Genomic DNA, 44,813 nt, shown 5'->3' on the forward strand with positions numbered 1-44,813 from the left:
TCTTCCTTTTTGGTTACTGATATTTAAACCGTTTTTTTGTGCAGTGGATATGGAACGTTTATCTGGGGCATGACCAACATGCCAAGAACCTGTTCCTGCAGAATCTACATAAAACAGTTCGTTAGGTAGTTTGGAGGCTAATATGCCTTCCGCCAGAGGGGATCGGCAGATATTGCCTAAACAAACCATTAAAATTTTAACAGGCATTGCTTTATAGCGTTAATTTTGAATTAATGTCTTCGACATACTTTTTGAATTGTTTGTCGGTAGCAACTAAATTGTCTACAGTTTTGCAGGCATGTAATACAGTAGCGTGATCCCGGTCTCCTATTTGGGAACCGATATTGGCTAATGAAGCTTTGGTGAATTTTTTGGCAAAAAACATCGCCAACTGCCTCGCTTGTACTACGTGTCTTTTTCTTGTTTTGGACTGTAAAGTTTCTAAATCCAATTGAAAATAATCGGAGACAATTTTTTGAATGTATTCGATTGAAATCTCTCTTTTTACATTTTTTACAAATTTCTCTACAACGCTTTTTGCTAATTCAATAGTTACTTCTTTTTTATTGAAAGAAGACTGTGCGATTAAAGAAATGATAGCACCTTCGAGTTCGCGGACATTTGATTTGATGTTTCTTGCAACATATTCTATAATTTCGTCCGGCATTTCTACACCATCGCGGTATAGTATGTTTTTTAAGATAGAAATTCTAGTTTCGTAATCAGGTTGGTGGAGTTCGGCAGATAATCCCCATTTGAAACGGGATAATAAGCGCTGCTCAATATCCTGCATGTCAACAGGAGCTTTGTCTGAAGTTAGAATAACCTGCTTGCCATTTTGGTGCAGATAGTTGAAAATATGGAAAAATACATCTTGTGTTCCAGATTTCCCGGAAAGGAACTGAACATCATCAATGATTAAAACGTCGATTAATTGGTAAAAATGAATGAAATCATTTCGGTTATTTTTCTTTACCGAATCGATATATTGCTGTGTAAAAATTTCGGCAGAAATATATAAAACAGTTTTCTCAGGAAATTTATCTTTAATTTCTACTCCAATAGCATGAGCTAAATGCGTTTTTCCTAATCCAACACCGCCAAAAATCAATAATGGATTGAATGAAGTTCCGCCCGGTTTATTGGCAACAGCCATACCTGCAGAACGCGCTAATCTATTAGAATCGCCTTCTAAGAAATTATCAAAGCTATAATTAGCATTTAATTGGGATTCGATTTTTAAATTTCGAATTCCTGGAATTACAAACGGATTTTTTAATTCTGGACTGAGGTTTTTAAAAGGGGCATCTACTTCCTGCGCTTTTACTGGTCCTCTATTAGCACTTGGCAGCTGTTCCGTAAACGGCTGTTTGTTGCCATAAGTGTTTTCCATTTTAATTTTATAAAGTAACTTTGCGTTTTTTCCAAGTTCTTTTGTTAAGGCTACTTTTAATAATTTTACGTAGTGTTCTTCCAGCCATTCGTAGAAAAATTTACTAGGTACTTGAATATATAATGCATTATCGGTAAGTTCAACTGATTTAATTGGCTCAAACCAAGTTTTATAGGCCTGATCTTGAATGTTGTCCTTTATAAAGGACAGACAGTTTTCCCATACTGATTGTGCAGTCTTGTTCATATTACTAGTTAAATTATGTTGTCCGGGTGTTTATTATCTTACAAAAAGAATGTAAAAAAAATTCTTTTTTCGGGATAACAAATATGTGAACAATTATCTGTAAAAAAAAATATTTTAAGTTATAATTTTTGGAAAAATTGTTGTAAGAAGCTTTTTTAAATTTAAATTTTTAATGCAAAATTAATGAAAGATCATCAAATTCAAGTTCGTGTGCGCTACTCAGAAACAGATCAAATGGGAGTCGTTTATCACGGAAATTACATTCCTTATTTTGAGATAGGAAGAGTGGAATGGCTTAGAAACAAAGGGATTTCATATAAGAGTATGGAAGAAAACGGTATTGGTCTTCCTATTGTGAATATGAATATCAATTATAAAAAATCGGCAAGATATGATGAGCTGCTTACGGTGCATACAGTTTTCAAAAGTCAGACGTCTGTGAAGATTGAATTTGACTGTGCTATTTACAATGAAGCGAAAGAGTTATTAACAACGGCTCAATTTTTATTGGTTTTTGTATCTTTAAAAACAGGCAAACCAACTGCTCCTCCGGATTACATTTTAGAACTACTAAAAAACTTTGAATAATCATCAGTCTGGATTCTTTTTAATGCGGAATTATAGTTTTTTTATGTCAATTTCAAACAATGAATTAAAAGTGTCGAATACCATTTCGGCATTTTTTTTTCTGGTTTTTATTACAAATCTGCCTATTGGTAAATTAGTTTCTTCATTTATTTCCATTTCCTGATTCACGATATCCAGTTTTTTTTCTTTGATTACACGCATCACTTTATTCATATTTTTATAATCAAAGGAAATCTGAAAATGAATATCGATTGTTTTTTCGATAATTTCACAAGATTCTAATGTTATTTGCGCTGAAGTTTTATAAGCCGAAATTAATCCGCCGACGCCTAATTTTATTCCGCCATAAATTCGAACCACAATTATAAGAACGTTTGTAAGTCCAAAAGATTGTATCTGACTGTAAATTGGTGTTCCGGCAGTATTGCTGGGTTCTCCGTCATCGTTCGCTCTGTATTGAATAGTTTCTGTTCCTATTTGGTAGGCGTAACAATAGTGAACTGCGTGCGGATGCTTCTTTTTTAAAACTTCAATAATAGGTTTTACTTCGTCTTCAGATTCTATGGGAAACGCGTATCCAAAGAATTTACTGCTTTTTTCCTTGAAAAGAGTTTCTTCTGAAGGAAATGCAATGGTATTATAGGTGTCTTTCATTTTCAATGTCAAAATTCAATATTAATGTCAAAGGTCAATTTCAATATCAAAAATCAAATATAGAATCTCAAATTTTAAAATTTAAATATTTTAGTTGTTTTTAGTTTTTTGTCATTGCCATTGTCATTGAATTTTGCCATTGAATTTTGCCATTGATATTCCTTTTTGCTAAAGTATTTTTTTATCAAACAAATGAACCACATCTTCTTCTCCTACCTGCAGATTCCATGTTTGGAGACCAAGTGCTGAAGCTGAATCTGTATTTTCTTTTTTGTCATCTATGAATAAGGTATGTTTGGCCTGCAGACCGTGCTGGTCAAGTACAAAACTGTACACATCTGGATTGGGTTTCCTCATGCCTATTTCAAAAGAAAAATATACCTTTTCAAAGCATTGGTAAAAATCGCTGTAAAATGAAGCTCCGGTTTTTTGTTCGAAAGTATCAATATGAATTGCATCAGTATTACTCAATAAAAACAAGCGGTATTTTTGCGAAAGCATTTGAAGAAATTCTAACCGATATAATGGGAAGTCGGCCAGTATGGCATTCCAGGCAGCACGAATATCTTCGATAGAAGCACCATTGGTGTGTTTTTGAATTCCGGATAAAAAATCGTCACCCGAAATTGCTCCTACTTCATATTGTAAGTTCAATTGGTTTAAATCTTCGTTCCATTGGGGTATGCCAAGATTTTTTAAACCATCAAGGGTTGCTTGTTTATCTAAATTAATAAACACGTCTCCAAAATCAAAAATTATAGCATTAATCATGGTTTCTTAATATTGTAAGTTCGTCCTTTTCAATTAATTGTTTTTCAGAATCTGTTTTTGGCAGTAAAGGAGCCTGAATTCCTCTGCCTAAACTTATTTCTCCTTTAAAAATTCGGGCTTCATCCCAAAGATTGGCATCGATAAAGGTTTGTAACGTTCGAAGTCCTCCTTCTATAATTACCGATTGAATGTTGTGGATGTATAATGAATCGGCAATTTGTCCAGTAATATTTTGTTTAAAATCTATACTGTCAAAGGTAGTGTTTTCTTCGGGAATAGTATTTTGGGAATCAGTAAAAACAATTGTTTTTGTCTGATTGTCAAAAACGGCACTTTCTTTTGGAATACGGTTGTTTTGGTCTAATACAAGCCGAACAGGATTGTTTCCGTACCAATCTCTGGCGTTCAGTTTTGGATTGTCGTCAAGAACAGTCTGCGTCCCTACTAAAATTGCCTGCTCTTCGGTACGCCATTTATGAACCAATTGTCTGGAATACGTATTGGTAATCCATACTGGTTTTTTTTCTGATTTTTCAAGAGGAGCAATAAAACCATCCTGGCTTTCTGCCCATTTTAATATAATGTATGGTCTTTTCTTTTGATGAAAAGTAAAAAACCGTTTGTTGAGTTCATTGCATTCCTCTTCCAGAATGCCGACTGTAACATGGATTCCCGCTTCGATTAGTTTTTTAATTCCTTTTCCGGCCACTTCGCTAAAAGGATCTACAGTACCAATGACCACATTTGGAATTTTATTTTTTATGATTAAATCACAGCAGGGAGGCGTTTTTCCAAAATGACTGCAGGGTTCCAGACTCACATAAATAGTCGCTCTTGAAAGCAGTGATTTATCCTGTACCGAATTTACAGCATTGACTTCGGCATGAGGTCCGCCTGCTTTCCTGTGCCAGCCTTCGCCTATGATTTTGCCATCATAAACAATGACGCTTCCAACCATTGGATTGGGATAAGTTGCACCGAGTCCATTTTTGGCCAGAGATATGCAGCGTCTTATATATTTTTCATGTATTTTCACTCTACAAAAGTACTAATTTTGGAATTAGGAATTTGTTTCGAAACGAGGATGTTTCCCGTTTACAATCTCTATTTTTGTAAACAGAATTAGTAAACAGAGTGCTTTTATGTATAAATGGATTATCAGGAAAATACAAAAAGAAGACAATGAAGCAGTTGCTCAATTGATAAGAGATGTTTTTGATGAATTGAATATTCCGAAAACAGGAACGGCTTATGAAGATCCGTATCTCGATTTGATGTTTGAAGAATACAATAAGCCAAGGTCTGTTTATTATGTAGTCGAAAGTAATAATAGAATTGTAGGTGCAGCGGGTGTGGCTCCATTAGCAAATGAAGCAGCAATTTATTGCGAGCTGCAGAAAATGTATTTTCTCCCAGAAGCCCGTGGACAGGGAATTGGAAGTAAAATGATGGAGCAATGTCTGCAGAGTGCACGTGAATTTGGTTTCGAAAAATGTTATCTGGAAACGATGCCTTTTATGCATGATGCTCAAAAACTGTATAAAAAATCGGGTTTCGAATATATTTGTTCTCCAATGGGAAGCACGGGGCATACCAGCTGTCCTGTCTGGATGCTTAAGGATTTATGAATTTAGATTTTTGATTAACGATATCTGATTTCAGATTTACCGCTGGAAACTGAAAAATAAAAAGTTCTATTTGGAAATAATAACATGAAAATAAAAGAATACAGAAATCAATTTATTCAAACGTTAGCACCGATTTATGATGAAGGCGAAGCGGAAAGTTTTTTCTATTTGATTTTGGAAGAAAAACAGCAGCTGAAAAGGATTGATTTGGCATTACAGTCTGATTTAGAGTTTTCGCAGGAAGAAATTGCCGTCTGGAATTCGATTTTGGAACAATTAAGATTGGAGATTCCGATTCAGTATTTGTTAGGGAAAACAAGTTTTTATGGATTGGATTTTGAAGTCAATGAAAATGTTTTGATTCCGAGGCCGGAGACGGAGGAATTAGTGGATTGGATTTTAGAAAGCCAAAAGTCAAAAGCCGAAAACCGAAAATTAAAAATTCTCGATATAGGAACTGGCAGCGGCTGTATTGCTGTTTCACTGGCAAAAAATCTCCCAGACGCTAAAGTTTTTGCAATTGATGTTTCCGAAAAAGCTTTGGCAACAGCCAAAAAAAATGCAGAAATCAATGCTGTCGAAATAACTTTTATATCCCAAAATATTCTTGAAACTCAGGATTTGGGTCAAAAGTTTGATATCATCGTATCGAATCCGCCGTATGTGCGGCATCTTGAAAAAGAGGAAATCAAGAAAAATGTTTTGGACAATGAACCCCATTTGGCACTTTTTGTAGAAGATAATGATGCCCTGATTTTCTACAGAAAAATAGCTGAGTTAGCGCAGAAAAATTTATCCAGTTCCGGACAATTGTATTTTGAAATCAATCAATATTTAGGAAAAGAAATGATTGAATTATTAGAAACAATGAATTTTAAAAATGTTGAACTCCGTAAGGATATTTATGGGAATGACAGAATGACCCGAAGTACGAAGTACGATATTTGATATACGATTTACAAACCTTCGTATATCAAATATCTTTAAATCGTATATTTATTCATATCTTAAAGCCTCAATAGGATCTAGATTTGCAGATTTTACAGAAGGATACAATCCAGAAACGACAGCAACAATAAAACTGGTTACAAAAGCGGCTATAATGGCTCCCCACGGAATTACAAATGCAAAGTTCATTGCAGTTGAAATTCCAAAACCAATTAAAATTCCAAAAATAATTCCGATCATACCGCCAATTTGGCCAATCAGCAGTGTTTCAATAAAAAATTGAAAGGCAATGGTCGACTTTTTTGCTCCCAAAGCTTTTCGGACTCCAATTTCCCGTGTGCGTTCCGTTACCGAAACGATCATAATATTCATCAAAGCGATAGACGATCCCAAGATTGTAATAATTCCTATGACCCAAGCAGCCGTATTTAAATATCCCGAGATGCTCATTATTTTATTGATTAAATCATCACTTCGAACTACGCCAAAATTATTATCTTTTACAGGACTTAATTTTCGAATTCTGCGCATCATACTAATAGCATAGTCAGTAGCTTGGTTTAATAATTCTTTTTTCCCGACCATTACACTCACAGAATAGTTAATGTTGGGCGATGTAAATAAAGATCGGGCAACTTGTATAGGGATCAAAACTCTTAAATCCTGACTGTTTCCAAAGGTGGATCCTTTCTCCTTCAGCAGGCCAATCACTTTAAATTTGGCGCCGCGTACAGAAATCGTTTTACCTATAGGATTTACATCTTTCAAAATCCCTTTTGCAAAATCAGATCCCAGCACACAAACGTAAGCATTGTTTGAAATGTCAAAACTGGTAAAATTTCTTCCTGAGCTGGTTTCCAGACCAGAATTAGTTAAGAAACGGTCATCAACCCCTAAAACGCTTATTTCAGGGTCAGTTTTTAAAGATTCATATTTTACTTCAGCAGTCGATGTGGCAGTAAATGATAATGACGTTTCGGTCATTGGGTAATTATATTTATTTTTGAATGCCACTGCTTCGGGATAGGAAATAATAGGGTTTATAACTTCACGTTCATCGCCGCCATGTCGTCGGGACGTATTTTCGTATTGGCTGATGTTAAATGTATTGGCTCCCATCGAAGCAAAGTTAGATGACAGGGTGTTGCCAAGTGCTGCTACAATAGTCAGGATTCCAACTAAAGCAGTTATACCAATGGCGATAATCAGTACCGTAAGAGTGGTTCGTAATATTTGAGTCCGGATAGAACCCAAAGCGATTCGAATATTTTCTTTGAATAGTTTTATCATAATATCGTTTGACACGAAAATACAATTTTTGTTACAATTACTATTTGAGAAATTCTGCGATTTTTTAGGAGCTATTTCCAGCTGTCCACATATATCTCTTGTGGCGAACACCGCCACAAGAGGATGCCGTTTCCATCTGGGCTAGGACATTCGTCATTAAAAATTACATCATTCGTTTAAACAATGTAAGCCATTCATTATAAAATTCACACTAAATATAAATTAAATGTAAATTTTTTCAAATCAATTATTTTAAAAGTAGGATATTTGCAGTTGGAAATTTAAACCTAACAATTTAAAAAAATATGATTTTGGATAATACATATATCTAAAATCTGCAATTAACAAAATGGCATCAAAACCAAGCATTCCAAAAGGAACCAGAGATTTTTCACCTGCTGAGGTGGCAAAAAGGCAATACATTATCCAAATCATAAAAAGCAATTTCGAGAAATTTGGATTTCAGCCTATAGAAACTCCTTCATTCGAAAACTCCGAAACCTTAATGGGTAAATATGGAGAAGAAGGAGACCGATTGATTTTTAAAATATTGAACTCCGGTGATTATTTGTCAAAAGCTAATGAAAGCCATTTGGAAGCCAAAGACAGCACGAAATTAACATCAAGCATTTCGGAAAAAGCCTTGCGTTACGATTTAACCGTTCCGTTTGCACGTTATGTAGTACAGCACCAAAACGAAATCGAATTTCCTTTCAAGAGATATCAAATTCAGCCTGTTTGGCGCGCCGATCGTCCGCAGAAAGGGCGTTTCAGAGAGTTCTTTCAATGTGATGCCGATGTGGTGGGTTCAAAATCGCTGTGGCAGGAAGTTGAGTTAGTGCAGTTGTACGACTCGGTTTTTACCGCATTAGGATTAGCAGGAGTAACCATAAAAATCAATAACCGAAAAATTCTTTCGGGAATTGCCGAAGTAATCGGAGCATCAGATAAATTGATTGATTTTACAGTAGCCTTGGACAAACTCGACAAAATAGGCGAGGACGGTGTAAAGAAAGAAATGATAGAAAAAGGGATTGCCGAAGAGGCGATTGCTAAAGTTCAGCCGTTATTCAATTTTACGGGAACAATTTCGGAGAAAATAGAAAAATTATCAGTACTGCTTTCTTCATCAGATGAAGGATTAAAAGGTGTTGAAGAACTGCGTTTCATTTGTGACAATGTGCAGAATTTAGGATTGTCAACTGCAGGTTTGGATTTGGATGTAACATTGGCCAGAGGATTAAATTATTATACAGGAGCTATTTTTGAAGTAGCTGCTCCAAAAACTGTTGCTATGGGTTCCATAGGCGGTGGCGGACGCTATGATGATTTGACTGGTATTTTTGGATTGAAAAATATGAGCGGTGTAGGGATTTCTTTTGGTCTTGACCGAATTTATCTGGTTATCGAAGAATTGGGATTATTCCCAGAAGCGGTGACTTCAACTTCTAAAGCTTTGTTTATTAACTACGGCGAAAAAGAGGCGTTTTATTCGATGAAAGCCATCAAAGAATTGCGTGCTTCAGGAATTAAAGTAGAATTATATCCTGATAATGTTAAAGTGGCTAAACAATTTCAGCATGCCGATAAACGATTTATACCTTATGCTGTAATCGTGGGTGATGCCGAAATGAATGAGAATAAATATGCTTTGAAAGATTTGGCTTCCGGAGAGCAGAAAAAAGTAAACCTGGAAGAGCTGAAAGAGCTTTTAAAATAAAAAAAAGAGGCTGTAAAAAAGCCTCTTTCTATATAAAAAAGTGAATTCATTTTTATGCTTTAATACGGACAGTAGTTTTTGTCCCGTCAAAAAGGACTTCTAATGTTTTTCCAACGGTACAGCTGACAGCACGGCTTTTAATATAGGATTTTATTACAGCTTCTTTATTGCCAGTTACAATAAGTTTTCCTGTCCCGCTTATAAAAGCATGTCCATTTGGACCAATATTGAGGGCAGTTTCAACACTTACAGTTCCGCCTTTAATTCTTAAATCTCCTATCGGGTCTCCTACTCCGGTTCCTATTTCCAGAGAGTTCCCTATTTCTAAAGAGGTTCCTGCATTCACAGTTACCAAACCATTCCCTCCAGTAGCATTTCCTATATAAAATGCATTTTTAACCAATACTTTTCCCGCATTTATATTTAATATCCCTGATGCGCCTTTGCCTAAATAAGCAGTATTTCTCATGCTGAATTGAGCAGCTAATGCATCAACGTTAATTGTTCCATTTAAAGTTGATAAGCCATTTGGGAAAAATGTTCCCGTTATAGTGATATTTGCGCCAGTATTTGTTGTGAATGTACGGGGGCGTTTGGCCATGGTTTCAGTGCCTGTAAATCCTAAATTTGCAGGGTTGTTAGGGCTTCCCGCTCCTATAATTAAATCCACTGTGATTAAATTAGCAAAATCAATACTGGTGTTATCCCAGTTTTTGACATTGTAAAAATTAGTGTCTGTTCCTCCTGTCCAGTTAATAATCTGGGCATTCGAAAAATTCACAAATCCAAAAAATGAAATTGCCAAAAGAAAAAATCTCATTTTTGTAATAGTAAAATTGGTCTTCATAGGCTGGTTTTTGTTTGGTTTTTAGTGTTAATTAATATTCGTAACGAACTCTGTTTTTAAAATTGGCTGTATGCATTTTTTAAAAGTGAATAAAAGCTATTTTTTTGGTTAAATGTGGTTTGAAAATATGTTTAATTAGATAAAAAACAGCTGCATTCTTAGTATTTTAGTTAAATGCTTGACAATTAAAGGTAAAACTTTAACATTACTATCCTGTCGTGACCTGTATTAAGATACTGCAAAATGAAAAATTAGAGCAATGATGCTTTAATTTATAAAATACTTTTTATGGAGAATTAATGAAAAAGAATATGATTGTCCGCAAATAAGACCGTGTATATTTTTTTTGCCACTGATTACACAGATTCTCACAGATTTCATTACTTTTTTTTAGAAAATTTGTATAAATCGTTATAACTTGTGCTAATTCGATCTGTTTGGTATTAGTTACGAATAGTCATAAAAAAGAATTTAGCCTAACAAAAAACAATGCTAAATTTTATAAATTATCACGGATTGATTCGTGTAATTATTTTACAAAATTTGTCAAGTTTCAGGATTTGTAAAGATGTGTGGTTTGGTGAATTATTGTCAGTAAAAAATATTTTTAATTGATATTTTAAAGAGGTAAGATAAACAGAATTGTTAATTTTTATGGGATAAATTTACTTTTTTCAAGCATCCAATTGTAAATTTTATCTTCTCTGAAAAAATGTTCTACACTGCCATGATTTCCTCCTTTAACAATTGTAAAAGTGAGATTCGCATCGGGATTACAGGTTTGAATTGCTTTAACCATTTTTTTGGATTGCGAAATTGGAACAATGTAATCCCTGTTCCCATGAATGACCCAAAGTGGGATTGTTGCAAGATTGCATGCATCTTTTGTGTTTCCGCCTCCGCAAATGGCTACAGCAGCCGTAATTTTTTCAGGATATCTGCCTGCAAAATCAAAAGTGCCATATCCCCCCAGACTCATTCCGCAGACATAAACTTTTGACAAATCGGTGTTATAATTGTTTTGTACATACTCTAAAACTTTCAGCAGTTTGTCGGGATCCCAGGCCCCATGAGCTACTTGCGGTGCAATTACAATGGCAGGAATTTCTTTTCCTGTTTCGATGGCCCGGATTACTCCATAACGTTTTACACGGTTCAAGTTTGTACCAGAGAGGCTTTTTCCATGCAGGAATAAGATAACAGGAGCTTTGTTATCCAGTATTTCTTGTTTAGGAAGATTAATCCAGAAAGGATAGTCGGTTTGGTCTGTTATAGCTTTTAGTTGGGCTTGTACGGATGTAATTGTGCAAAGAATGAGTAGTAAGCAGTATAAGATGGGGGAGCGCATTATTGTTTTTTATGGATGATATTTTTGAGGTTTTTGTGTCAAACTAATGATTCAAATAGAATTTTGTGACAACAGTTTTGGTCTGCGGTTTTTTTAACGCTAATTGTTTTTTGTTAATCTCTTATTCTATTTTGAAAAATTGGTTATTAGAAATGATTTCTTTGAATGGGGACAAATCTTTTACCTGTACTTTTTGCTGAAAAGCTCCTAAATGATTGTCATGATGCACATCTGAGCCAACAAAATCATACATTCCTTTCTTTAAAAGATTTTCGGCAATTTTAGTAATATTGTTGCCATAGTATCCCACTGTTGATAATAAATTGAGCTGAAACAGACAGCCTGTTTTTTTTAGTTTTAAATATTCATTGAAATTATTATGGTAGAATAAATAGCGTTCGGGATGTGCTAAAACAGGTATGTAGCCAGCTATTCTGAGATCAAAAAGAATATTATGCAAATGGATGGGAGGATTTATATAAGACATCTCTACAAGAACATAATTATCTTTTAAAGTTAATAATTCTCCAGATTGAAATAATTGAACAAATTGATCGTCCATCAGATATTCGGCAGCAGCACGGAAAGGGACATTTATGCTGTTTTTCTCTAGTTCTTTTACAGTTTTTTCTTTGTTGGTTAGAATCTGTTCTTGAGTATTGTCCCAAACATGCTGAATGATATGAGGAGTTGTTATAAATTGAGAGAAACCAAAACTAAGGAGTCTTTTTGTAAGTCTCAAGCTGTCTTCAAATGTTTTGGCGCCATCATCAATTCCTGGCAAAAGATGTGAGTGAATATCGATATGATTGTCAGGGATGAGATCCCTGAGTATAGGTTTTGATTTGAAAAGTGTAAACATGCCGCAAAGTTAAGAAAATAGTTTTTAGTGAATTCTGAGATTTGATAAGTAAATTTGAAAAAGTGTAGCAAATTAAATTCATGATAAAATAAGTTTTGCAATGGTTAAGTGAGATTTGTTAATTGATAATAAACTAATTATCGGATTATCGTTCTTTTTTGCGGGTAATTACTGAATAATTTCGCATTAGCTTTTTATGATATTTATCTTTTTTTATGTTTAAAAAAAGATATTGATAATAAAAAGCTGGTTTTTAGAGTATTTATGTTTTTCTGTTTTTTTTTTAATAGCTCCATTTGTTAAAAACATTATAATGTCTGTATATTTACAGCCGATTAGGAAAATTATTCAGCTCTAAAATGGGAGTTTGAATTGCGAAGCTGTATATTGAAGTGAGAGAAAATAGATTGAAATTATGAGAATTGAAATGCTTTCTTATAAATTTGATTTATTTATTTCATTGTCTTTTGGTGAAGCTGTTTTTTAAAGATAACTAGCTGTTTGTTGTGAAATTAAGGCAGTTGAGAATTTAATTGAGTTAAAAAAGTTAATTGATGAACAAAGAAAATAAGATTTATATTGCAGGGCACAACGGAATGGTCGGCAGTGCTATTTGGCCAACACTAATTAATAGTGGATTTAAGAATTTAATAGGTGCTTCTAGTAAAGAATTAGATCTTAGAGATCAAAAAGCAGTTCGTGATTTTATTGCAAAAGAAAATCCTGAAGTTATTATAGATGCTGCTGCCCGTGTCGGTGGTATTCTTGCTAATAATGATTATCCATATCAATTTATTATGGAAAACATGCAGATTCAGAATAATTTGATCGATTCAGCTTTGCAGAGTGGAGTCGAGAAGTTTATTTTTTAGGAAATTCTTTTATATGTCCAAAATTGGCTACTCATCCTTTCTTTAAAATTTAAAAAAGACAATATTTGAATTGTAATTGAGATATTTTAAATTTTTCATTAGATTTTTTAATTATCAATATACTATTCAGACTTTATTTTAAACTTATAAAAATTAAAAATATGAAAATATTAGACTGTACTTTACGTGATGGAGGATATTATACTAATTGGGATTTTGATAAACAATTAGTAGAAACATATTTTACTGCTATAAATAATTTACCAATTGAGTATTTGGAAGTTGGTTATAGAAGCCCAAAGTTATCTGGTTATTATGGAGAATTTTTTTATTGTCCGGATTTTGTTCTAGAAAAAATGGCTAGCTTAACAAATAAAAAACTGGTTATTATTCTGGATGAGAAAGATGTAAGAGAAGACGTTGTCGAAGAATTGTTAAAGCCCTGCCTTGGAATTATCACCATGGTAAGAATTGCAATTGATCCCAATAATTTAATGCGGGCTATTGGTTTAGCTAAGAAAGTTAAAGCAATGGGGTTTGAGTTAGGATTTAATGTAATGTACATGTCCAAGTGGAAGAAGCTCCCAGAATTTTTATCCAATTTAAAGCATGTTGATGGGCTTGCTGATTATTTTTATATGGTAGACTCTTATGGAGGTGTTTATCCTGAAGAAGTAAAAGAAATTTTTGCTTTAGTACGAGCACAAATGACAACCAAAATTGGTTTTCATGGCCATAATAATTTAGAGCTTGCACTTATTAATACATTGACAGCAATTGAATGTGGAGTCGATATGGTAGATGCTACCATTACTGGGATGGGTAGAGGAGCTGGTAATTTAAAAACTGAGCTGTTGCTAACAGCGTTAAATCAAAGAGATAATTTAGAGATAGATTTTAATTCACTTTCCTCAGTTACTGATGCTTTTACAGAATTACAAAAGGAATACGAGTGGGGTACTAATTTGCCCTATATGGTTTCTGGAGCAAATTCTCTTCCTCAGAAGGATGTTATGGATTGGGTAGGGAAAAGGTATTATTCTTACAATAGTATAATTAGAGCATTAAGTAACCAGTCTAAAGGATTGAAGGATAATGAGACTTTAATTGAATATAATTCTGATGAAATCTTCAGCAAAGCTTTAATTGTTGGAGGTGGGAATAGTGTTAATGAACATGTGGAGGCTATTAAAAGTTATCTTTCATTAAATCCTGATATCGTAATTATTCATTCTAGTTCAAGAAATGTAAGCTACTTTAATGATTTTACCAACAGACAGTTTCATTGTCTTGCGGGTAATGAGGGGCATAGACTTGAAAAAATATTTAATTCAATTCCAAATAATAGAATTGCGATATTGCCTCCATATCCGAGAGCAATGGGAACATATATACCTAAAAATTTTAAATCAAATTCTTACCAGCTTTCAGAAATTAATATAACTGATAAATTTAAAAGTTCAATAACAGCTTTATTACTTCAACTAATCAAAGAAATGAAAGTTAAAGAAGTAATAGTATGTGGTTATGATGGATATAATGGCGAAATTGATCAAAATAAATTAGAGTTATTTAATGAAAATGAATACCTATTTGATAATTTTTCAAAAAATAATTTTAAATTAAAATCTTTTACGCCTACAAAATATAATGGTTTGGTGCAAGAGTCAGTGTATTCTGAATTATAGATTTATGGAAACAATTAGTGTTTTTTTACCTACAAGAAAGGGAAGCGAAAGAGTATTAAATAAAAATACCAGAAAGTTTTCTAATGTTGATAATGGATTATTAGAAATAAAGTTAGATCAGCTCTTGAAAACAGAGCTAGTTCATGAAATCGTCTTATCATCAAATGATAATGCTTCTTTGGAGTATGGATGTAAATTAGCTTTGAAAGAAAGTAGATTAAAGATTATTGAACGTCCAGATGAGCTTGCATTGAGCAGTACAAATTTAATTGATTTAGTAAAATACGTTCCGTCGATATGTAGTATGTCTCATATTTTATGGACGCATGTTACGTCACCTTTTGTGTTGTCTGAGGATTATGATAATGCTATAAGAACATATTTTAAATCTCTAAATGAAAATTATGATTCCTTAATGAGTGTAAAAACAATCCAAAATTTTTTATGGTCAAAAGAAAAGAATGATTTAATTAATAGATTGACAGATATAAAGTGGCCAAGAACACAAGATTTAATGCCTTTATATGAGATCGATAGTGCTTTTTTTATTGCATCTAAAAATGTTTATTTGGAGAATAAAGATAGAATTGGAATTAAACCTTTTTTAATGGAACAGTCAGGTTATAAGTCATTTGATGTTGATTGGGAACATGATTTTGAATTAGCGGAATTAATTTACAAAAATATAAATGGATAGATATAAAACAATTCTATGGGATTTTGATGGCGTTATCATGGATTCAATGCCAGTCCGTGATAAAGGGTTTGAAATTGTTTTAAAAAATTATCCTCAAAAGCAAGTGTCACTTTTGATGGAATATCATAGAAGTAATGGAGGCCTTTCCCGATACAATAAATTTAGATATTTTTTTGAAGAAATAAGGAAAGAATCGATTACAGATTATGATATTAAACTACTTGCAGAAAAGTTTTCGGTTGTAATGCTACAAAATCTTTTAGATAAAAGTTTGTTTATAGAAGATACTATAAGATTCATAAAAGAGAATTATACAAAATACAATATGCATATCGTTTCTGGTTCTGATGGAAATGAATTACGACATATTTGTGAGACATTAGGATTGTCTAAATATTTTATTTCAATTCATGGTTCTCCAACTCCAAAAATAGAGTTAGTGAAAAAGGTTTTATCAGATAATGATTATAAAAAAAAAGAAACGTGTTTGATTGGTGATTCTTTTAATGATTTAGAAGCTGCTGACTTTAATTTAATAACTTTTTATGGATACAATAATAAAGAATTGTTAAACAAGTCAGAAAACTATATTGGGTCTTTTTCTGATTTTTCAAAAATAGAAAAAACATAATTGTTGTTTTTTAAATATTATTTATAATGAGAAATCTATTGATTACATTTCTAATGTTATTATTGGTGGTTTTTTTTACGCATTGTAGTAGTGAAAAAGAACCTGTAAGTATTACTACACTTCCAGATAATCTGGATCATAAACCTCAGAATTATCTTGGAAAAGATTTTGTATTATTTGATAATAATCCTGTTATAGATTCAGATTTATATTTAGAGGGTGGTATTTTACAAAATCAAAGTGATACTCCTCGTTTTTTAAAATCTACAAGAATCTGGCAGGGTACACCATCTATTGGTAGCGATTATTACGGTAATTTATATGTTGCATGGGTAACAGGTGGTCCAGGTGAGGGAAATGAAAACTATCTTACTGTTTCTTTGAGTAAAGATAAGGGAAAAAGCTGGAGTCATGACAAATTAATTACTTATGTTGATTCAAAAGATTCAACAAGATTAATGGATGTAGGTTTGTTTAATGACAAGTTTGGAAATTTGTATATGAATTGGGCTAAACATGTCAAGAAAAAAAATTTTATAAAGAAAGTATGGGCAGTTAGTTGGTATTCAAAATTGAACTTGTCAAAAGAAGGTGATACTATCCGTTATACTCCTCCAAGAAAAATAGCTGAAGGGAGTATGATTAATAAACCTTTTTATTCTGAGTTTTCAGATCAAATTGTTTTTCCTATTTCCCGTTGGTACGAAGGAAATTCAGATTTGCATCAACCTTTCATTTATAAGGCAAATTATGGAACTAGTCATTTGAATAATTTTACAAAAGTGGGATCAATACCATTAGATCCTTCTATTATGTCAATTCATGAGCACATGGTTCTACAGTTAAAAGACAGTACTTATTTCGGGATGGTTAGGACTTTAGATGGGATTTATTATTCTAAAAGTCAAGATGGAAATAATTGGGATATGGGAAAGAAATTTACACAATTAGGTCCTACAACTCCAGCTCGTTTTCATTTGGCTAAATTGAAATCTGGTCGCTTAATTCTTATTTTTAATAATAGTCAAGCTAGATCTAATATGATGATATATTTATCTGATGATGACGGAGTAACTTGGCCTTATAAAATGGTAATTGACGCAGGTAATTATGTGTCATATCCTGATATGATAGAGACAGAAAAGGGAGTTTTGAATATTGTTTATGATTATGCAAGGAAACCATACGGGACTATTTATTTTGTTAGCGTAAAGGAAGATGATATTATAAAGAATGTTTCTACTAATATTTATAGGACAAAAATAAGTACACTTCAATAATCATTACTTAATAAAATTTATTACCATATAGAATTAACATAGAATTAAAAAATTAGTTAAAAAATTAATTAAAAATTGTGAAAAAAAAAACAGAAGAAAAGGCGTTGTTTAATAGTATTAATTTATATTCTTGGTTAAATTTATTTTCAAAATTAATAATTCCTATATGTATTTTACCCTTAATATTTAAAAAATATAATGCTGATGATTCTCAAGAATGGCTTTATTTTTTAAACATCATGTCAATGGCAGTTTTTTTTGACTTTGGTTCAATTAGTTTACAAAATAGAATATACGGATATATTAAAGGTAAGGCAGGTATTTCTGCCAAGGTTTTTAATACTAAGTTTAATTCAATATTATTATTTACCTCAGTTTTTTGGCTTTTCATTGTTTTTTTGTATTTAAATAATGTTCGAGGAAGTGTTTCCTTAATTGTTGTATTAGGATTAATTAGTAACTATATTGTTGTATATGTTCAAAATATAATTTTTGCACAAAGCTATATTGTTAAATCTAAGAATATTGAGACATTTTGTAATGTTCTTAGATTAATATATACTATTGTATTAATCCAAATGAATAGTTCCTTTGATATTCTTTTGAATTACTATTATGGGTTCTATATTTTTCTAGCTTTAACTTATTTGTATTTACTTAGGAAAGTTTGTGTTCATTATTTATATGGACTTTCTAATCCGATAAATCTTATAAAAAAGTACAAAAAACAAATTTTTGGAGCTTGGATAGCCACCAGTTTTTCAACGGGTGTTTTTTTTATTTCTAATGTTTATTTAGTTGATAAATTTTCTGCTTTTGCATGGGGTAATTATTTGTTAACAGTACGTATAGTTGATATGATTGCAAATATGGCATTTGTTCCATTTTATTCAAGAATACCAAATTTTATAAATATGTATTTTAAAAATGAAAAAGTGAAATTAAAAAATGAAATATTTAGAAATCTTTTAATATCTATAGGTATCTATGTTGCATTGTCTGTCTTTTGCCTCGTTTTTGTTAATATTGTACTTGATATTTTAAAAACAAATACCAAGCTTACAGGAATAAAAAATGCATTGTTGATATTTATTTCTATGTTGTTATATAAATTAGGTACTTCATTTTTGCAGATTAGTGCATTTGGGAATAAAGTGGATTGGCATAAACCAGTAATTACGCAATTTATTATGGTTGTGGCAATATTTCTTGGTGTTCAAAGTATAGGAATAGAATATAAATTTTCTATTCCGTTTTCAATTAGTGTTCTCTTTTTTTTACCGTACACCATTTATTTAGCAAGAAAGAATTTTTAATATGAAAAAAACATGTATAATTGCTGGTTCAGGACCATCTTTACTTACTGAAAATATTGATTTAATCCCAGATAATGTCTATTTTATGGTTTGTAATCATTATTATAAAATGAATGATTCATATACTAGAAAGCCTGATGCTATTGTTATTACCGACAGTTATAGATTAAATGAGATTGGAGATAAGTATTCAAATTATGATGCTGAACTTTTTGTAGGTCATCAAAAATATATAAATCCTCCTGTAAAATATATTAAAAATATTGTACGTAGAAGTTTTACTCCTGTTAGTCAGTTAGCTAAAAGTAGAATTAGAAAATTATTTTTCTTTGATAAAATATTAATCCCTCAGTTTCTTCATGATTTGTTTTTTGATAAACGCAAGTGGAATCATAACAACATTTCACAAATAGGAATAAATTATGGCAGTAGTGTTATTTTTGCAGCTACTCAGATAGCTATTTCAAAAGGATATAATAAGATTATTTATATTGGTGTCGATGCTAATTACTCAAATGGAAATTATTCTTTTAAAATAGATGAAAATTTTTTTTTGAACCAAAGTTTTATGAGTAATCCTCGTCTTAATATGGAGCCTTATTTAGTTAGCATGCAAATTTATTATGAGCCATTTGGAATTGAGTTTGTTGATTGTACCAATGGAGGGAAACTTCAATTTATAAAAAAATCATCGTTAGAGATTGAGTTTGCTAATGAGAATTAGATTAGGGATTCATTTTTTTTCTATTATATTAGTAGAAGTTGTTTTTTTGCATTTATTAATTAAAAATGTTAAGATTAGTGATTTATGAGAGGGAGTGTAAATAATCCAATTTTAACATTAAAAAATAATAGGAATAAAAAAATACTGTATAATCTAAATAGACTTTTTTTTATTTTATTCCCTTTTAATATTTTATTTATAAAGATTATATCAGTACCTCAAGTAACATTTTGGAAAGAGTTTGTGATATTGACAAATTTATTTGTAGTGTTATTTTCTTCAAAAGATTTTTTTTTAAAAAAGTATATCTTTATTGTATTTATAACATTATTGATTGATCTGTTTCTTAATCGATTTAGTTTTGATCATGTATTTTGGCTGTCAACTGGTTTGCCGGTATTTAATTACTTTAAGCAGGTAAATAGAAAGCATTTTGACATAGACTTATGTCTTATTATTATATTGATGTGTTTAGGTGCTTTTTGGATATTTTTTTTTGAATCAAGAGGTAATTATAGTTATTTTTTTGTAGCTGAAAAAGAAGAATTTACCTTATTAAGGGGCGATACTCTGCGTATGCGCTATTGTTTTGTTAGCCCTATGGCTTTATCTCAGTTTAGCTGGTTTACTTTGGTTTGCGTTACTACTAATCAACGATATAATAAAATTTTTAAGATAATTGCTACATTATTAATTGGCTATGTTTTAATTGTGGCCAATACTAGAGCTGGTTATTTATTATTAGGCGTATCTATTTTGATGTTCGTTTATTCTTATTTCTGTAAGGCAAATAAGTGGATTGTTTTTTGTTTTATATTACTTGGTTGTATTATTATTATAGATCAATTATTGGTTAATTCTGTTGCTGAATCTGAGACATCACTTTCTGATGCTTTGCGCTTTGTAAGAATACAAAATGGTATTACGAGTATAAAGGTGAATTGGCTTTTCGGAATGGGAGGTGAATTTTTTTCCCCAAGATCTCAATATTTTACTAATATTTCAAATTTTGAAAATTCTTGGTTATCTTTAATTTATAGTTTTGGAACGCTCGGAATCTTGTTAATATTTATTATTGTAAATAGGCTAGGTGGGAATATTTCCTCTAATAATTATAATTTTTTATGTTTGAGTATAGCATGGTTATTATATTCAATATTATTCCCTATTTTGCAAGAAGCTACTTCTATTTATATTACATGGTGTATTATTGCTTTTTCATGTCATTTTAAAAAATTTGAATATTTTTCCTTAAAAAGTACTCGAGGTAAAACAAGATTTAATATGTATTATAATTTAAAATATTAAAATAAATGAAAAAAAAGTCACATAGATTTTTATTTATAAATTCATTTTATTCTCCTAATATTGCTGGTGGTGCTGAGATTATAATGCAAGTACAAGCAGAGGGTTTGGCAAAGATGGGTTTTGCCGTTTCCGTTTTGGCTACTTCTAATAAGTCAGGATTATCATCTGAAACAATAAACGGTGTAAAAGTATATAGGGCTGGAATACGTAATTTTTATTGGCATTTTAATCAGAATAAACCTAGTAAATTACGTAGATTAGGTTGGCATATAAGAGATATTTATAATTTTGAAATGAATCAATTTGTTAGGGAAGTTTTAGAGAAAGAAAAACCTACAATTGTATTTTTACATAATATATCTGGTTGGTCTATTTGTATTTTTGATGAAATTAAAAAGTTGAAAATACCAGTTGTTCAAGTTCTTCATGATCAATATTTTAGATGTCCTAATTCTAATATGTTTAAAGGGGAACATGCTTGTGTTTCTCAATGTAATTCTTGTTATATTTTTCGTTTTCCGCATAAGAAAGCTACTCAAAAAGTCACAGCAGTTGTTGGAGTGAGTTCCTTTATAATTGATGGATTTGTTCAAGATGGTTATTTTTTGAATGTGTCCAAATATGTTATTTATAATGCCCGTGATATTGAAATTACTAAGGCTCCTTTTTTAGTTCAAACCAATACTCCTCTTAGGTTTGGCTATCTAGGAACTCTTGCTAAAGCGAAAGGGCTGGAGTGGTTGATAGATGAGTTTTTGTCTTTAGATTTTGAAGCCACTTTACTCATTGGTGGAAAAGGTATTATCGAATACGAAACAAAGTTAAAAATTTTGGCAAATAGTTCTAAAATTCTGTTTTTGGGATATGTTGACCCTGCTGATTTTTATGCACAAATTGATGTTTCAATTGTACCATCAATATGGCCGGATACATTTCCAGGAGTTGCTTTTGAATCTGCAGCTTATAGTGTACCCGTTATTGCTTCAAAAATAGGGGGACTACCTGAAATAATCAAAGAGGATGTGAATGGTTTGCTTTGTGATCCGTCCGATGTTAATTCGTTATCAAAAGCAATGAAACGTCTAAATAAGGATAGAGTGTTATTAAATAATCTTATTAGTAAATCGTCCGAGTCAGTTAAACCTTTTTTGTCAGTTGATAGAATGTTAAATGAATATATTGAGTTATGTGATGCATTATAAATATTTACTAATTTGATTTAAGTGTTTTAGAATTCTTTTATTGTTTATGTCATTTTATAAATCTGTTTTCTGGTTATAACGAAACAGGCTAAAATAAAAATAGTGATTATCTTATTAAATTAAAATTTGGTAATTTTCTGAATACTTATTAAATATGGAAAATACAATTGCGGTTAATGCACGTTTTCTAACCCAATCAATTACTGGAGTTCAACGTTTTGCGATAGAGTTGTCAAGAAGGCTTAAGGGTATTTATGGCTCTGAAATTCAGTTTTTTGCACCCAAAAATATAGTTAATGCTGAGCTAGCAGATGAATTAAATATTATAATTATTGGACACAATACAGGACATATTTGGGAGCAGATGGATCTGCCTAATTTTTTAAAGAGCAAAGGGAATCCACTTCTGTTAAATCTCGCTAATACTGCTCCATTGTTTTATAAAAATAAAATAGTAACGATTCATGATGTTGCATTTTTGGCTTATCCAGAAACGTATTCTAAAAAGTTCTTGTTTTTTTATAAGTTTTTAATACCCAAAGTAATTTATTCGTCAAAACATGTTCTTACTGTAAGTGATTTTTCTAAAAGCGAAATTGTTAAGTTTTACAAAATTTCTCAGGATAAAATAACAGTAATCTATAATGCTGTAGCTAATCAATTTTCTATTGGTTCAAGCTCATTAGAGCAAGCGAAAGTTCCTTATTTAGTAGCAGTTTCGTCCTTAAATTATAGAAAAAATTTACATTCTGTGCTTGCAGCTTTCCAAAGAATATCAAATGAATATAATAATAACTTGCAATTAATAGTTATTGGTGATATAAAAAGTAAAATTTTTAAATCAATTGATATACAGGAATATAGTAGTAATACAGCCTTTCAATTTGTTGGGCGAGTTTCTGATGAAGAGTTAATAAAATTTTATACAAATGCATTGGGGTTTATTTATCCTTCTTATTATGAAGGCTTTGGGATACCTCCTTTAGAAGCGCAAGCTTGTGGATGTCCAGTAATTGTTTCGAATGTTAGTTCTTTGCCAGAGGTTTTTAAGGATAGTGCATTATATTGTAATCCAAATTCGATTGATGAAATTAGCAACGCAATGATTACTTTGGTGAAAGATAAAGCATTAAGGGAGCAGTTAGTAGAGAAAGGAAGACAAAACCTATTACGTTTTTCTTGGGATCAAAGTGCTTTGAAATTAAGTAATATTATTAATAATAACATTAAATGAGAGTAGCATTAGTTCAAGATTGGTTGACCGAAATGGGAGGTGCTGAAAAAGTTTTTGCATCTATACATTCTTTGTATCCAGATGCTGATATTTTTACATTAGTTGCCAATGATGATATTCTAGAAAGACTCAATATTAATAAATCAAAGGTTACGACTTCATTTATTCAACGCTTGCCAGGATGTCCTAAACGGTATAGAAACTATTTTCCTTTGTTTAAATATGGAATAGAAGAGTTTGATTTATCATCGTATGATTTAGTTATAAGTTCTTCCTATTGTGTGGCAAAGGGGGTGTTAACCAATCATAGTCAGGTACATATTAGTTATTGTCATTCTCCGGTACGTTATGCATGGGATTTGCATCATAAATATATTCAAGAAGCAAATCTACAAACTGGTTTTAAGGGTATGATTGCAAAATATTTTTTGCATCATTTACGTATTTGGGATATAGCTAGCTCAAATCGTGTAGATTATTTTATAGCCAATTCAAATTTCATAGCATCCAGAATTAATAAAATTTACCGACGTAAATCAGATACAATTTATCCTCCTGTTGATGTTAATGCTTTTACATTACAGACTAATAAAGAAAATTTCTATATAACGTGTTCTCGATTAGTGCCTTATAAAAAAGTAGATCTTATTGTGGATGCCTTTTCAAAAATGCCTGACAAAGAACTTGTGGTTATTGGTGATGGTCCAGAATTTAAAAAATTAAATAAAGTTGTGTCAAGCCTTCCAAATATAAAAATGTTAGGTTATCAAAGTTTTGAAGTTTTGAAAGAAAAAATGGCTAAAGCGAAGGCATTTGTATTTGCTGCAGAAGAGGATTTTGGAATTGTACCTGTAGAAGCACAAGCCTGTGGTACACCTGTAATTGCTTATGGAAAGGGAGGAAGTCTTGAGACTGTAAAGCATGGTTTAACAGGGATTTTGTTTAAGGAACAAACTAGTGATTCAATAATTGTGGCTGTCGAAGAATTTGAGCAAGTGAGTTTTGATCCTGTTATAATCCGTGTACATGCTGAAAGTTTTAGTACAGAGATATTTAATGATAATTTTTTGTCTTTTGTTAAAGAAAAAACAACAATTGTTTAGTGTTAATATAAATGAATTAGTTTTTTTGACTAAAGATGGAGATAACTGAAATTAGTCATCCATATAAGAGACTACATAAGTAGTAAATTAAGGCTAACTCTTAAATGGAATTAATTGTTAAAAAACTAACAAGTTCTTTAAATAAAAATGTGATTTAATCATTCATTATGAAACAATTAAGAAGTAGTTTTGAAATAATGAATGTAATAATATAATTTATGAGCGTTAATAGATTGAGTTACTTAGATTCCGCTAGAGGAATTGCAGCAATAATGGTTTTAATATTTCATTCAATTCTAACATTCAGTAAAGAGAGTATAGAATTATCGAGTATAGCCTATTTTTTTTCAAAATATTTTGATTTAGGAAAAATAGCTGTTATCATTTTTTTTGTAATTAGTGGAATCGTAATTCCTTACAGTATTAGAGGTTCTAAAATTGTAGCTATTAAAAAGTTTGTAATTTCAAGGTTTTTTAGATTATATCCAGTTTATTGGGTTTCTGTGATCGTTGGATTTCTTTTATTTGAAGGCTTTACTCAAAGAGAGTTTCTTTTGAATCTTACGATGCTTCAACAATTTATCGGAGTAAGGAATATTTTTGGTTTATATTGGACACTTCAAATTGAATTAATTTTTTACTTTTTAGTGGTAATTGTATTTGTTTTTAATAAGATTTCAGATGAAAAATATTTATTTAGTATCTCAGTACTATTTTTAGTCATTTCAATAATTGTGGCATTTTTTAGAGGAATGTTAGGGTTAAAACTACCAATAGGTCTATTTTTATCACTTTCTCTTATGTTTTTCGGTTCATATTATAGGCATTACTTACTTGAAGGAAATTTGCAAATAAAAAAATACGCTTCGATTTATATTATATTTTATATAATAGCTATTCCCATCATAAGTAAACTTGGTTATAGTGTAGATTTGGGACATAATGAAAGTTGGATTAAATATACAATCACTTACTATTCAGGTATTCTTATGTTTTTAACCTTAGTTAAATTTAAATTTAGTAATAGATATTCAGAATATTTAGGGAGAATTAGTTATTCGGTATATTTATTTCATCCAGTATCAATTTTTTTAATTGAGAATACTATATTTTTTAAAAGTATTAATGGGTTTTTAAAGGTTATATGTGTACTATTGTTGACCGTAATTTTTTCTCATTTTACCTTTAAGTTTATAGAACAATCCTCTATTGATATGGGAAAAAAAATGAAATCACTAATTGAGTAATTTTACGGTTTAAATTTACTTTTACATAGTTTCTAATTTTTTTTAATTGAGGAATTATAAAATAATAATATTTAGTATGAAGATTTTACAGAAATTAAACAATCATAATTTTTCTCGTTATTTCAAACTCATATTTGTTTTTTGGGATATTATTTTGTTGAATACTGCAATAGTTCTTTCCGCTTTATGCAGGTTTGGTAATATTGAGCATCTTTTCTTAAGAGAAGTACAGACAATATCTTTGCTATGTAATATTCTATGGGTTGGATTATTACTACATCGTGATTCCTATAGGATTGTTCGGGTGGAGCCAATAGAATCTATTTTAAAAAGAACAACAAAAAAAATAGTATTTCATGCGGCTTTAATTGCTGTTTTTGTCGGTTTCTTAAAATATCCCAACATTTCAAATCTGAGGTTATCGTATTTTTATATTTTTTTCTTTTGTCTTTTAATGATATCAAGATATTTAAGTATGAGGCTTTTAGGATATATAAGAGCTAAGGGTTATAATTTTAGAAATTTCATTATTGTTGGTGCCAATGATACAGGTGAAAGAATTCGGAAAATACTGGCAAGAGATTTGACATATGGTTATCGGTTTTTAGGTTTTTTTGATGAAAAAGTGGATCCCTTTGCTTTTATATCTTCTCCTGTTTTGGGAGATTTTGACAATGTAGAGGAGTTTCTTTTTAAAAAACAAGTTGACGAGATGTATGTTGCATTGCATATTGATAATATTGCAGTTATTAATAAATTAATTCAAATTTGTGAGCATCACATGGTTCGTATTAAATTTATACCTGACTTTCAGCTGTATACTAAATCAAGTAAAGTTGAGATTACTTTTTATGAAGATACACCAGTATTAATGTTTCGCAGTGAGCCTTTGGAATTTACGGTTAATCGTTTGGTTAAAAAAGTTTTTGATATTTTCTTTTCGTTAGGAGTTATTTTGTTGATATTTCCTTGGCTTTTCCCCCTTTTGATGTTAATTATAAAAATGGAATCACCAGGGCCAGTTTTTTTTACACAAGAGCGAACAGGTAGGGATAATAAACCTTTCAAGTGTTTAAAATTTAGGAGTATGAGGGTTAATGATTCTTCTAATAATTTGCAGGCCAAAAAAGGAGACAGTCGTTTAACAAAGTCTGGGGCCTTTATTCGTAAAACCAGTATTGATGAACTGCCACAGTTTTTTAATGTACTTTGGGGAGATATGTCTGTAGTGGGGCCTAGACCGCATATGGTTAATCATACGATACAGTATTCGGGATTAATTAATCATTATCTGGTTCGTCAATATGCTAAACCAGGAATTACTGGCTGGGCACAGATAAATGGTTATCGTGGAGAGACAAAAGAACTAATAGATATGGAGAACCGTGTGGATTTTGATATTTGGTATATTGAAAACTGGAGTTTGTTACTGGATTTGAAAATCATCATAAAAACAGTTGTGAATATCTTTAAAGGGGAAGAGAATGCCTATTAAACTTTAAATTTATTTTAAAATAAAATAATTAGAGCCTGTTTAAGTTTTATTTATTGGCTCTCTTATGATGATTTTTGGCTACAACTTCGTTAAATTTTTTATACAATAGCTCTGCTATTTTATAAAAATTTGCCTAGTTTCACTCAAAAATCATCTAATAATAAATCTCAAAAATAAAATTTAAACAAGCTCTTAGTATCTTATATGTTTTTTCAAAATTCTTAATTGAGAGGAATAAAATTTTAAATTCCTATATTTGCCAACTAAAATTGTAAGTCTAATGAAATTGATATTTTCTTTTTATATAAAGATTGCTGTTGTTCTATCACTGTTGTTTTTATTTAATGCTTGTGCTTCAAAACAAGATATTGTCTATTATCAAAATATTGATGGAATGTCATCTCAACAAAATGCTAATAGTTACGAAATTAAAATTAGACCGGATGACTTATTATCTATTATAGTATCTGCCGAAGATCCTGAAATTACTATCCCATTCAATTTAAGAACTGTAAGTATGGTTAGTCCAAGTAGACAGGATATTTCTCGTGGTCAGGAGACGATGCAGTTGTATTTAGTTGATTCCAATGGGAATATTGAGTTTCCTGTTTTAGGGAAATTAAATGTGGGTGGTTATTCCCGTACTGATGTGCAAAAAATGCTACATGATAAAATAGCGGTTTATATTAAAAATCCAATTATTAACTTTCGTATCATGAATTTTAAAATTTCAGTGCAGGGAGAGGTTACTGTGCCAGGGACGTATACTGTCTCTTCTGAAAGAATTACTCTTATTGAAGCTTTGGCAATGGCAAAAGATTTGACTATTTATGGTAAAAGAGATAATATATTAATTATTAGAGAGGTTGATGGTGTTAAAACTTATAATAGGGTAGATATTACTAAAGCTGATTTTATCAACTCTCCTTTTTATTATTTGGTACAAAATGATGTAATTTATGTTGAACCCAATAAAAATAAAATAAACGGAGCTGCAGTCGGACCTAATACAGGAGTGCTTATTTCAATTACATCTTTAATAATTACTATAATTACATTAATTGTCACTTCTTCAAACTAAAATTTTTAAATGGAAAAAAGTATTCATAATAATAGCTTTAATAACGATTTTGAGAATGATTTTGAGAATGATTTTGATTTAAAAGCATTTTTTGATAAATATTTGATTCATTGGAAATGGTTTGGATTAGGGATTGGCATTTGTTTAATTCTTGCTTTTCTATATTTAAGATATACAATACCTCAGTATCAGGCTTCAGCAACAATTTTAGTAAAAGATGAAAAAAAAGGGGGTATGCTTTCTGAACTTTCAGCTTTTGCTGATATTGGAGGAATAGCTGGCGGGATGAAAAGTAATGTCGATAATGAAATTGAAATTTTAAAATCAAGAACATTAATAGAGAGTACTATAAAAAAGTTAAATCTTACTGTAAGTATTTTTTTTAAGGGAAAGATAATGGATGTAGAGCTCTACAAAGATGCTCCTATAGAAGTCACACTTGTTAATCCTGAAAATTCTTTTTACAAAGAAAGAATAAATTTAGACTATACGGAACTAACGTCAGATGTTTTTCAATTGAAAATTGATATGACAGATGAAAATTTAAAAACCTATTCAAGTACTAATAAATTTCATTATGGTGAATTAATTTCTACTAGGAATGGAAAAATGATTATCAATAAAACAAAATTTAAAACAAAAAAAAATAAAGAGAACGGAAAGGAGATTAATGTCGTAATTAGTCCGCTCGAAGATATAGTTAATAGTTTTAGAGAACGATTAGTAGTGAATCCTATAAGCAAGACTAGCAGTGTTGTAGAAATTACTATAAAAGATCCTGTTGTGAAAAAAGCAGAGGTTTTTTTAGATAATCTGATAGCAATTTATAATAGTAATGCGGCGACAGATAAAAATTTTATTGCAGAAAATACTTCAGAATTTATAAATAACAGATTAGAAATAATTACACAGGAATTAGATGGTGTAGAGAAAAATGTCGAAAGTTTTAAAACTTCCAATAAAATAACCGATATTGATTCAGAAGCTGAACTTTATGTTAAAGGTTCAGACGAATATGTTAAAAAAGGCGTAGAAACAGAAATTCAATTGAATGTTATTTCTTCTATGTTGGGCTTTATTAAAAAAAGCAGTAGTTCTGATTTACTACCTGCTAACATTATAAGTACTCAGGGAGATACAGGTAATTTAATAGATTCTTATAATGCATTAGTATTAGATCGTAATAGGATTCTGAAATCTGCTACTTCGGAGAATCCTTCTGTAATCAAATTAGAGCAGCAAATAGCATCATTAAAATCAAATGTAAAGGCTAGTCTGTTAAGAATGCAGTCCAATTTAATTATTCAAAAAAATGATTTAAAAAGAAGCGAAGGTCTTTTGAATAACAAAATTGAAAAGATTCCAGTACAGGAACATCAGTTTAGAGTAATTGCAAGACAGCAGAAAGTTAAAGAAGAATTATATTTGTACTTGCTGCAAAAAAGAGAAGAAACAGCTATTTCATTGGCTGCAACAGAACCAAATGCTCGTGTAATTGATGCTGGTAAAGCTTTGAAAATACCTGTTTCTCCTAAGAAAAACGTCATTTATTTAGTGGCTTTATTGCTGGGGTTATTGATTCCTTTTGGAATTATTTATGTTATTGATTTGTTGGATACTAAAATAAAGAGCAGGTTAGATCTTGAAGGAAAAACTTTAATTCCTTTTGTGGGAGATGTTCCTACTTCAGATTCGCCTTCGGAGATCATAAAATCTGAAAGTCGTACCAGTTCTGCAGAGGCGTTGCGAATTATTAGGACTAATCTGGAATTTATATTAAGCAAGGCAGATGAAAATAGGGCTAAAACTATTTTTTTGACTTCTACTTTTCCTAAGGAAGGGAAAACCTTTGTATCAGCTAATCTTGCAGGAACTTTTGCTTTGTCTGGTAAAAAAGTATTACTGGTTGGTATGGATATCAGGAATCCAAGATTAGATGAATATTTTGCTTTACCAGGCAGGGGCTTCACGAATTATTTATCATCGAAAGATGTAAAATTGGATGATTTAATTGTAAAGCAAGATGGTTTCGATAATTTTTACATCCTTCCTGCAGGGGTTATTCCTCCAAATCCAGCAGAATTATTAATGAGTAATAAAGTAGATGACCTTTTTAAAATTCTTAGGACTCAGTATGATTATATTATTGTTGATACCGCTCCTGTGAGTTTAGTAACAGATACACTGTTGGTTGCTAAACATGCTGATTGCTTTATATATGTTGCTCGTGCAAACTTTTTGGAAAAACGTATGCTGAATATCCCTAATGAATTGTACAAAGCAAATAAACTGCCAAATATGTGCTTATTGTTAAATGATACTGACTCAACAAAAGGATATGGTTATGGATATGGTTATGGAGTGAATGTTAAAAAAACCTCTTGGTATAATAAAATATTAAAGAGATAAGGAAAAAATATCTTAAATGAAAATGAATGAGCCTTTAAATATTGTGTTTAAGGGCTTTTTTTATGTTTGAGAAGGGTTGAGTTCGTATTTGAATTCTGAGTGGTTAATCTTTTTCTTTTTTATATAGTGATATTTTTGACCATATTACCAAAATTTAAACAGTTAGTGTTTGAGAATTCGTTTTTTGTAGGGAAGACAAAAAATGTTTTTGCGTTATTTTTTGATTTTCCTTAATTTTTTTGTTTCAATATGGCTGATGATTTTGTGTAAGATTGCCTCAATATTATTTTTCCTTTTATAAATTATCAGCAGCTGAAATTTGGTCTAGTATGCTTGTTTGGTTTGGTGAAATATAGTTTTTTGTTTCGGGAGCATTTTCTTTCTTAAAAAGAAGGTCTAGTGCATTGTATAGCTTTAGTAAAACATCTTTGTCTTCTTTTGCAATCTCTAATGCAGTATTAAAATTAAAAACATAATTATTAGAATTGCGTACTTCTACTTTTATAGTTTTCGATGTGATTTTAAATTTGACTATATCCATTTTAGTTTAGATTAATTTGTTTGCAAAAAGGCTGTTTTAATTACTGCTAGAGTATCGCTGTTTTTAATTTTTTAAGAGATTATTTTTTAATAATAGATAAAATTTTCTGTTTATAGAAGAATTATAGCAGGTAAATTTTATTGTTTAAGTTCTTGATTTAATGATGAATGGATTTAAATGATAAACTGAAAAGATACAATAAATTGTCTAATTTATTGATGGATTTCTAGTATTTAGATTGTGTATTTTTTGATAAATCCACAACTTATAGCATGTTCAGGAGGTTATAACTTCAATAAAAAACCCTTAAACATTTCTGTTTAAGGGTTTTGTCTTTTGTAGCGAAGACGGGAGTTGAACCCGTGACCTCAGGGTTATGAATCCTGCGCTCTAACCAACTGAGCTACCTCGCCATATTTGGGGACATATCCTGTCCTTGAATGCGGGTGCAAAGATAGAATAATAATTAGAGTTTGCAAGCAAAATCTATAAAAAAAATTTTTTTTTGAAAAGGTTTTTTTTTTGGAGTAATAATCTATATATTTCGCAAACAAAAAACAGTATTCATGAATTTAAAAGTGCGTTACGAGATCGAGTTCCCCATAAATTCCTCCCCCCAATTATTATATCAGTATATTTCGACCCCATCAGGCCTATCTGAGTGGTTTGCAGATAATGTAAATTCCCGTGGTGAGTTTTTTACTTTTATTTGGAACGACTCTCAGGAGAAAGCAAGATTGGCTTCAAAAAAATCGGGAGAAAAAGTAAAGTTTAGGTGGGTTGACGAGAATAATAAGGATACAGATTATTTTTTTGAATTAAATATTTTAGAGGATGAGTTGACCAAAGATGTCTCTTTGATGGTTGTTGATTTTGCTCATAAAGAAGATCTTGAAGAAGCAACCCAGCTATGGGAAAATCAAATTTCAGACCTCAAACATGTTATAGGTTCAGTGTAGTGAAATTGTATATTATAACTTATATTTGTCACGCTTTTTAGCGTGACTTTTTTTTGAAAAACAGTATGATAAATTTTAATGGTACAATTGTATCTGAAGATACAAATATTTTAGTTGAAAATAGAGGATTTCTATACGGTGATGCAGTTTTTGAGACTGTAAAAATTGTTAATGGGAAGATTTTGTTTCTGGAAGATCATTACTTTAGGCTGATGTCTTCGATGCGTGTAATTCGAATGGAAATTCCAATGAATTTCACGATGGAATATTTGGAAGAGCAGATTCTCACTTTGGTTAAAAATAATAATATAGAATCATCTTCTAGAGCCAGAATTACAGTTTGTAGAAATAATGGCGGTTATTATTTGCCACAAGATAACACAGTTTTGTTTTTGATAAAGACCATGCCGCTCGAAAATAAAGAATATTCGCTTAATGGGCAGGAATATGAAGTTGATTTGTATAAAGACTTTTATGTTGCAAAACAATTGCTGTCTTCGATTAAAACAACTAACCGTTTGATAAATGTAACAGGAAGTATTTATGCACATGAGAATGGCTTAGATAATTGTATTTTATTAAACGACAGCAAAAATGTTGTTGAGGCATTACAGGGCAATGTTTTCATGCTTATTGGGGGCAGATTAATTACTCCTCCAGTTTCAGAAGGATGTCTGAATGGAGTTATGAGAAAACAGATTCTAGAATTAGCCAAAAAAATTGAGGGTATTGAAGTATTTGAAGAAATTATTTCTCCTTTTGATCTTCAAAAAGCTGACGAATTGTTTGTGACAAATGTGATTAAAGGTATACAGCCAATTACAAAGTACAGAAAAAAGGAATTTTCAGTTGAAACCTCAAAGGTTTTAGTGACGTTGCTAAACGATAGTTTAGGCTTAGTTTAAATAAGGGTTTTCAGGTGCATTAGACCAAATAAGGTATTCGCCTCCTAATTCCATGATTTGTTCTTTCCAGAAATGAAGAGTCGATTTACCGATTATTTTATTCTCGTAGCTGTTTTTTGTAATAATCCATGAATTGGCTTTCATTTCATTTTCAAGCTGATGTTCTTCCCATCCGGTGTAACCAAGAAAGAAACGAATATTTTCTTTTTTGATTTGACCACTGTTTATAAGATCTTTTGTTGAATCAAAATCTCCTCCCCAATAGATTCCATTGGATATTTCAATACTATTGGGTATCAGTTTAGGAATATTGTGGATAAAGTACAGGTTGTCTTGTTCTACAGGACCGCCATTGAAAATTTTGAAGCTGGCATTTATTTCAGGAATCAAATCATTGATTGTATATTTCAGTGGTTTGTTCATTATAAAGCCTACCGAGCCATCTTGATTATGATCTGCTAATAAAATTACAGATCTATTAAATGACAAATCTCCTATTATTGATGGCTCAGCAATAAGTAGATATCCTTTTTTTAATTTTTCTGAAATCATAAGGCTATATTTTTAATTAAATTTAAGAAAAATTATATTGAGTAACCAAACTTTTCCTGCCTTATTCGTTTAAAAGCACAAAAAAACCCTCCAATCGGAAGGTTTAATTATATGAAATAAACTATAGATTAGTTTACAGCTCCTTCTAAATCTGCTCCAGCTTTGAATTTTACAACATTCTTAGCGGCTATTTGAATAGTTTTTCCTGTTTGAGGATTTCTTCCGTCCCTTGCAGCTCTTGAAGATACAGACCAAGATCCGAACCCTACTAAAGATACTTTACCACCTTTTTTCAAAGTACCACCTACATTTCCTAAAAATGATTCAAGCGCTAATTTTGCAGCAGCTTTAGTAATTCCTGCATCTGCAGCGATAGCGTCGATTAATTCTGATTTGTTCATAATAATGGATGTTAATTGTTGGTTAAAATAATTGTTAATAGAACAAAATTAGCAGGAAATACGGTGTGTGCAAATGTTTTATACAAAATTAGCATATTTTGTTAATAACTTACTTTTATTGTTCATAAAGTAATATAAAATTCTGAAAGAAACGGTACTTAACCCTTGTTTTTATTGATGTTAGTGAACTTTTGCATTTTCTGAAAATGTTATTCCGTTTAATAATTCTGCAGCGGTCATTTTCTTCTTCCCTGGAAACTGCAGGCTTACTATTTGAATAAAACCTTCATTCGTGGCAACTTTCATTTCCTTTTTAGTGCAGATTAGAAAGCCAATTTCATAATTGTGTTTTTCTATAATTGCTTTGGCCTCATAGATTTTTACATTCCATTCTTCATTCTTGTCTGTAAAATAACACCAAGCTGCAGGGTATGGGCTTAATCCTCTAATAAGATTGTGAATGGCTGCAGTAGATTGTGACCAGTCAATTTTGCAATTCTCTTTGTTTAACTTGTAAGCTGTTTTGATGTCTGATGAATCTTTTTGAATAGCAGTGGTTACATTGCCGTTTTCAATCAGTTTCAAAGTATCAATGACAGTGTCACATCCTAAATGCATCAGACGGTCATGTAGCTGTCCGGCATTCTCATTGCTGTCGATTGCGGTTTCACTGCTCAAAATCATTGCGCCGGTATCTATTTTGTCATCAATAAAAAATGTAGTTACGCCGGTTTTTGTTTCGCCATTAATAATTGCCCAATTAATTGGTGCAGCGCCTCTGTAATTAGGAAGCAGTGACGCATGCAGATTAAATGTTCCTAAAGATGGCATTTCCCAAACTACTTTTGGGAGCATTCTAAAGGCAACTACAATTTGCAAATTAGCCTCCAGTGATTTTAATTCTTCCAAAAAAGCTTCATCTTTTAAATTTGCCGGCTGTAATAAGTGTAAATTATTTTCTAAGGCATATTCTTTTACTGCCGAATATTTTATTTTCTGTCCTCGGCCTGCTGGTTTGTCGGCTGCGGTAATTACAGCTGCTACTTCATAATTGTTTTTAATTATAGAATCTAGAATTCCTACTGCGAATTCAGGAGTTCCCATAAATATGATTCGTAATTTTTTCATCAGGTTTTTAAAATGTATTTGTTGTTTTTTTGAATTATTAAAAGTTCGTCTTCTAATAATTGCTGCAGTACAAAGATAACGTCGTCTGCAGTATTTTTAGTCTTGTTTTGAATTTCTCTTGAGCTTAGGCTTTCATTTTGCAATAAGGCTATAATTTTTTCAGAAAGAGCTTTGAAATCCTTTTTAGGTTTTGTCAGGGTGATGCAATAGGAACAAATACCGCAATTAACAGTTGTTTTTTCTCCAAAATAATCCAAAATCATTTTGCTTTTGCAGCTGTTTTTTTCAGCTACGTATTTTAGTACCGAATGTAATTGTTCTTTTTTGAGTTCATTTTGGCGGACAAGATACTTGGAAACTTTATTAATTGTTCTTTCATCTTCGCGGATTTCATTGAAAATTAAAACGGCATCATTGTTTTTTGAATGAAATTCAATAATTTCTTTATCTTTTAATTTGTGTAAGACGGCAAGTACAGAAACTTCCGAATGGTTCGATTTTTTGGCAATCAGCGGTAAATTAAATGCGGTCTGCATTTCATAAACACCAGGATATGTTCTAAGAATGGTTAAAATAATCTCCTCGTCGTTTGGATTTAGGCTTGTATAACGAATGACTTCTTTGGACGAGATTAGAAACTGCAAAGTTATTTTTTCTGAAAATTCCTGGGACAGAGTCAGAATTCCTTGTCCGTCTAAAAAGCGCATGGCATTAAACGTTTTCAGTGTAGGAAAATCATATTTATGACAAAAATGATTCAGATTAAACATGAATTCTTCGTTTATTCCTTCGCCATAAGCTATCTGAAAATAATTGCAGAGTTTGATATACATCGTAGTCAAAAACATTTTATCAGGCAAAACTTTCAAAAATTGATTTTCAGCCTGAATAATATCAGATGGACTGGTTAATAAAACGGCGAAAGCTTTCTCTCCGTTTCGACCGGAACGTCCCGCTTCCTGATAATAATTTTCTATGTTTTCGGGCAGCTGAATATGAATTACGGTTTTTACATTAGGTTTGTCAATTCCCATTCCAAAAGCATTTGTGGCAACAATAACCTGCGCTTTTTCTTCCATCCAGAGCTGCATGTTTTTGTCTTTTTCTCTGGAAGTAAGACCGCCGTGATAATAGGCAGCTCTAAATCCTAAAGTTTGCAGTTGTTCAGCAATCTCCAGGCAGGCTTTTCGGTTTCGAACATATATAATAGATGGCTGTGGATTTTTTTTAAGGATCTGTTCAATTCTGAAAAGTTTATCTTCTACTTCAAAAACCATGTAAGCGATATTCTTTCTGGCAAATGATTTAGCAAATTGAACAGGATTCTGCATTCCCAGTTCGGTTATAATATCTTCTTTTACTCGAGGAGTTGCCGTGGCTGTTAGTGCCAAAAAAGGAATTTTAGGAAAATGTTTTTTTAATTCCGAAATCTTCAGATAAGCCGGTCGAAAATCATGTCCCCATTGCGAAACACAATGCGCTTCGTCAATCGTTATCAGATTTACGGGAAGATTTTTTATTCGGTCAAGAATCCAATCCGACTGCAAACGTTCAGGAGAAACGTACAGAAATTTATAATTCCCGAATTGACAGTTATCTAATAAATCAATAATCTCATCAGATTTAATGCCTCCAGTCAAAGCAATAGCTTTGATGCCGCGCCGCTGCAAATTTGCAACTTGGTCTTTCATCAGTGCTACCAAAGGAGAAATCACTAAACAAATTCCTTCGTTCATTAGAGCCGGCACCTGAAAACAAATCGATTTCCCGCCACCAGTTGGCATTAGTGCAAAAGTATCATGACCGTCCAAAACCGAATCAATAATTTCGTTCTGCAACGACCTGAAAGTGTCATGCTGCCAATATTTTTGAAGAATTTCTAGTGCTGTTGGCATTTTTCTAGTTTAGATTCTTACTAATTATTGAAATTCAATAATTGCTAAATTTTATCCAATATAAAAAGAATTCGGTTATCAACAGTATCTTTTGGTACTTCAATTAAGTCGTAACCGTAATTTACATAAGTCTTTGTGAGGTGTTCTTGTATTTCTTTTGCCTGTTCAAAATTTTCATAGCGCTCGCTGTCACTCTCATAAATCTCTTCCCAAGGCGGAAGAATGAAAATTTTCGTATATACATTTGCGTGGCAGGCATCAACAAAATGAGGAGGATAATTATCGCCAATATAATCTAAGTACGCAACAACATCAGGGATTCCGCGGTCAATAAACACCAATTGATGAGATTCATTTCTCGCATCATTAAATTGCTTGATTCTGCCGTCAAGCAGCATTTGGCTAAACAATAAGGGATCTTCCAAGAACAATTGTTCAATACCGCGTTTTTGGGCTTCAAGTGTTACTTCACGGGAAATTTCAGGATAACAGCAATAACCTTTGGCAACCAAACCTTTTATAATAGAACTTTTCCCCGTACCAGGACCGCCAATGATAACAATAATTTCTTTCTGCACTTTTTCAAATTAAACGGCAAAAATACTCAAACTTATTGGTTTTTTAAAAGAATATTTAAGACTAAAATAGGCTGTTGTTTATGGAGCGAATGATAAGGAATTTTTAGTAAAAATGGATTCCTGCTGTCCTTCCAAATCTTTTATTTTTTGAAAGAAAAAAATAAAAGGATTTTCCTTCCCATCACGGCTATGAGCGAGAGAGATAGGGCATTTTTGGAAATAAAAAAAGGATAAAAAAGAGAAAATTAAATATCAAAAAAATCAAATTCTTGATTCTTGATTCTTAAATCTTAAATCTAAAATCAAAATTCTAAAATCTAAAGCGTATATTTGCCTTTATTTTTATTTAGGAATGAGCGACGACAACGAAAAAAAGACAGCAGAGTTTTACGAAAGACTGAAAACCGAATTGGATAACAGTAATTCATGGCCTGCTCAATATTTGTTTAAATTTATAGTGCCAACTAACGAAGAAAATATCCTAAAAGTGGAAAATGCCTTCAACTGTATGGGAGCTGTAATCAAAACAACAAAATCCAAAACCGGAAAATTCACCAGTATTTCGGTAGATGTAACGGCCAAAGATTCGCAGGAAGTAATAGATAAGTACCAAGAATTATCCACAATAGAAGGTATAGTTTCCTTATAATTATGATCGAAAAATATAAAAAAGAAAATGCGAATGATGTAGTTTTCAACTTGGAATATAATTCTGAGAGAAAACATTTAATCATTCCAGAGTATGGCCGTCATTTGCAAAAACTGATCGAACAGGCTACTGTTATTGAAGATGATGAAAAACGCAACAAAGCGGCAAAATACATCATTCAGGTAATGGGAAGTCTGAATCCTCATTTGCGTGACGTACCTGATTTTCAGCATAAACTATGGGATCAGCTATTTATCATGTCTGATTTTAAATTAGCCGCCGATTCTCCTTATCCAATACCTTCAAGGGAAGTACTGCAGCTTAAACCGGATGCTTTGAAATATCCGCAAAATTATCCCAAATACAGGTACTATGGAAACAATATCAAGTATATGATTGATGTAGCCAATAAATGGGAGGAAGGCGAAATGAAAAGTGCATTGGTAAAAGTAATTGCCAATCACATGAAAAAATCCTATTTGAGCTGGAACAAAGATACCGTAAAAGATGATGTGATTTTCGAACACCTTTATGAGTTATCAGACGGAAAACTAAATTTACTGCAAAGTTCAGAAGAGTTATTAAACACCACCGATTTATTAAGAACCAATAAAAGGGTTTCTAATAAAATAGGTCCGGCAGGACAGCCAAAAATTCAAAGCAACAAGAATAATAAAAACGGCAAACAAAAACCGTTTCAAAAGAAATAATTAATTTATTTAAAGTGGCTAAGTTACTAAGTCGCTAAGTTGCTGAGATAGTGCGGAATTCTTCTTGTATGTCTTTTTAAAAAAAACTTAGAAACTCAGAATCTTAGAAACTTAGAAACTCAAAAAAAGTATGGAAGTTTTCAAAATTGAAGGAGGAACACGTTTAAAAGGAGAAGTAATCCCGCAAGGTGCAAAAAATGAAGCACTGCAGATTTTATGTGCAGTACTTTTAACACCAGAAAAAATAACAATCAACAATATCCCGGATATTATCGATATCAATAAACTGATAACGCTGCTGGGGAATTTAGGAGTTAAAATAGAAAAACTAGGGCATGGTTCATATACTTTTCAATGTGATGAAGTAAATGTTGGATACTTAGAAACAGAAGCTTTTAAGAAAGAAGGAGGTTCGCTTCGTGGTTCTATTATGATTGTCGGACCGCTTCTGGCCCGTTTTGGAAAAGGATATATCCCGAAACCAGGCGGAGATAAAATCGGACGCAGACGTTTGGATACCCATTTTGAAGGATTTATCAATCTTGGTGCAAAATTCAGATACAATAGAGAAGATCACTTTTATGGAGTAGAGGCTCCAGACGGACTTACAGGTGCCGATATGTTATTGGACGAAGCGTCAGTAACTGGGACTGCAAATATTGTAATGGCTGCAGTTTTGGCCAAAGGAAGAACAACAGTTTACAATGCGGCGTGTGAGCCTTATTTGCAGCAGCTTTGTAAAATGCTGAATTCTATGGGTGCCAAAATCACAGGAGTTGGTTCTAATTTATTGACTATTGAAGGAGTTGAAAAATTAGGTGGCTGTGAGCATAGAATTTTGCCTGATATGATCGAGATAGGTTCTTGGATCGGTCTTGCGGCTATGACAAGAAGTGAAATTACTATCAAGAATGTAAGCTGGGAAAATCTAGGAGTTATTCCAAGCGTATTCAGAAAATTAGGAATTACCCTTGAGAAGCAGGGTGATGATATTTATATTCCAGAACATAAAGACGGTTACGAAGTAAAAACAGATATCGATGGTTCTATCCTTACCATTGCAGATGCGCCATGGCCGGGATTTACTCCCGATTTGTTGAGTATTGTTCTGGTGGTAGCTACACAGGCCAAAGGTGATGTTCTTATTCACCAAAAAATGTTTGAAAGCCGTTTGTTTTTTGTTGATAAACTGATTGACATGGGAGCCAAAATCATGTTGTGTGATCCGCATAGAGCTGTAGTTATTGGACACGATTTTAAATCAGTATTGAAAGCAACTACAATGGCTTCTCCAGATATTCGTGCTGGAATCTCATTGTTGATTGCTGCGCTTTCTGCAAAAGGAACCAGTACAATTCAAAACATTGAGCAGATTGACCGCGGTTACGAGCGCATAGACGAGCGACTAAGAGCAATTGGAGCCAAAATAGTTCGAGAAAAACAATAAGAATAATAATTTTAAAAAACGCTTAAAAATAATTTAAGCGTTTTTTTATACAGTTTGAGTTCAAAATTTATTGACTTAAATTGTGTTTATAATAAAAAATGAAATATGTCTAACGTAGAAAAAGCGATAAAAGCGACCTATTTTAGTATAATCGGAAACACTTCTCTTGCTCTTATAAAAGGACTAGCCGGGGTTTTCGGGAATTCTTATGCACTAATTGCCGATGCTATAGAATCAACTGCTGATATTTTTGCCTCACTTTTAGTTTTATTTGGCATAAAATATTCCAGCAGACCGGCAGATGAAAATCATCCGTATGGACATGGAAGAGCCGAGCCTTTAATTACCTTTTTGGTTGTTGGGTTTTTAATTACTTCGGCTACGATTATCGGATATGAAAGCATAATAAACATTCGAACGCCGCATGAGCTGCCAAAACCTTGGACACTTTTTGTGCTTGGGGCTATTATTATCTGGAAAGAGTATTCCTTTCAATTGGTGATGAAAAGAAGTAAAGAAACCAACAGCTCATCTCTAAAAGCGGATGCCTGGCATCATAGAAGCGATGCGCTGACTTCGATTGCTGCTTTTATTGGAATTTCGATTGCATTGTTTATGGGGAAAGGATATGAATCTGCAGATGATTGGGCTGCGCTGTTTGCTTCAGGTTTCATACTTTACAATAGCTATTTGATTTTCAGGCCTGCTCTTGGGGAAATTATGGACGAACATTTATACGATGATCTGGTTGAGGAAATCAGGCAGGTTTCTCATCAGGTTGATGGTATTATTGATACCGAAAAATGTTTTATCCGAAAAGCGGGAATGAAATATCATGTTGATCTTCATGCTCGTGTAAGCGGAACTATATCAGTAAAAGAAGGCCATGATTTGTCTCATAAACTCAAAGATACTTTGCGGGAAGAAATACCGGAACTTGGACATGTATTAATTCATATTGAGCCGGATTAGAAATGATTATAAAATAGTAAAACCAATATCTTCAAAAAGGTATTGGTTTTTTTATGTCAATTTTGTTGGCTCGTATTTGCTAGCGTGAGAGCAATGTTATTAAGTTAAGCTTTAATTTTCTCTCGCAGAGACACGAAGGCGCAAAGTTAAAATCGGATTTCTTTGCGTCTTCGCGCCTTTGCGAGATTTATATTTGAGCAAATTCAAGCATGAAATCCCTAACGTAATGACCTTGCGCGTGAGGGATTGCAGTGGAGCTCTTTTTTATTTGGCGTTTTTTAGCCAAATAAAAAAAGCGGGAACGGAAAGCCCGACCCGTAGTTTTTACGGAGGGTCACGCCCAAATAATCTAAATTACCCTAATCTAATTCATGAATTTGATGCCAACAATAACTCCTTCGTTTTGAAATCCGTTTTGATAGGAGCGCAAATAATCGATTCGGAACATTTTTAATTTTCCAAAACCGAGATTATCCAATCCTACACTGTACTCGGAATACGGATTGATATTTGGTTCTGCAAGTAAATGATAGCCTACAACTAAGTTTGATTTAAGCAGGTTTAATAAAGGGATTTTGTTCATTATAAATCCTCTGTCATTGTGCTCAGTGTGAAATTCAAAATAACTGTCGTTGGTACTGTTTGTATAATAGGGCATTAAATTAAACACATTCAGATAATTTCCTGATAATCCCACATAGGTTTGATTCCCATTGAAATGCTGGTAATCCATAAAAGCAATATTTTCGGCATCAAAGAATTTTCCAGCTTTTAGGCTTAATCCAAAATCTCCTTTGTTTCCAAAGGTGTGGCTGTATTTAATTTGTGTGTTGATATTGGTAAATTCATATTTCTTTTCGGTTCCGGCAAATCCTTTTTCAAGACCTAAATAAAGAGTTGGGTAGTTTGAGTTTCGAATGTTGTATTTCCCGTCTGGTCTTGAAGCATATTTATTGCCGAAATTTATTTTGGCAGTCAGATTCAATTTGGCCAAACTGTGTTTTTCGAACCCAGAATTTATATAATCGTCCGGATTTAACGGATTGTTGGAAGAGTAGAGTTTGTCTTTATTGATAAAAGTATAATCTGTTGTGTTGAATAACGGTTTTCGCTGTTCGTATTCAATTTTTCCTTTTAGATTAATACCGTTTGCAATATCCTGCCCATACTCTATTTTGGCAAATTCCAGATTATATAATTTCATGTAATTATCCTTGAAAAACAGCGTGCTGATAGAGTTTATAAAAGGACTGATAGGCTCGTTTCTGTTAAATTGCGCGACAGAGGTTCCTCCAGAAACTTGTATATTGGCATAATTCTGATTGTTGAATTGGTGCCAATATTTTCCATTAATGCGGACGCGGTCATCAGAAAAACCATAATTGATTTTTAAATCAATGTTGGTTTGGCGTCCTTTTTCTTCATTTTTCCAGTTGGAATATGAAAAACCAGTATCAAAATTCCATCCCTGCACCGTATTGAAACTTAGAGAGCTGAAGTCGAGTAACCCTTTATACCCCAAAGAAAATTTTTTGAAACTGCTTTTGTAAGTATAGCCGGTGATTGGATCGAGAAACTTAAACTTGTTTCCTTTTTTATCAATTGAATCCAAGTATTTTGGAGAGTTGCGGACTTTATGAATGCTGTCTTTCCTAATGTAATCGGTAATTTCTTCCGTTGTTAGTGGGATCGGTCTGTTTGCATTCCAGAAAACCGTGTCTTTTTTGTTTGAGTTTATATCAACTGTAGTAATCTCGCTGGTAAATGTTTTTTTGTCAAATGAATCCACAAATTCATAATTGTTGTAAACGTAAGTGTATTTTCCGCTGAATTTAATTCCAAATAGGCCTGCACTGAAATCAAGACTTTGTGTCTTTTTTGCCCAAATTTTACTGGTTTCGTTGTAGCTGAAATTTTGTTTCAGCGTCATTACATCGATAACATCTTCTTTCATGCGGTAGCCTTTTATATCTAAATCTATTCCGTAGATAGCCCATGAATTCTCTAAAATATAAATATAACCTTCAAAAACTGGCTCTTTGTCTCTTTTAGCAATGACCTTTATTTTGTTAATGGTCTGGTTGTTTTCATCGACAAATGTGCTTTCCAGTTTATATTTATAATAATTGAATGCATTATCTGCTATTGGCGAAATCATATTGATGCCAAAACGTATCGTATTATCATAAAAGTCATAAAAGGAAGATCTAGCAGTATTGTATGCATATCCTTTGTTGTCTCCGCTTACTTTGGATGCCGTTACAACTTCTTTCAGATTGTTTGGTTTTTCATAAATAATTTTAGAAAATGTTTCTGAAAGTGATATAATTCCTGTTCCGGTCGAGTCTAAAGCGCCATTCATATCACCTATTTTCTGTCCGAATATTTTTTTTGGAGCGTTTTTCAGCTTAAAAATTCCTCGGGAATAAAAATCGGCTTTGAAGCGGGATGTTTTGCGGGTGTTTTCTTTTTTGCTGGCAATTGCTTTTTTTATGATTGCGTTTGCGGGGTTATCTTTTGTGCTGATTATTACTTCATTGAGTGTGAAGTTTTCTTCAATCATTTTTACATCCAATGGGAGATTTAACTTCTCTGCAGAAACTGCTATTTTTTGGGTTTTGAAGCCCAGATATTGAAAAACAATTTTATTCCTGCCGGTAGATTTTAAATGGAGCTGGTATTTTCCCAGTTCGTTTGTTGTGGTTCCGTTATAGGTGTTTTCTTCAAAAACATTGATAAACGGTAACGGATTTCCTTTTTCGTCAGTGACTGTGCCTTTTATTTGGGCAAAAGAATGGAAAGATAATAGAAGTAAAAAGTACAAAAAAGCGTTTTTCATAAAATTTAGTTTTTATGTTTGACGCTTTTTTGTAAGTATGTTACGCGAATAAAGAGCTGAATTTGTTAAAGTTTATATAAAAATATTACAAAAATGACTGAATAGCCAAATCATAACTTTTTAAGCCAAAACCTAAAATCACTCCTTTGGCATTTCCGGAAATATAGGACTGATGCCTGAAGCTTTCGCGAGCATAAGTGTTTGAAATATGAACTTCGATTACCGGTGTAGTAACCGCTTTTATAGCATCGCCAATTCCTACTGAAGTATGTGTATAAGCACCAGCGTTCAGGATTATTCCGTCATAGTTAAATCCTAGTTCTTGTATTTTTCCAATTAATTCTCCTTCAATATTGCTTTGATAGTATGTCAATTCTAGTTGAGGGAACTTATTTTTCAAAATTTCAAAATAATCTTCAAATGTCTGCGAACCGTAAATTTCAGGTTCTCTTTTTCCAAGTAAATTTAAGTTTGGACCATTAAGGATGGCGATTTTCATAATTTTTTGTTTTTGTAAAAATAAAAAATACCTATTGAATAGTATGCTGTTTGTGTAAAAATCTGCAGTTTTAAAAATTCAATGTTTTGATGTTATTTTTATCATGTAAGTTCTTTTTGTAAGGATGAAATTTTTCAGCTAAGTAGCTGGTTTTTA

General features: G+C 32.0%; 41 protein-coding genes, 1 tRNA gene and 1 pseudogene (1 of these 43 cut by a window edge). 25 read left to right on the forward strand and 18 right to left on the reverse strand.

All coding sequences use genetic code 11. The features are described from left to right. Both IRZ80_RS03310 and dnaA read right to left on the reverse strand, forming a co-directional pair. On the reverse strand, positions 1 to 207 hold the start of the coding sequence (locus IRZ80_RS03310) for a low molecular weight protein-tyrosine-phosphatase (protein WP_194640131.1). The gene continues 264 nt to the left of window position 1, outside the view; only the first 207 of its 471 coding nucleotides appear in the window; it begins with the start codon at positions 205 to 207; its stop codon lies off the left edge, out of view. A gap of 4 nt (positions 208 to 211) precedes the next feature. Then, a complete protein-coding gene (gene dnaA / locus IRZ80_RS03315) occupies positions 212 to 1,639 on the reverse strand; it encodes a chromosomal replication initiator protein DnaA (RefSeq protein ID WP_194640132.1) in 1,428 nt (475 codons plus the stop codon). 183 nt (positions 1,640 to 1,822) lie between these two features. On the opposite strand from dnaA, the gene IRZ80_RS03320 reads away from it, so the two are divergent. Then, positions 1,823 to 2,227: an acyl-CoA thioesterase gene (locus tag IRZ80_RS03320; RefSeq protein WP_194640133.1), complete on the forward strand. Its 405-nt coding sequence runs from the start codon at positions 1,823 to 1,825 to the stop codon at positions 2,225 to 2,227. Positions 2,228 to 2,257: 30 nt separating this feature from the next. Here the strand turns inward: IRZ80_RS03320 and IRZ80_RS03325 are convergent, their stop codons facing one another. The 3 genes from IRZ80_RS03325 to ribD form a co-directional block, all read right to left on the reverse strand. Next, on the reverse strand, positions 2,258 to 2,887 hold the full coding sequence (locus IRZ80_RS03325) for an IMPACT family protein (RefSeq protein WP_194640180.1): 630 nt from the start codon (positions 2,885 to 2,887) through the stop codon (positions 2,258 to 2,260). 162 nt (positions 2,888 to 3,049) lie between these two features. Then, positions 3,050 to 3,652, reverse strand: coding sequence for an HAD family hydrolase (locus IRZ80_RS03330; RefSeq protein ID WP_194640134.1), 603 nt, complete (start codon positions 3,650 to 3,652; stop codon positions 3,050 to 3,052). Further along, positions 3,645 to 4,688, reverse strand: coding sequence for a bifunctional diaminohydroxyphosphoribosylaminopyrimidine deaminase/5-amino-6-(5-phosphoribosylamino)uracil reductase RibD (gene ribD / locus IRZ80_RS03335; RefSeq protein ID WP_194640135.1), 1,044 nt, complete (start codon positions 4,686 to 4,688; stop codon positions 3,645 to 3,647). The genes IRZ80_RS03330 and ribD overlap by 8 nt, the downstream gene beginning before the upstream one ends. A gap of 106 nt (positions 4,689 to 4,794) precedes the next feature. Between ribD and IRZ80_RS03340 the strand changes: the two genes are divergently transcribed. Together IRZ80_RS03340 and prmC are read left to right on the forward strand one after the other, a co-directional pair. Continuing rightward, positions 4,795 to 5,280 (forward strand): GNAT family N-acetyltransferase, encoded by a 486-nt coding sequence (locus IRZ80_RS03340; RefSeq protein WP_194640136.1) that lies wholly within the window; start codon positions 4,795 to 4,797, stop codon positions 5,278 to 5,280. Positions 5,281 to 5,364: 84 nt separating this feature from the next. Continuing rightward, entirely contained in the window at positions 5,365 to 6,228 is an 864-nt protein-coding gene (gene prmC, locus IRZ80_RS03345; protein WP_194640137.1) for a peptide chain release factor N(5)-glutamine methyltransferase, read from the forward strand. Between the two features lie 48 nt (positions 6,229 to 6,276). Here prmC and IRZ80_RS03350 read toward each other — a convergent pair whose 3' ends face one another. After that, entirely contained in the window at positions 6,277 to 7,518 is a 1,242-nt protein-coding gene (locus IRZ80_RS03350; protein ID WP_194640138.1) for an ABC transporter permease, read from the reverse strand. 349 nt (positions 7,519 to 7,867) lie between these two features. Here IRZ80_RS03350 and hisS point away from each other — a divergent pair, with 349 nt between their 5' ends. Further along, positions 7,868 to 9,238, forward strand: coding sequence for a histidine--tRNA ligase (gene hisS / locus IRZ80_RS03355; RefSeq protein WP_194640139.1), 1,371 nt, complete (start codon positions 7,868 to 7,870; stop codon positions 9,236 to 9,238). A gap of 52 nt (positions 9,239 to 9,290) precedes the next feature. Here hisS and IRZ80_RS03360 read toward each other — a convergent pair whose 3' ends face one another. The 3 genes from IRZ80_RS03360 to IRZ80_RS03370 all read right to left on the reverse strand — a co-directional run bounded on the left by IRZ80_RS03360 (position 9,291) and on the right by IRZ80_RS03370 (position 12,295). Next, positions 9,291 to 10,058, reverse strand: a complete 768-nt coding sequence (locus tag IRZ80_RS03360; RefSeq protein ID WP_194640140.1) for a hypothetical protein — start codon at positions 10,056 to 10,058, stop codon at positions 9,291 to 9,293. Between the two features lie 679 nt (positions 10,059 to 10,737). After that, entirely contained in the window at positions 10,738 to 11,433 is a 696-nt protein-coding gene (locus IRZ80_RS03365; RefSeq protein ID WP_194640141.1) for a prolyl oligopeptidase family serine peptidase, read from the reverse strand. A gap of 121 nt (positions 11,434 to 11,554) precedes the next feature. Further along, complete coding sequence (locus IRZ80_RS03370; protein ID WP_194640142.1) at positions 11,555 to 12,295, reverse strand: tyrosine-protein phosphatase; 741 nt, start codon at positions 12,293 to 12,295, stop codon at positions 11,555 to 11,557. Positions 12,296 to 12,849: 554 nt separating this feature from the next. Here IRZ80_RS03370 and IRZ80_RS03375 point away from each other — a divergent pair. The 15 genes and pseudogenes from IRZ80_RS03375 to IRZ80_RS03445 form a co-directional block, all read left to right on the forward strand. Next, a pseudogene (locus IRZ80_RS03375) lies at positions 12,850 to 13,205 on the forward strand (NAD-dependent epimerase/dehydratase family protein); the annotation flags it as partial. A 123-nt stretch (positions 13,206 to 13,328) separates the two neighbouring features. After that, positions 13,329 to 14,855: an aldolase catalytic domain-containing protein gene (locus IRZ80_RS03380; RefSeq protein WP_194640143.1), complete on the forward strand. Its 1,527-nt coding sequence runs from the start codon at positions 13,329 to 13,331 to the stop codon at positions 14,853 to 14,855. A gap of 4 nt (positions 14,856 to 14,859) precedes the next feature. Then, a complete protein-coding gene (locus tag IRZ80_RS03385; protein WP_194640144.1) occupies positions 14,860 to 15,552 on the forward strand; it encodes a cytidylyltransferase domain-containing protein in 693 nt (230 codons plus the stop codon). Then, positions 15,545 to 16,183, forward strand: a complete 639-nt coding sequence (locus tag IRZ80_RS03390) for an HAD family hydrolase (protein WP_194640145.1) — start codon at positions 15,545 to 15,547, stop codon at positions 16,181 to 16,183. The genes IRZ80_RS03385 and IRZ80_RS03390 overlap by 8 nt, the downstream gene beginning before the upstream one ends. A gap of 26 nt (positions 16,184 to 16,209) precedes the next feature. Further along, positions 16,210 to 17,463, forward strand: a complete 1,254-nt coding sequence (locus tag IRZ80_RS03395) for a sialidase family protein (protein WP_194640146.1) — start codon at positions 16,210 to 16,212, stop codon at positions 17,461 to 17,463. A gap of 77 nt (positions 17,464 to 17,540) precedes the next feature. After that, positions 17,541 to 18,779 carry a hypothetical protein gene (locus IRZ80_RS03400; RefSeq protein ID WP_194640147.1) on the forward strand — a complete coding sequence of 413 codons (1,239 nt, stop codon included), beginning with the start codon at positions 17,541 to 17,543 and terminating at the stop codon, positions 18,777 to 18,779. A gap of 1 nt (position 18,780) precedes the next feature. Beyond that, complete coding sequence (locus IRZ80_RS03405) at positions 18,781 to 19,503, forward strand: hypothetical protein (protein ID WP_194640148.1); 723 nt, start codon at positions 18,781 to 18,783, stop codon at positions 19,501 to 19,503. Between the two features lie 84 nt (positions 19,504 to 19,587). Continuing rightward, on the forward strand, positions 19,588 to 20,811 hold the full coding sequence (locus IRZ80_RS03410) for an O-antigen ligase family protein (protein ID WP_194640149.1): 1,224 nt from the start codon (positions 19,588 to 19,590) through the stop codon (positions 20,809 to 20,811). Positions 20,812 to 20,816: 5 nt separating this feature from the next. Further along, on the forward strand, positions 20,817 to 22,013 hold the full coding sequence (locus tag IRZ80_RS03415; protein ID WP_194640150.1) for a glycosyltransferase family 4 protein: 1,197 nt from the start codon (positions 20,817 to 20,819) through the stop codon (positions 22,011 to 22,013). Between the two features lie 154 nt (positions 22,014 to 22,167). Continuing rightward, positions 22,168 to 23,247, forward strand: coding sequence for a glycosyltransferase family 4 protein (locus tag IRZ80_RS03420; protein WP_194640151.1), 1,080 nt, complete (start codon positions 22,168 to 22,170; stop codon positions 23,245 to 23,247). After that, on the forward strand, positions 23,244 to 24,350 hold the full coding sequence (locus tag IRZ80_RS03425; RefSeq protein WP_194640152.1) for a glycosyltransferase: 1,107 nt from the start codon (positions 23,244 to 23,246) through the stop codon (positions 24,348 to 24,350). The genes IRZ80_RS03420 and IRZ80_RS03425 overlap by 4 nt, the downstream gene beginning before the upstream one ends. 218 nt (positions 24,351 to 24,568) lie before the next feature. Next, entirely contained in the window at positions 24,569 to 25,597 is a 1,029-nt protein-coding gene (locus IRZ80_RS03430) for an acyltransferase family protein (RefSeq protein WP_194640153.1), read from the forward strand. A gap of 76 nt (positions 25,598 to 25,673) precedes the next feature. Beyond that, positions 25,674 to 27,092: an undecaprenyl-phosphate glucose phosphotransferase gene (locus IRZ80_RS03435; RefSeq protein ID WP_194640154.1), complete on the forward strand. Its 1,419-nt coding sequence runs from the start codon at positions 25,674 to 25,676 to the stop codon at positions 27,090 to 27,092. A gap of 280 nt (positions 27,093 to 27,372) precedes the next feature. Beyond that, positions 27,373 to 28,173 carry a polysaccharide biosynthesis/export family protein gene (locus IRZ80_RS03440; RefSeq protein WP_194640155.1) on the forward strand — a complete coding sequence of 267 codons (801 nt, stop codon included), beginning with the start codon at positions 27,373 to 27,375 and terminating at the stop codon, positions 28,171 to 28,173. Between the two features lie 9 nt (positions 28,174 to 28,182). Beyond that, positions 28,183 to 30,582, forward strand: a complete 2,400-nt coding sequence (locus IRZ80_RS03445) for a GumC family protein (protein ID WP_194640156.1) — start codon at positions 28,183 to 28,185, stop codon at positions 30,580 to 30,582. 295 nt (positions 30,583 to 30,877) lie between these two features. On the opposite strand, the gene IRZ80_RS03450 is transcribed toward IRZ80_RS03445, so the two are convergent. Together IRZ80_RS03450 and IRZ80_RS03455 are read right to left on the reverse strand one after the other, a co-directional pair. Beyond that, positions 30,878 to 31,123 (reverse strand): hypothetical protein, encoded by a 246-nt coding sequence (locus tag IRZ80_RS03450; RefSeq protein ID WP_194640157.1) that lies wholly within the window; start codon positions 31,121 to 31,123, stop codon positions 30,878 to 30,880. A gap of 339 nt (positions 31,124 to 31,462) precedes the next feature. After that, positions 31,463 to 31,536 (reverse strand) — tRNA-Met (locus IRZ80_RS03455). Positions 31,537 to 31,689: 153 nt separating this feature from the next. On the opposite strand from IRZ80_RS03455, the gene IRZ80_RS03460 reads away from it, so the two are divergent. Beyond that, positions 31,690 to 32,082 carry an START-like domain-containing protein gene (locus IRZ80_RS03460; protein ID WP_194640158.1) on the forward strand — a complete coding sequence of 131 codons (393 nt, stop codon included), beginning with the start codon at positions 31,690 to 31,692 and terminating at the stop codon, positions 32,080 to 32,082. A 65-nt stretch (positions 32,083 to 32,147) separates the two neighbouring features. Beyond that, on the forward strand, positions 32,148 to 32,987 hold the full coding sequence (locus IRZ80_RS03465) for an aminotransferase class IV (RefSeq protein WP_194640159.1): 840 nt from the start codon (positions 32,148 to 32,150) through the stop codon (positions 32,985 to 32,987). Here IRZ80_RS03465 and IRZ80_RS03470 read toward each other — a convergent pair. The 5 genes from IRZ80_RS03470 to IRZ80_RS03490 form a co-directional block, all read right to left on the reverse strand. Then, positions 32,979 to 33,539, reverse strand: coding sequence for a YqgE/AlgH family protein (locus IRZ80_RS03470; RefSeq protein ID WP_194640160.1), 561 nt, complete (start codon positions 33,537 to 33,539; stop codon positions 32,979 to 32,981). The two genes, IRZ80_RS03465 and IRZ80_RS03470, sit on opposite strands and share 9 nt — an antisense overlap. Positions 33,540 to 33,667: 128 nt before the next feature. After that, positions 33,668 to 33,940 (reverse strand): HU family DNA-binding protein, encoded by a 273-nt coding sequence (locus IRZ80_RS03475; protein ID WP_077375548.1) that lies wholly within the window; start codon positions 33,938 to 33,940, stop codon positions 33,668 to 33,670. Between the two features lie 180 nt (positions 33,941 to 34,120). Continuing rightward, the gene (gene fmt / locus IRZ80_RS03480) at positions 34,121 to 35,068 is read right to left on the reverse strand and encodes a methionyl-tRNA formyltransferase (protein ID WP_194640161.1); all 948 of its coding nucleotides are present in this window, start codon (positions 35,066 to 35,068) and stop codon (positions 34,121 to 34,123) included. Further along, entirely contained in the window at positions 35,068 to 36,963 is a 1,896-nt protein-coding gene (locus IRZ80_RS03485) for an ATP-dependent DNA helicase RecQ (RefSeq protein WP_194640162.1), read from the reverse strand. The genes fmt and IRZ80_RS03485 overlap by 1 nt, the downstream gene beginning before the upstream one ends. A 44-nt stretch (positions 36,964 to 37,007) precedes the next feature. Continuing rightward, a complete protein-coding gene (locus tag IRZ80_RS03490) occupies positions 37,008 to 37,541 on the reverse strand; it encodes an AAA family ATPase (RefSeq protein ID WP_194640163.1) in 534 nt (177 codons plus the stop codon). A 352-nt stretch (positions 37,542 to 37,893) separates the two neighbouring features. Between IRZ80_RS03490 and IRZ80_RS03495 the strand changes: the two genes are divergently transcribed. The 4 genes from IRZ80_RS03495 to IRZ80_RS03510 all read left to right on the forward strand — a co-directional run bounded on the left by IRZ80_RS03495 (position 37,894) and on the right by IRZ80_RS03510 (position 41,319). Then, entirely contained in the window at positions 37,894 to 38,190 is a 297-nt protein-coding gene (locus IRZ80_RS03495) for a DUF493 family protein (RefSeq protein ID WP_194640164.1), read from the forward strand. A gap of 2 nt (positions 38,191 to 38,192) precedes the next feature. Continuing rightward, the gene (locus IRZ80_RS03500; RefSeq protein ID WP_194640165.1) at positions 38,193 to 38,900 is read left to right on the forward strand and encodes a DUF4290 domain-containing protein; all 708 of its coding nucleotides are present in this window, start codon (positions 38,193 to 38,195) and stop codon (positions 38,898 to 38,900) included. Positions 38,901 to 39,030: 130 nt separating this feature from the next. Continuing rightward, positions 39,031 to 40,347 (forward strand): UDP-N-acetylglucosamine 1-carboxyvinyltransferase, encoded by a 1,317-nt coding sequence (gene murA / locus IRZ80_RS03505; RefSeq protein WP_194640166.1) that lies wholly within the window; start codon positions 39,031 to 39,033, stop codon positions 40,345 to 40,347. Positions 40,348 to 40,452: 105 nt separating this feature from the next. Then, a complete protein-coding gene (locus IRZ80_RS03510; protein WP_194640167.1) occupies positions 40,453 to 41,319 on the forward strand; it encodes a cation diffusion facilitator family transporter in 867 nt (288 codons plus the stop codon). A gap of 364 nt (positions 41,320 to 41,683) precedes the next feature. Here the strand turns inward: IRZ80_RS03510 and IRZ80_RS03515 are convergent, their stop codons facing one another. Together IRZ80_RS03515 and aroQ are read right to left on the reverse strand one after the other, a co-directional pair. Further along, positions 41,684 to 44,158 carry a DUF5686 and carboxypeptidase regulatory-like domain-containing protein gene (locus tag IRZ80_RS03515; protein WP_194640168.1) on the reverse strand — a complete coding sequence of 825 codons (2,475 nt, stop codon included), beginning with the start codon at positions 44,156 to 44,158 and terminating at the stop codon, positions 41,684 to 41,686. Positions 44,159 to 44,243: 85 nt separating this feature from the next. Then, positions 44,244 to 44,657, reverse strand: coding sequence for a type II 3-dehydroquinate dehydratase (aroQ, locus tag IRZ80_RS03520; protein ID WP_194640169.1), 414 nt, complete (start codon positions 44,655 to 44,657; stop codon positions 44,244 to 44,246). Between the last annotated feature and the right edge of the window lie 156 nt (positions 44,658 to 44,813).

It is taken from the genome of Flavobacterium sp. HJJ, assembly GCF_015351475.1.
Classification (GTDB): Bacteria; Bacteroidota; Bacteroidia; order Flavobacteriales; family Flavobacteriaceae; genus Flavobacterium; species Flavobacterium marginilacus.

Excerpts from the sequence above, each read along its gene's own strand:
- IRZ80_RS03410 (WP_194640149.1), top strand. The coding sequence starts at position 19,588 with ATGAGAGGGAGTGTAAATAATCCAATTTTAACATTAAAAAATAATAGG.
- IRZ80_RS03340 (WP_194640136.1), top strand. The coding sequence starts at position 4,795 with ATGTATAAATGGATTATCAGGAAAATACAAAAAGAAGACAATGAAGCA.
- IRZ80_RS03405 (WP_194640148.1), top strand. The coding sequence starts at position 18,781 with ATGAAAAAAACATGTATAATTGCTGGTTCAGGACCATCTTTACTTACT.
- IRZ80_RS03365 (WP_194640141.1), bottom strand. The coding sequence starts at position 11,433 with ATGCGCTCCCCCATCTTATACTGCTTACTACTCATTCTTTGCACAATT.
- dnaA (WP_194640132.1), bottom strand. The coding sequence starts at position 1,639 with ATGAACAAGACTGCACAATCAGTATGGGAAAACTGTCTGTCCTTTATA.
- IRZ80_RS03460 (WP_194640158.1), top strand. The coding sequence starts at position 31,690 with ATGAATTTAAAAGTGCGTTACGAGATCGAGTTCCCCATAAATTCCTCC.
- hisS (WP_194640139.1), top strand. The coding sequence starts at position 7,868 with ATGGCATCAAAACCAAGCATTCCAAAAGGAACCAGAGATTTTTCACCT.
- IRZ80_RS03420 (WP_194640151.1), top strand. The coding sequence starts at position 22,168 with ATGGAAAATACAATTGCGGTTAATGCACGTTTTCTAACCCAATCAATT.
- IRZ80_RS03380 (WP_194640143.1), top strand. The coding sequence starts at position 13,329 with ATGAAAATATTAGACTGTACTTTACGTGATGGAGGATATTATACTAAT.
- prmC (WP_194640137.1), top strand. The coding sequence starts at position 5,365 with ATGAAAATAAAAGAATACAGAAATCAATTTATTCAAACGTTAGCACCG.
- IRZ80_RS03470 (WP_194640160.1), bottom strand. The coding sequence starts at position 33,539 with ATGATTTCAGAAAAATTAAAAAAAGGATATCTACTTATTGCTGAGCCA.
- IRZ80_RS03485 (WP_194640162.1), bottom strand. The coding sequence starts at position 36,963 with ATGCCAACAGCACTAGAAATTCTTCAAAAATATTGGCAGCATGACACT.
- IRZ80_RS03465 (WP_194640159.1), top strand. The coding sequence starts at position 32,148 with ATGATAAATTTTAATGGTACAATTGTATCTGAAGATACAAATATTTTA.
- IRZ80_RS03500 (WP_194640165.1), top strand. The coding sequence starts at position 38,193 with ATGATCGAAAAATATAAAAAAGAAAATGCGAATGATGTAGTTTTCAAC.
- IRZ80_RS03435 (WP_194640154.1), top strand. The coding sequence starts at position 25,674 with ATGAAGATTTTACAGAAATTAAACAATCATAATTTTTCTCGTTATTTC.
- aroQ (WP_194640169.1), bottom strand. The coding sequence starts at position 44,657 with ATGAAAATCGCCATCCTTAATGGTCCAAACTTAAATTTACTTGGAAAA.
- IRZ80_RS03330 (WP_194640134.1), bottom strand. The coding sequence starts at position 3,652 with ATGATTAATGCTATAATTTTTGATTTTGGAGACGTGTTTATTAATTTA.
- IRZ80_RS03515 (WP_194640168.1), bottom strand. The coding sequence starts at position 44,158 with ATGAAAAACGCTTTTTTGTACTTTTTACTTCTATTATCTTTCCATTCT.
- murA (WP_194640166.1), top strand. The coding sequence starts at position 39,031 with ATGGAAGTTTTCAAAATTGAAGGAGGAACACGTTTAAAAGGAGAAGTA.
- IRZ80_RS03425 (WP_194640152.1), top strand. The coding sequence starts at position 23,244 with ATGAGAGTAGCATTAGTTCAAGATTGGTTGACCGAAATGGGAGGTGCT.
- IRZ80_RS03360 (WP_194640140.1), bottom strand. The coding sequence starts at position 10,058 with ATGAGATTTTTTCTTTTGGCAATTTCATTTTTTGGATTTGTGAATTTT.
- IRZ80_RS03495 (WP_194640164.1), top strand. The coding sequence starts at position 37,894 with ATGAGCGACGACAACGAAAAAAAGACAGCAGAGTTTTACGAAAGACTG.
- IRZ80_RS03510 (WP_194640167.1), top strand. The coding sequence starts at position 40,453 with ATGTCTAACGTAGAAAAAGCGATAAAAGCGACCTATTTTAGTATAATC.
- IRZ80_RS03370 (WP_194640142.1), bottom strand. The coding sequence starts at position 12,295 with ATGTTTACACTTTTCAAATCAAAACCTATACTCAGGGATCTCATCCCT.
- IRZ80_RS03430 (WP_194640153.1), top strand. The coding sequence starts at position 24,569 with ATGAGCGTTAATAGATTGAGTTACTTAGATTCCGCTAGAGGAATTGCA.
- IRZ80_RS03350 (WP_194640138.1), bottom strand. The coding sequence starts at position 7,518 with ATGATAAAACTATTCAAAGAAAATATTCGAATCGCTTTGGGTTCTATC.
- IRZ80_RS03320 (WP_194640133.1), top strand. The coding sequence starts at position 1,823 with ATGAAAGATCATCAAATTCAAGTTCGTGTGCGCTACTCAGAAACAGAT.
- fmt (WP_194640161.1), bottom strand. The coding sequence starts at position 35,068 with ATGAAAAAATTACGAATCATATTTATGGGAACTCCTGAATTCGCAGTA.
- IRZ80_RS03385 (WP_194640144.1), top strand. The coding sequence starts at position 14,860 with ATGGAAACAATTAGTGTTTTTTTACCTACAAGAAAGGGAAGCGAAAGA.
- IRZ80_RS03450 (WP_194640157.1), bottom strand. The coding sequence starts at position 31,123 with ATGGATATAGTCAAATTTAAAATCACATCGAAAACTATAAAAGTAGAA.
- IRZ80_RS03445 (WP_194640156.1), top strand. The coding sequence starts at position 28,183 with ATGGAAAAAAGTATTCATAATAATAGCTTTAATAACGATTTTGAGAAT.
- IRZ80_RS03415 (WP_194640150.1), top strand. The coding sequence starts at position 20,817 with ATGAAAAAAAAGTCACATAGATTTTTATTTATAAATTCATTTTATTCT.
- IRZ80_RS03395 (WP_194640146.1), top strand. The coding sequence starts at position 16,210 with ATGAGAAATCTATTGATTACATTTCTAATGTTATTATTGGTGGTTTTT.
- IRZ80_RS03475 (WP_077375548.1), bottom strand. The coding sequence starts at position 33,940 with ATGAACAAATCAGAATTAATCGACGCTATCGCTGCAGATGCAGGAATT.
- IRZ80_RS03390 (WP_194640145.1), top strand. The coding sequence starts at position 15,545 with ATGGATAGATATAAAACAATTCTATGGGATTTTGATGGCGTTATCATG.
- IRZ80_RS03440 (WP_194640155.1), top strand. The coding sequence starts at position 27,373 with ATGAAATTGATATTTTCTTTTTATATAAAGATTGCTGTTGTTCTATCA.